The organism is Streptomyces otsuchiensis (assembly GCF_004305975.1).
GTDB classification, from domain to species: Bacteria; Actinomycetota; Actinomycetes; order Streptomycetales; family Streptomycetaceae; genus Streptomyces; species Streptomyces otsuchiensis.
Genome location: NZ_BHZI01000005.1, coordinates 1 through 49,026, shown reverse-complemented (window position 1 = coordinate 49,026; position 49,026 = coordinate 1). Strand labels below are relative to the sequence as shown.

Below are 49,026 nucleotides of genomic sequence, written 5' to 3'. Positions count from 1 at the left end.
GGGCGGCGGGGGCTCCCGGGGGCGCTCCGGACGACGCGGCGGCCGGAGCGGGGACAGCCAGAGTTCCGCCGATCGAGTGACCGAGACCGGGCACACACCGCCCGGCGGACGCACCGTCACCATCCATGGCACGGCTGTGCCGTTCGGCCCCGCCACGACGGCCCGCCACGGCGGCACGGCGAGGACGGACCGGACGGTCATGGCGTCCCCCACCGACGCGTCCCCCACCGACGCGCCCGTGCCGGACGGCTCGCCCGGCCCTCCCGGCGACACCAAGGCCGAGGCCAAGCCGGCGACGGCGAAGCCGAAGGCCGCCGCGAGGACGGCCAACGGGCGGCGGAAGCGAACCGGCAGCGGCAGCGGCACGGTCCGCACGGAGCCGCGCGCCGCAACGGCGCCGCCCCGCGGTGGCACGAGCGGCACCACCGCCGACCGAACCGGCAAACGTGCCGCGCAGAAAGGTCGTTCGGGCTCGCGGACCACGACCGGGCCGACGGTGCGCCCCGGGACAGCCGACGACCGGACCGGCGCCCTGGACCCGAAGGGCAGAAAGGGAAAGAGGAGCGGCAAGGCAAGCGGGGACAACCCGGTCGGGAGAGCCCCGGCATCCGCGACGACGGACGGCGCGGCGGGCGCGAAGACCACGAGGAGGGGTGAGGCGCCGGGGACCCGCGAGTCCTCCCGAAGGGACCGCCGCCCCGCGACAGCCCCCGCTGTCCCCGGCACCGATCGCACCCCGCGCGCCCCGCGCAACGGCCGGGCGGACCGGGCGGACCGCGATCCTGTGTCGACGGCGACGCGTTCCGGCGAGGGGTCACGGCCGTCGGCGTCGGCGCCCACCGAGCCCCGGCGGGCCAGGGGCGCGCGCCGAGCCGAACGCAAGGCGGAACGCGCCGCGAGCAAGGCGACCGGGAAGGCCGAGAAGGCCGAGAAGGTCAGGAAAGCCGAGAAGACGGCCACGGCCGACCTCGCGGACAAGGCCGAAGACGCGGGGAGGGCGAAGAGAGCCGGCAAGGCGAAGAATGCGAAGAAGGCTGAGAAGCCCGACAAGGCCGGCGCCCGGAAGTCCACGCGGACCGGCCGGGCCGTGGCGCGTGCCGCCGCCGGAGCCGCGACGGAGGCCGAGCCGGCACCGGCACCCGCCACCGACGCGTCCGCCGACACCTCCGAGCGGACCGCCGAAGCCGACGACCTGTACGGCGACGACTTCCCCGACGATCCCGAGGATCCGGACGCGGCGCGCACTCCGGTCCACGCCTTCGACGCGCTCTATCTGCGCCACGCCGGCCCGATCGGCCAGCAGGCGTATCTGCTGTGCGGGCGGCGTGACACCGCCGCCCACGCCGTGGCCTACGGATTCCGGCGGGCGTGGGAGCAGTGGCCGGAGGTCGCGGTGGACCGCGACCCGGCGGGCTGGGTGCGGGCGGCGGCGTACGAGTACGCGCTGTCGCCGTGGCACTGTCTGCGCCCCTGGCGTCGCAGGCCGCGTGCGACCGGCGGGAGCCGGGACGACCAGGCGCTGCTGGACGCGCTGCTGCGGCTGCCCGCCAACTACCGGCGGGCCTTGGTGCTGCACGACGCGCTGGGCATGGGGCTGGCGGCGACGGCCGCCGAGTCGGAGTCCACGACGGGAGCGACGGCGGCGCGCATCCGTCGCGGGCGTCACGCGCTGGCGGAGGAGTTGCCGCGGCTGGCGGCGGCTCCGCCGGAGGGCCGCCGTGAGGTGCTCGGCCTGATGCTGGAGGACCTCACGGAGTCGCAGCCGGTCCGGCCGTTGCCCGCGTCCCGGGCGCGGCTGGTCAGTGAGCGGTCGAGCCGCCGCCGGGTGCGGGCGTCGGTGCTGCTGGTGCTGTCGGTCACCGGGACGATCGCGCTGAGCGTGACCGGCGGCTGAACGGCCGGGAACGCCCGCGGACATGACGGAGCCCGCTCCCACCCGTGTCGGTGGGAGCGGGCTCCGTCAGTGGTGGCTCACCGCGTGGCAGCGGCGGGCCGGTTGTCCGGCGGTCAGCCGCCGAGCACCTCGCGGGCGAGGCGGGCGGTCTCGGACGGGGTCTTGCCGACCTTGACGCCTGCGGCCTCCAGGGCCTCCTTCTTGGCCTGCGCCGTGCCGGAGGAGCCGGAGACGATGGCGCCGGCGTGGCCCATGGTCTTGCCCTCGGGTGCGGTGAAGCCGGCCACGTAACCGACGACCGGCTTGGTGACGTTGGCCTTGATGAAGTCGGCGGCACGCTCCTCGGCGTCGCCACCGATCTCGCCGATCATCACGATGAGGTCGGTGTCGGGGTCGGCCTCGAACGCCTGGAGGGCGTCGATGTGGGTGGTGCCGATGATCGGGTCACCGCCGATGCCGACGCAGGTCGAGAAGCCGATGTCCCGCAGCTCGTACATCATCTGGTAGGTCAGGGTGCCGGACTTCGACACCAGACCGATGCGGCCGGAGTTGGTGATGTCGGCCGGGATGATGCCCGCGTTGGACTGGCCGGGGGTGATCAGACCGGGGCAGTTGGGGCCGATGATCCGGGTCTTGTTGCCCTTCTTGCCGGCGTAGGCCCAGAACTCCGCGGTGTCGTGGACCGCGATGCCCTCGGTGATCACCACGGCGAGCGGGATCTCGGCGTCGATCGCCTCGATGACCGCGCTCTTGGTGAACTTCTCCGGTACGAAGATGACGGTGACGTCGGCGCCGGTGGCCTCGACGGCCTCCTTCACGCCGCCGAAGACCGGGATGTCCGTGCCGTCGAAGTCGACGCTGGTGCCCGCCTTGCGCGGGTTGACGCCACCGACGATGTTGGTGCCGGAGGCGAGCATCCGCCGGGTGTGCTTCTGGCCCTCGGAGCCGGTCATGCCCTGGACGATGACCTTGGATTCCTTGGTGAGGAAGATAGCCATGGTGTGTGTGACCTCGTCCTTTACTTGGCCGCAGCCAGCTCGGCGGCCTTGTCGGCCGCGCCGTCCATGGTGTCCACCTGCTGCACCAGCGGGTGGGCGGCGTCGTTCAGGATCTGCCGGCCCAGCTCGGCGTTGTTGCCGTCCAGACGCACCACGAGGGGCTTGTTGACGTCCTCGCCCTTGGACTTCAGCAGCTCCAGCGCCTGCACGATGCCGTTGGCCACGGCGTCACAGGAGGTGATGCCACCGAAGACGTTGACGAAGACGGACCGGACGTCCGGGTCGCCGAGGATGATCTCCAGGCCGTTGGCCATGACCTCGGCCGACGCGCCGCCGCCGATGTCCAGGAAGTTGGCGGGCTTGACGCCGGAGTGCTTCTCGCCGGCGTAGGCCACCACGTCGAGGGTGGACATGACCAGGCCCGCGCCGTTGCCGATGATGCCGACCTGGCCCTCGAGCTTCACGTAGTTGAGGTTCTTGGCCTTGGCCGCGGCCTCCAGCGGGTCCGCGGCGGCCTTGTCCTCAAGGGCGGCGTGGTCCGGCTGGCGGAACTCGGCGTTGGCGTCCAGGGACACCTTGCCGTCGAGCGCGACGATCTTGCCGTCGCCGGTCTTGACCAGCGGGTTGACCTCGACCAGGAGGGCGTCCTCCTTGACGAAGACGTCCCACAGCTTCTGCAGGGCGGCGACCACCTGGTCGACGACCTCGGCCGGGAACTTGGCGGCCTCGGCGATCTCGCGGGCCTTGGCCTCGGTCACACCGTCGACGGCGTCGACCGGGATCTTGGCCAGCGCCTCGGGCTTGGTCGCGGCCACCTCCTCGATGTCCACACCGCCCTCGACGGAGGCCATGGCCAGGAAGGTGCGGTTGGTGCGGTCCAGCAGGAAGGAGGCGTAGTACTCCTCCGCGATGTCCGCGGTCTGGGCCAGCATCACCTTGTGGACCGTGTGGCCCTTGATGTCCATGCCCAGGATCGAGCCGGCCTTCGCCACGGCGTCGTCCGGGTCGGAGGCCAGCTTGACGCCTCCGGCCTTGCCGCGCCCGCCGACCTTCACCTGCGCCTTGACGACCGCGCGACCGCCAAGGCGCTCGGTCACCTCGCGGGCCGCTTCCGGCGTCTCGATGACTTCACCGGCAAGCACCGGCACGTCATGCTTGGCGAAGATGTCCCTCGCCTGGTACTCGAACAGGTCCACGCGTGTCCGTCCTCAATCAGTGGTCTCGCGGTCGTATTCAGCGTGGGCGTGCCGCGTGACCGCGATATCAGGCCCGCGGCAGGTCCGCAGGGCAGCGTATCGGGGGCTCCGCGACACCTCCTAAAATCCACGTCACACATACGTGGTGAGTCCTGTCACAGCACTTCCCGGCGGCAGCCGCCTTCCGTACCCTGCCCCACCGCTTCGAGAAGTGCGAACACACCGCTCCCACCTGCCTGTTCGCACCCCGCGACCGCGCGGCCACACCCCGTTCCGGACGCGCTCCGGGCCCCTCAGGGCTCCGGAACGGGCAGTGGGCGCTTCTCGATCGCGGCGGCCATGATGTCGGGAAAGAGATCCGGTGTGCAGGCGAACGCCGGCGCTCCCAGCTCCGCGAGCGCCGCCGCGTGCTCCCGGTCGTACGAGGGGGCGCCCTCGTCGGAGAGAGCCAGCAGCGTCACGAACTGCACCCCGGCGGACTTCATCGCCGCGACCCGCTTCAGCATCTCGTTGCGTATGCCGCCCTCGTAGAGGTCGCTGATCAGCACCACCACCGTCTCGGCGGGCCGGGTGATCTGCGACTGGCAGTACGCCAGCGCGCGGTTGATGTCGGTGCCACCGCCGAGCTGGACCCCGAAGAGGACGTCCACCGGATCGTCGAGGTCGTCGGTGAGGTCCACGACGTTGGTGTCGAAGACGACCAGCCGGGTGGAGATGGAGCGCATCGACGCCAGCACCGCCCCGAAGACCGACGCGTAGACCACGGAGGCCGCCATCGACCCGGACTGGTCGATGCAGAGGATGACGTCCTTCTTCACCGACCGGCCGGCCCGCCCGTAGCCGATCAGCCGCTCAGGAACGATCGTGTTGTGCTCCGGCAGGTAGTTGTGCAGGTTGGCGCGGATGGTGCGGTTCCAGTCGATGTCCTGGTGCCGGGGACGCCGGACCTTGGCGGAGCGGTCCAGCGCGCCGGTGAGCGTCGCCCTGGTCCGGGACGCCAGCCGCTTCTCCAGCTCGTCGACGACCTTGCGCACCACCAGCCGCGCCGTCTGCTTGCTGGCCTCGGGGATCGCACGGCCCAGGGACATCAGCGCGCCGACCAGATGGACGTCGCCCTCGACGGCCTCCAGCATCTCCGGCTCGGCCAGCAGGGTGTCGAACCCCAGGCGGTCGATCGCGTCGCGCTGCATCACCTGCACCACCGAACTGGGGAAGTAGGTGCGGATGTCGCCCAGCCAGCGCGCGAGCTTCGGCGCGCTGCCGCCCTGACCGGCGCGCCGGCCGAGGCCGGGGGCCTCGCCGTAGACGGCCTCCAGGGTGCGGTCCATGGCGAGGTCCCGGCCGGTCAGTTCGACGCCCGTCCCGTCCGCGCCACCTCCCTCACCGAGCACCAGCCGCCAGCGGCGCAGCCGCTCCGCCTCGCTGCCGCCCGCGGGCACGGCGTCGGTGGCGGTGGGATCGGTGGCGGTGGGTTCGGTGGCGGTGGGATCGGTGGTCACACCGGCGGTGGTCATGAGGAGGCTCCGATCGGGGCGACGGCCGGGGCGGCAGCCGGAGAGGAGGCGGTGGTCGTGGATCGATCGGTGGGAGAGGGGGTGACGGAAGGAGTGGCCGGCGGGGTGCCCAGCAGCAGCCGCAACACCGGCAGCACCGCGTCGGCCCGCGCGGTGTCCGGCTCTTCGCCGAAGCCCGGGAAGTGGCCACGAGCCGCCACCGTGCCGGTGCCGCGCCCCGGCCCACGGCGTGCCAGTTCACCGACCGACCGGCGGACGCCGGAGTCGAAGGCGGTGAACGTCCGCCGCAGCAGCGGCAGCACGTCCTCGAAGGAGTCGCGCGGGACCGCCGACAGCCAGGCGTCGAGCAGGCCGAGCAGCCGCTCGTCGTGGACCAGCAGCAGCCCGCCGCCGGCCAGGAAGCCCTCCACCCAGCCCGCTGCCTGCGCGGGTGGGTTGCCGGGTGAGAGTTCCAGGCCCATCAGCCGCTCGGCGTCCTCCTCGGGCAGCTCGCCCTCGTCCAGCAGCAGCCGGGCGGCCCGGCCGCGCAGCAGCGCCGGGGTGGCCTGGCGCTCGGTGAGCCGGCGCAGCGCCGCGCGCCAGCGTCCGCGCAGCTCCTCGTCATCGAGCAGGCCGATGGCGCTGTGCGCGGACTCGATGTGTCCGCGCAGCTCCGCGGCGCCGGCGGCGTCCAGCCCGGAGGATGCGGGCGCGAGCCCGACGCAGACCCGCTCGGCGAGCCCCTCCGCCACCCGCCGCAGGGCGGCGCCGCCGGTGGCCCGCACGTCGCCGTAGCGCACCGAGCGCACCAGTGCGGGCAGCGCGGCGGCGAGCCGTCCGACGTCGCTGTCGAGGGCGGCGCGGTCCGCGAGAGCGCGCATCACCTCCGGCAGCGCCTCGTCGAGCCCGGCCAGCAGACAGCTCTCCGCGAGGGTGGTGAGCTCCGCGAGGGTGGTGGCCTCGGCGGCGTCCGACCGGGCTCGGGCGCCGGCCGCGTGCTCGACCGTGGTGCCCCAGACCCCGGCCTCGGCGACCCGGACCGCCAGTTCGGGCTGCCATTCCAGCCGCCAGCGCTCGCGGAACGTGCCCGTGCCCGAGCCGTTGGCGCGCCGGCCCCAGGGCACGGAGAGCATGCCGAGCCGGTAGAGGAGCCTGCTGCGGGCGGCGTCGTTCTCCTTGCGGAGGTCGAGGTCGAGCTCGCGTTCCCCGGCCTCGGGCTTGAGCCGGAGCGAACGCTGCAACGCGGTGAGGTCGCGCTGGAGCGGCACGGCGGGTGCGGCGTCGGGCACCTCCCCCAGGACGTCACCAACGATCAGCCGGTCCTGGATCAGTGCCAGCGGGACGTCCGAGCCCTCGCACATCACCGACCGGACGGCGTCGAGTGTCTCGCCGAGGCCCGCCAGCGGCCGGCCACGCATCACCGCGAGCGTCTCCGCGAGACGCACGGCCTCGATCACATGGGCGGAGGAGATCGGCCGGCCCTCGTCGCGGAACAGGCCGGCGATCTTGGTCATCCAGCGGGCGATCGGCCGGTCGGCGCTGTCGAAGAGGTGTCCGTACCAGCCCGGGGAGTCGATCCCGGCTCCGTAGCCGCTGGCCCGCCCCAGTCGGCGGTGTGTCCAGGGCACCCAGGTGACCTCGGTCCTGACCTTGGGCAGGCCCTTGAGCAGGGCGCGGTCGGCGGTGACGGTGCGCTGTTCCCGGAGGGCCGGGACGTGCCAGGCGCCGCAGACGACGGCGACCGCCTCGTCTCCGAACTCCTTGCGGGCCTCGCGCAGCCGCAGCCGCATATGGGCCTCGCGGGCCGGGTCGCGACGGTGGCCGCCGTCGCCGTGGGCCGCGCGCAGCTCCGTCATCGCCTCTTCCACGGCGGTGAACGGGGCGATCGGGTCATCGGCGTCGCCACGGTGCTCGACGACGTCCTCCCACCAGCGTTCCGGGTCGTCGTACCCGGCGGCCTCGGCGAGCACGGCCAGGGGGTCGATCCGCAGGACCTCGCCGCCCTCCGGCTGCCCGGCCCCGGGCACGGCGGGCTGTTCGGCGTCGCCGTCCCCAACGCCCTCCCCATCGCCCTCGCCGTCTCCTGGGGCGGGCTCCGGCGCGGTACCGGTGGCTTCGTCCTCCGTCCGGTCCGGCTCGGCCAGGGTGTGCGCCGCCGGCAGGTCGATGAAACGGACGGGCACCCGGTTGTCCAGGGCCCAGCGGATGGCGATCCACTCCGGGGAGAAGGAGGCGAGCGGCCAGAACGCCGCCCGGCCGGTCTCCTGGGTGGCGTGCGCCACCAGCGCCACGGGCGGCACCATCCCCTTGTCGGCGGCCAGTTCCACCACGGCGTCGGCCTCGGGCGGGCCCTCGACGAGCAGCACCGACGGCCGGCGCGCCTCCAGGGCGGCCCGCACGGCGCGGGCCGAGCCGGGGCCGTGGTGGCGGATACCGAGAAGCAGCGGCCCGGCGGTCATGCGCCCACCCCGTGCGGGCGGTCGGAGGCGGCCTCGCGGGCGGCACGGTAGAAGTCCTTCCAGCCGTCCCGCTCGCGGACCACGGTCTCCAGGTACTCCTGCCAGACCACCGCGTCGGCGGCCGGATCACGGATGACGGCGCCCTGGATGCCCGCGGCGACGTCGGCGGCGCGCAGCACGCCGTCGCCGAAGTGCGTGGCGAGGGCGATGCCGTTGGTGACGACGGAGATGGCCTCGGCGGTGGAGAGGGTGCCGGAGGGCGACTTGAGCTTGGTCCGGCCGTCCGAGGTGGCACCGTTGCGCAGCTCACGGAAGACGGTGACCACGCGGCGGATCTCGTCGATGCCGTCCGGCGCGGGCGGCAGCCGGAGGGAACGGCCGAGCTGGTCGACGCGGCGGGAGACGATCTCCACCTCGGCCTCGGCGGTGGCGGGCAGCGGCAGCACCACGGTGTTGAAGCGGCGGCGCAGGGCGCTGGAGAGTTCGTTGACGCCCTTGTCGCGGTCGTTGGCGGTGGCGATGAGGTTGAAGCCGCTGACGGCCTGGACCTCGTCGGCCAGTTCCGGCACGGGCAGGGTCTTCTCCGAGAGGATGGTGATCAGGGTGTCCTGCACGTCCGCCGGGATTCGGGTGAGTTCCTCGACGCGGGCGATCATGCCGTCCGACATGGCCCGCATCACCGGGCTGGGCACCATCGCCTCGTGGCTGGGGCCCTTCGCCAGCAGCTGGGCGTAGTTCCAGCCGTAGCGGACCGCCTCCTCGGAGGTGCCCGCCGTTCCCTGCACCAGCAGGGTGGAGTCGCCGCTGACGGCGGCGGCCAGGTGCTCGGAGACCCAGGTCTTGGCGGTACCGGGGACGCCGAGCAGCAGCAGCGCGCGGTCGGTGGCAAGAGTGGTGACGGCGACCTCCACGATGCGACGCGGGCCCACGTACTTGGGTGTGATGACGGTGCCGTCGGGCAGGGTGCCGCCGAGCAGGTAGGTGGCGACGGCCCACGGCGAGAGCTGCCAGCGTTCCGGGCGGGGCCGGTCGTCGGCGGCGGCGAGCGCCTTCAGTTCGTCGGCGAAGGCGTCCTCGGCGTGCGCACGCAGCACTGCCTTCCCGTTGGCTTCGGCACTCATGGGTTCCCCCTCTGGTGGGCGGCGCGTGCGGTGGGTCGGGCGCGGCCGCGATGGTCCGGCATAGCCGGAAAAACGGTGACCGAGGGTTACAGGCAGCGCGGAACACCATGTGCTCCACGTCACCGGCATGGCCGTCGATCGCTGAAGGACACTCTGCACGCGGCCACTGACAATCTCGCTGCCCGGAGAGATCTGACGGGGCGACGAATGACCCCTGAACCCATGTGCCGCAAGGGCAACGAGGATTGTGGAATCTCTGTGGACCGCCTCGTGCGACGGCCGGTTGTCAGTGGCCGGGCCTAGCGTTCGGTGCATGACGGGAGAACAGGTCCGCTGGTCAGCGGAACAAGTGTTGGGGCTTGCCCCTGACGCAGCGTCACGCAAGGCGGGCATCAAGCTCTCCGCGCCGGGCCCGTGGTCCGGGGCGGCGCGGCGGGGTGACTCCTTGTGGGGGCTGTGCAAAGGCAGTGGCAGCAAGCCGTACATGACGGCGGTCGATCTGGCCGACACGGCGGTGCCCGGGTACAAGTGCAGTTGCCCGAGCCGGAAGTTCCCCTGCAAGCACGCCCTCGGGCTGTTGCTGCTGTGGGCACAGGACAGTGCGGGGACCGCGGTGGTCAGCGGTCCCGAGCCACCGGAGTGGGCGGAGAAGTGGCTGGCCGGCCGCAGACAACGGGCCGAGGCCGGGGCCGCGTCGGGGGCCGGGGCACCGCCGGTCGACGAGAAGGCCGCCCGCAAGCGCGCCGAGCGGCGCTCGCAGCGCATCGCCGACGGCGCCTCCGAACTGGAGCGGCGGCTCGGCGACCTCGTGGACGGCGGACTGGCCGGCGCCGAACGGCTCGGCTACGCGGCCTGGAACGACATGGCCGCGCGGATGGTCGACGCCCAGGCGCCGGGCCTCGCCGCCCGCGTCCGGGAGCTGGCGGCGATCCCCTCCTCGGGCCCCGGCTGGCCCTCCCGGATGCTGACCGAGTGCGCGCTTCTGCATCTGCTCGTCCGGGCGTATCCACGGGTCGACGAACTGCCCGACTCCCTGGCCGCCACGGTTCGCTCACGGGTGGGCGTCCCCGTCGACTCCGCCGCGCTGATCGCGGAACACAGCGGTGCGGGCACCCTGGTGCGCGATCACTGGCTGGTCCTGGCGATGAAGGACACCCAGGAGGAGCGGCTGACGGTCCGCCGGATCTGGCTGCGGGGGCGTCGCGAGGGCCGCACCGCGATGCTGCTGTCGTTCGGCGCCGCGCAGCGGACACCCGAACTGGCGCTTCCGCCCGGCTCGGAGTTCGACGCCGACCTCGCGATCTACCCGGGCGGCGGCCAGCTGCGGGCCACGATCGCCACCCACCACGGCCCCCTCGCCTCCAGCGGCGCCACGCCGCCGGGGACGACCCTGGCCGCGGCGCTCGCCGAGTACGGCGGGGCGCTGGCGGAGGACCCCTGGCTCAGCAGCCGCCCGGTGGTGCTCGCAGCGGTCACACCGATACCCGGCGAACGCGGGGCGACGGACGATCCGGTGACGGCCGGTGACACCGGCTGGCGGCTGGCGGACACGGAAGGGGCGGCCGTCCCGCTGCGCTGTTCCGGTGAGAAGAGCTACTGGCGGCTCGCCGCCGCTTCGGGCGGAGCGCCTGTGACGGTCTTCGGGGAGATCGGCGCCGACGGCTTCCGCCCCCACACGGTCTGGTCCGACGGAGAGGCGGTAGAGCTGTGACAACGGCCGAGAGCACGACAGCCGGAGGACCGGCCGCGGCGGAGACGGCGAGGATGACGTGCGCCGCTCCCACCGGTGACGCGGACTCCGCCACAGACGGGGGGACGGCCACGGCGGAGTGGGACGAACTGGTCGGCGCCGCCCTGCTGGGGCGCGAACGGCGGGCCCTGCCCGGCGGTTCCGGCCCGGCCCTGCTGGTACTGGCCGCCGTCCGCACCGTGCGGGGCCGCGCCGGGCTCACTCCGGCAGCGGCCACCGGTGCTCCGGAGCCGGCCGGCGCCGACCCCCGTCCCCCCTTGCCACGGGCGGCGGCGCTCCGGCTGACCCATCTGGTGCGGTACGCCCTGCGGAGCACCGCCGCCCGCGGCTGGAACACGACGGGCGGAGACCTCGCGGCGCTGGCGCCGGAGTGGCTGGAGATCGCCAACGAACAGGGATACCGGCCCCCGCCCTGGCAGATACCCGAGCTGCTGGACGCCGCCCGGCATCGCACGGACCTGCGGGCGGCGGTCCTGACCTTCGCGGGACCGCGCGGCCTGTGGCTGGCCGCGCTGCGCCCCGAGTGGCGGTTCGCGCTGCGTGCCGCACCGGCCGGGACGGCTACGGCCGCCTCCGGCTCCGGTCAGCCGGGCTCGAAGGGCTCGGACGGCTCCGACGGCCCGGACGGCGCGGACCGGGCCGAACGGCAGCGGCGGCTGTGGGAGGAGGGACTGTTCGCCGAGCGGGTCGGCGCGCTGACCGCGCTGCGCGCCGCCGACCCGGAGGCGGGGCGCGAACTGCTCGTCTCCACCTGGTCCCAGGAGCGGGCCGAGGACCGGCTGATGTTCCTCGACGCGCTCCGCGAGGAGCTGTACCCGGGGGACGAGCCCTTCCTGGAGGCGGCGCTGACCGACCGCGGCAGGACGGTTCGGGCCACCGCCGCCGAACTGCTCTCCGTGCTCCCCGGGTCGGCCCTGGCCGGGCGCATGGCCGTCCGTGCCGGCGCCTGCGTCGCCCTGGACCGCACCGGTGCGTACTCGACGGACACCCTGGTCGTCGAACCGCCGCCGGAGTGCGACGCGGCGATGACCAGGGACGGCGTGGTGGCGAAGCCCCCGCAGGGCCGAGGGGAGCGGTCCTGGTGGCTGACGCAGGTGGTGGAGGCCGCCTCGCTGGGGCGGTGGAGCGCGCACCTGGGCGGGCGGACCCCGGAGGAGATCGTCGCCCTGCCCGTCGCCGACGACTGGCGGGACGACCTGCACGCCGCGTGGTCCCGGGCGGCGGTGCACCAGCGCGACGCCGCCTGGGCGCGGGCTCTGCTCGGCCCGCCGGACGCCCCTGTCGCCGAGGCGGCGGACCGTGCCGCGACGCTGCTGTCACTGATGCCCCCGGCGGACAGAACCGCGTGGGCCACCGGTTTCATCTCGGCCAAGGGCCTGACCGACGCCTATCGGGTCCTGGCCGACTGCCCGACCCCCTGGCCGCCGCCGCTCGCGAAGGCTGTGATGGGCGGCTTCCACGCGGCGCTGCGGCGCGGGGCCTCGCACCCGAACCACTACTCCGGGGTGCTGGGACTCGCCCAGCAGCACCTGGATCCGGCCGTCGGCCGCGCCCTGCTGAGCGTGCTGATACCGGAGGCGGACCGCGCGGTCGAGGTCGAGGCGGAGGCCGCGGAGAAGGCCCGGCGGGAGGCCGCCGCGGCGGCCGGTGACGCGTCGCAGCCCGCGCCGAGGCGCGGCGGCGGGCCGACTCGCGGCGAGCAGTGGGCGGCGGCGTTCCGCCAGCTGGCCGACACCCTGGAGCTGCGGGAGGTGATGCGCGCCGAGCTGGAAACCCGCCCGGCCCGCTGAAGCAGCGCCGGGCGGAGGCCGCTCACGCGGCGCCCGCCCGGCGTCCGGCCACAGGGGTGACCCTCGACCGGGACGTGTGACGACGGCTGCGCGGTCAGGCGGCCCGGGCGTGTGCCCGCACCCACGCCACGACATCGCCGGTGGGCGCCCCCGGCGTGAAGATCTCGGCGACACCCTGCTGCTTGAGCGGTGCGATGTCACCCTCGGGGATGATCCCGCCCCCGAAGACCGTGATGTCGGCGGCGTCACGCTCCTTCAGCAGCTCGATCACCTTGGCGAAGAGCGTGTTGTGCGCTCCGGAGAGGATCGACAGCCCGATGGCGTCGGCGTCCTCCTGGATCGCGGTGTCCACGATCTGCTCCGGGGTCTGGTGGAGCCCGGTGTAGATGACCTCCATGCCAGCGTCCCGCAGCGCACGGGCGATGACCTTGGCTCCCCGGTCATGCCCGTCGAGTCCCGGCTTCGCGACCACGACACGGATCGGACCCGACACATCCATCTCTACCTCCCAAGCCCCGGCCACAGTGCCGAGTGAACGCGCGTTAGCAACAGCATCTCGCACGGCGGGGCGTTCGCGATACGCACAGAGGGGGAAATCACACGGCTGTCGACCGACGATGACGTTCGGTAGCCGGTCGGCGGCACCGGCCGGCGACGGTGGCGGTGGCGGTGACCGAACGGGCGAAGCGGGCGCAGTCCGGCAGCCGGGCACCGAACGGCCCACACCCACACCCGGGGCGGCCGGTCACGAAAACTGCACAGTCGAGAGAAGACCCGGAAACGCCGGACCGCTCCGCGACCGCCGACGCGACCAGCGGATCGGCGCCACCGGGCGACCGCACGGAGATACGGAAAGACGCCGCATGTTCGAACATTAATCGAATGTCCAGTGGAACACTCATGGCCGGTCCCGCGAAAGACGACCGAATGCCCGTTTCCTGCCCCGGCGAAGCCCCGGGAAGATTGTGAGTGCCGCATACCGCCGGGTACAGTCGCCGCACTGCAGCCGCCGGGGCCACGCCCCGCTCCTGTCGTCGAGCCGGAAGGCGTGGTCGGTGAACGATCGTCACCCGTCGGGGAACACGTACCCGACTGGAACAGCTGGCGATGTCGGCCACCCCTCACAGGGGTACTCCTCCGACTATTCTGCTTATACCCACGCCACTTACGATCACTCCTTCTCCTCCGGGCACAGCTCCGCGCAGGACGCCTACGGGCAAGGTCAGTCGTACGGGCAGGAGTTGGGTTACGGAGGCGACGGCTACGGCACCGCCCCCACCTACGGGCACGGGGACGGCTACGGTCCCGACCTGCTGGGCCAGGACCCTTACGCCCCCGACGCCCTGGGCGGCACGCACGCCCAACAGGGCCAGTACGGCGGGCAGCAGGCGCACGACCCCTACGGCCAGGACCCGTACGGTCAGGCCGCCGCCTACGACAGCGGCACCTACGCCACCACCAGCTGGGACCAGACGCCCGCACACGGAACCCCCGTTGCCGCACAGCACTTCGGCGGCTACGACTCCGGAGCCGAGGGCTCGTACGAGGGCACCTACGACGCCACGCACGGCGCCCAGCACGGCGGCTGGGACGGGACGGACCACGCAGGGCAGCAGCAGTGGGGCGGCGGCGCGCCGGCCTCGGGCCACGCGACGGGAGCGGACCACGTCTCCCCGACCGCGCGGACGGCGGACTGGGAAGCCCCGGACTGGGAGTCGCACGGCTGGGACAACCGGCAGACGGCGCACGACATCCCCGCGCACGACATCCCCGCCCAGGGCGGCGCCGACCAGCACGGAACCGACCCGGCCGGCACCGACGGGTACCCCGACTGGGACACCGAAGCCCGCGCTCTCGCCGAGGGCTCGACCGGCGAGTACGACGACCGCGCCCCGGACTCCCACGGCGGACAGAGTTTCGACCACGACCAGTACGGCGACCACAGCGGCCACGGCGACTACCGCCGGCAGGACTTCGACGGGCAGCCCTTCGACGGGCAGCCCTTCGACGGGCAGCCCTTCGACGAGCGTGGCGCCGAGGCGCACGGCACCCGGGCAGCCGACGCCGACACGGAGTCCGGTGTCGACGCCCGGGCCCCGTACGACGACGCGCCCGTCCTCGTCGGGCCGGCAGACGGTGACCGGGGCCGCGGCGGGCTCGACGTCGCCGCGCCGCCGGCCAACCGCCGGGCCCGGCGCCGCCCCAAGCCGAAGCGCTCCGCTCTGCTGACCGTCGCGGCTCCGTCCCTGTGCGTGCTCGGCGTCACCGCCGTGGCCGCCTCGGCGATCACCACGCCGGACGACTCCTCGCAGTCCGAGGACGACCTCCCGCTGGCCGCCGGTGGCGAGGAGGAGGCGGCGGCCGCCGCGGAGGCCGCCGCCGCACGGACCATGGCCGCCAACGAGCGGTTCGACACTCAGCTCGAAGGACTGACCGCCGCCGCCGACGACTACGCCGACCGCGCCAGCCGTACCCAGGGCCGGATGGACCTGGAGGAGAGGAAGGCCGAGGAGCAGGCGGAGGCGGAGCGCGAGGCCGCCCGGCAGGAGGAGCTGCGGCCGAAGTTCTTCGTCCCCGTCGACCAGCGCGGGCTGAGCGCCAGCTACGGGCAGGCCGGCATCAACTGGATGTCGCTGCACACAGGGATCGACTTCCCCGTCAGCCACGGCACCCCGGTCAGGGCGGCCACCGACGGGACCGTCCGCACACTGGTCAACCCGTCCTACGGGAACCTGGCGATCGTCACCGCCGCCGACGGGACCGAGACCTGGTACGCCCATCTGAGCAGCCACGTCTACTACTCGGGCCACGTCCAGGCGGGCACCGTGATCGCCTACTCGGGCAACTCGGGCACCTCCACCGGCCCGCACCTCCACTTCGAGGTCCGGCCCGGGGGCGGCTCCGCCGTCGACCCGTCCGCCTGGCTGCGCGGCAAGGGCCTCTCCCCCAACTGACCCGGGCGCGCACGCATTCGCCCGGCCTCCCCGGCGTCGCCGGTGACCCACCGGGGTCGTCCCACGCACGGCCACCCCACCCGTGCGCCGCGCGTCGCCGACGCCGACGCCCAGCGGCCCAGCGGCCCTCGTGACGATCGGGCGCCCAACGACAGGGAGCGGGGTACCGGCCACGGCCGGTACCCCGCTCCCTCTGTCGTGCCGGTCGTCAGCTGGACCGGCGCAGCACCGTCTGCGCGACACCGATCGCGCCGACCGGGGCCAGTGCCATGAAGACGTAGTCCATGGCCTCCGCGCCTTCGGTCCACACATCGGTCAGGGCGCCGATGTTCTTGATGAAGATCGAGAAGGCGCCGTCGCCGTTGGCGACCGTCAGGCCGGTCTGCTGCTCCAGGAAGGCGATCTCGGGGGCGGAGAGTGACAGGCCCGACAGCTCGTCGGCCATGAAGATCGCGCCGCCGTAGAGGGTGCCGAGGTAGACCGCGCCGAGCGCGAGGACCGCGCCGACGATGTAGGCGACCCAGTTCCGCTTCGCCATGAAGGCCGGACCGAGACCGACCACGACGCCGATGAGGACCGCGACCCATCCGATCTGGGTGACCTCGCCGGTGCTCTCGTCCGTCATCGCGTTGTAGAGCGCGCCGTAGGCGAAGAAGCAGATCACGGCGGCGACCAGGGCCGCGCCGAGGGCGAACAGCAGGTTCTGCGGCGGGCCGCCGGCGCTGTCGTCGCCCGAGTCACCCGGGGCACCCGGCGCGCCACCGGGCTGCGGGTAGCCGTAACCGGGCTGGGGCGCGCCCTGCTGGTCCTGCTGGGGGTAGCCGTAGCCGGGCTGCGGAGCCGTCTGCGGCTGGCCGGGGTAGCCGTAACCCGCCTGGCCGGGAGCGCCCTGCGGCGGCTGGCCGGGCGCCTGGCCCGGGGCGGCGGCCTGCTGCGGCGCGCCGTAGGCCGGCTGCTGGGGCGGAGGCTGCTGGGCGAATCCGGGCGGCGGCGTCTGCGGCGCGCCGAAGCCGGGCTGCCCGCCGTTCCCCGGCTGCTGCGGGTCCTGTCCGTTCCCGCCGGTGGGTGGCTGCTGCCAGGGCTGGCTCATGGTCTGTTTCCCCCTGCGCTGAGCGCGCGGTCTGAAGGTCCTGGTCCCCGGTCGTGGTCCTGGAGGCATCCGTTCGAAAGGTGCCGAACGCAGCTAACCCCGTGCGGGTTGCTCCGGACAAGCGGTTTCGCCGCACTGTGACATGACTCGTACATCCGTACGGGCCGTCAGGTGGAGGGCCGGTCAGTGCCAGCAGCCGGCCCGGTCCAGATCCGGGCCGACCCCGCCCGACCTCGCCCGCCCGAGCCCGGCCCGGTCCGAATCCGGACCGCACCGGACCGGTCCGAATCCGGACCGCACCGGACCGGACCGGACCGGTCAGAGCTTCTCGACCGGCGCGTACCGCAGCAGCAGCCGTTTGAGGTTCTCGCCGCCGAAGTCGACGGTGGCCTGGGCACGGTCGCCGCTGCCCTCGACGGCGACGACGGTCCCCAGCCCGAACGTGTCGTGGGTGACCCGGTCTCCGGGGGAGAGCGCGACCACCTCCCGGTCCTTGATCCGTCCGGTCGCGAACCCCGACGCGGCGCCGGTCAGCCCGTTGCGGGTGCCGGTCGCGGAACCGCCGCGCCCGCCGCCGGACCGGGCCGGCGCGGGTGCGGTGGCCGTGCCACCGGTTCGCCGCCAGTCGAGGTGGACGGCGGGGATCTCCTCCAGGAAGCGGGAGGGCGGGTTGTACTGCGGCTGGCCCCAGGCGCTGCGGACGGTGGCGCGGGTGACGTAGAGCCGTTCGCGGGCCCGGGTGATGCCGACGTACGCGAGGCGGCGTTCCTCCTCCAGTTCCTTGGTCTTGCCCAGCGACCGCATGTGCGGGAAGACCCCGTCCTCCATACCGGTGAGGAAGACCGTGGGGAACTCCAGGCCCTTGGCGGTGTGCAGGGTCATCAGGGTGATGACGCCCCTCTCGCCGCCCTCCTCGTCGTCGGGGATCTGGTCGGAGTCGGCGACGAGGGCGACCTGTTCCAGGAAGTCGGCGAGGGTGCCGGTCTCGCCCTCCGGGCGGGCCTCCTCGAACTCCAGTGCCACCGCGGCGAGTTCCTGGAGGTTCTCGACCCGGGTCTCGTCCTGCGGGTCGGTGGAGGACTGGAGTTCGGCGAGGTAGCCGGTGCGTTCCAGGACGGCCTCCAGCACGGTGGCGGGCCCGGCGCCGGACTCGGCGATGGTGGCCAGTTCCTCCAGCAGCGCGTTGAACCGCTTGACGGCGTTGGCGGACCGGGAGGCCATGCCGTACGCCTCGTCGACCCGGCGCAGCGCCTGCGCGAAGGAGATCTTCTCGCGCAGGGAGAGGGCTTCGATCATCGCCTCGGCCCGGTCGCCGATGCCGCGCTTGGGGACGTTGAGGACGCGGCGCAGCGAGACGGTGTCCTCGCCGTTGGCGAGCACCCGCAGGTAGGCCAGGACGTCCCGGACCTCCCTGCGTTCGTAGAACCGGACCCCGCCGACGACCTTGTAGGGCAGGCCGACCCGGATGAAGATCTCCTCGAAGACCCGGGACTGGGCGTTGGTGCGGTAGAAGACGGCGACGTCACCGGGGCGGCTGGTCCCCGCGTCGGTGAGTCGGTCGATCTCCTCGGCGACGAACTGGGCTTCGGCGTGTTCGGTGTCGGCGACGTAGCCGATGATCTTCGCGCCCTCGCCGGACTCGGTCCACAGGTTCTTCGCGCGACGGTTCTCGTTGCGCTCGATGACCGCGTTGGCGGCGGTCAGGATGGTCTGGGTGGAGCGGTAGTTCTGCTCCAGCAGCAGCGTCCTGGCCTGCGGGTAGTCCTCCTCGAACTGGAGGATGTTGCGGATGGTCGCGCCGCGGAAGGCGTAGATGGACTGGTCGGCGTCGCCCACCACGCACAGTTCGGCCGGCTCGACCGCGTCCGGCTCCTCGCTCGCCCGGCCGACCAGTTCCCGGACCAGGGTGTACTGGGCGTGGTTGGTGTCCTGGTACTCGTCGACCATCACGTGGCGGAACCGCCGCCGGTAGTGCTCGGCGACATCGGGGAACGCCTGGAGCAGGGTGACGGTGGTCATGATGATGTCGTCGAAGTCCAGGGCGTTGGCCTGGCGCAGCCGCGACTGGTAGAGGGTGTACGCCTCCGCGAGGGTCTTCTCGAACCCGTCCTGCGCCTGGGCGTGGAAGTCCTCGGGGTCGATCAGCTCGTTCTTGAGGTTGGAGACCTTGGCGCTGAACGCCTTCGGCGGGAACCGCTTGGGGTCCAGGTCAAGGTCGCGGCAGACCAGCGCCATCAGCCGCTTGGAGTCGGCGCCGTCGTAGATGGAGAAGCTGGAGGTCATGCCGAGCTTCTTGCTCTCGCGGCGCAGGATGCGCACGCACGCGGAGTGGAAGGTCATCACCCACATCGCGTTGGCGCGGGCGCCGACGAGGTCGGCGACGCGCTCCTTCATCTCTCCGGCGGCCTTGTTGGTGAAGGTGATCGCGAGGATCTGGCCGGCGTGGGCGCCCCGGGCGGCGAGCAGGTAGCCGATGCGGTGGGTGAGCACCCGGGTCTTGCCGGAGCCCGCACCGGCGACGATCAGCAGCGGGGTGCCGCTGTGGGTCACGGCGGCGCGCTGCTGATCGTTGAGCCCTTCGAGGAGCCGCGCGGGATCGATGACGGGCATGCGGGCGCCGTCGCGGTAGTAGGAGGGGTCCGGCTCGGCGGTGAACGCCCCGGCGAAGAGGTCGTCGGGGACCGTCTCCGGCGGTGCCCCCTCGCGGTCCTCCGGGGGCGGGGGCTCGTCACCGCCGGTGTCACCGGCCTCGCCCGGGAAGGGAAGCTCCCACAGCGGGTCGGTGCCGGAGGCCCCGGCACCCGGCCCTCGCTCCGGGCCCGAGGAGGCGCCGGAACCGGGCCCACCGGGCGTGAAGGCCGGGCGGGCGGCGCCGGCGGCCGCCGCGAGGCTGTCCGCGCTGTCGTCGAAAAGGCTGCTGCTCATCGTCTCCGAGTCTAAGGTGATGGCGACCGGGGCCCGACGGCTCCTAGAATCCCCGGTATGACTAACCTCCCTCCCCCCCACGAGCGTGACCCGCGAGCCGACCTCCGCATCTCGGACTCCGACCGAGAGGCGGTCGCGGAACTCCTCAGGGAGGCGGCCGGTGACGGCCGGCTGGGCCTGGACGAGCTGGACGAACGGCTGGAACGGACCTTCGCCGCGAAGACCTACGCCGAACTGGAGCCGGTGACGGCGGACCTGCCGGGCGGGGCGGCCGCCCGGGCTCCCGAGCCGGCGGCACCGGCACAGTCCTCCGAGCCCCTGGTCATCAAGGGCGGCGTCGGGGGCGAGAACCGGACCGAACCCTGGGTCGTCCCCACCCACATCTTCATCAAGGGCGGGATGGGCGGCGTCAAGATCGACTTCACCCAGGGCGAGATGTCGCACCGCCAGGTCGAGGTGGAGGCGCACGGTGACGTGGGCGGTGTCACGCTGATCGTCCCGGCCACCTGGCGGGTCGAGGTGGCGGCCGAGACGAAGGAAGGGATCGGCGGGGTCGCCGACAAGACCGCCAAGCAGCCGCAGCCCGAGGGCGACGGGCCCCTCCTGCGGGTGGTCGGCTCCGGCGGCGTGGGAGGCGTGACGATCCGGCGCCTGAACCGCTGGGAGCAGCGCAAGCGCAAGTAGGGCCTGCCCGAGGGCCATTCCAGGGGGCGTGGCGAGGGGCGCGGACGCACGCGCCGCTCGCCACGCCCCACCACGCCCCACCACACCGGACTCCGAACCGGCGATCGGCGCGGTCCTCGTGGAGCGAGGTGCCCGAGGTCACGGATTGATTTCGGTCATTGGCCGTACCACTCTTCCCAAGCCGCCACCCCAGTGGTTAGCGTGCAGCCGCAGGTGGCCCGCTCGACGGCCGTCGATCACGACGGCACGGGTCCCCTCCGCCGAGTCCGGAAACCTTCGCCGGAGCCGGGGAACCACCGGGGAGCACGCTCCCCCGGGCCGAATCGGTCCGCGCCGTCCGCGCGTCCCGTAGGGCAGCCTTCCGTAGCCCGAGGCCGTCAGCTCACCTGGTAGGCGGCAGACGGAAGGAAGGACACCGCTGTGGGTTCCCACCGCAGGCCCCGCCCAGGGCTGCTCTCATCACCCGCCGTCCGGCGCGGCGCCATCGGTCTCGGCGTCGCCGCCCTCTCCGCGACGCTCATCTCCCAGCAGGCGCACGCCGACGACGGCGACGCGGTCGCCGAGGCGCGGAAGCGGGCGGAGGCGAGCACCGAACGTGCCGCCGAGGTCAAGGAGCGGGTCGACACCCTCTACCGCGAGGCGGGGTCCGCGACCCAGCGGTACAACGCCGCCGAGGAGAAGACCGCGGCGCAGCAGGAGACGGTCGACGCGCTGCTGAACGAGGCCGCCGCAGCGGCGGACGAGGTCAACGAGGCCCGGCGCACGGTCGGCCAGTTCGCGGCCGCGCAGTACCGTCACGGCAACGTCTCGGAGACGGCGACGCTGCTCCTGGTGGACAACCCGCAGAGCTTCTTCGACCTCCGCTACAAGCTGGACCGGGTCACCGGCCAGCAGCAGCACGCGCTCGACATCTTCAGCGCCCGGCAGGGCACCGCTCAGGAGAAGCGGAGTGAGGCGACCGAGGCACTGGCCTCGCTCCAGGAGCAGGAGGAGACCCTGCAGGCCGAGAAGGAGTCGGTGCAGGAGAAGCTCGCCACCGCCCGTGAGCTGCTGGAAGGGCTCACCGAGGAGGAGGCCGAGCAGCTCGCGGAGCTGGAACGGCTGGAGCGCGAGGAGGCGGAGCGCAAGGCCGAGGAACGTCGCCAGCGGGAGCGCGCCGAGCGGGAGCGGCGGGAGGCGGCCGAACGCGAGGAGGCGGAGCGGGCCGAGGCCGAGGCCGAGCGCACCGAGCAGGACACCGAGCCGGGCGCGGGCACCGAGCCGCCGGCGCAGGACCCGCCGCCGGCCACTCCGCCGCCGTCGGGCGGTGGCGGGTACTCCGCCAAGGCGGAGAAGGTGCTGGCCTTCGCGGAGGCGGAGCTGGGCAAGCCCTACGTGTGGGGTGCCACCGGTCCCGGTTCCTACGACTGCTCCGGGTTCACGCAGGCCGCGTGGCGGACGGCGGGTGTGGAGATGCCGCGCGTCACCTACGACCAGGTGAACTTCGGCACCCGCGTCTCACGCGGGGACATGCTCCCCGGCGATCTCGTCTTCTTCTACTCCGACATCAGCCATGTGGGGATCTACATCGGCGACGGGAACATGATCCACGCCTCGCGGCCGGGTGACGTGGTGAAGGTCGAGTCGGTCGACTACATGCCCTTCCACAGCGCCGTCCGCCCGGCCTGACTCCGTACTGAGTGCGGCCTGGGAACGGGCGCGGGCTCCGGGACGGCTGTCCCGGAGCCCGCGTGTCCGCCGGGGCGACTACCAGAGCGTCGCGATGAAGATGTTGGCGACGGTCAGCAGGCCGATGGTGCCGAAGACGGGGGTGGCCACCTTCTCGTCGTCGCGCTTGACGTAGGCGAGGGCGGTCAGCACCACGAGCAGGGTCAGCTTGACGCCGATCTTGATGTGGTTGACGTCTCCGTCGTTGGCCTCGTTGAGGCCGACCAGGGCGACGCCGGTGACCAGCATCGTGAGGGCGCCGTGCAGCATCCCGGGGGTGATGCGCGCCTCACCGGCCTTGAGCAGCTTGGTCTGGGAGAGGAATCCGCCCAGCAGCGCGGCGATGCCGATGATGTGGAAGGCGAGGAAGAGGTTGGTCAGGAACTCCATGGTACGGAGCGTATCGGCCGCCTTCCGCGTGGTTGACGCCCGTATGCTGATAAGCCCCGCACCCGTCATGTGACGTCGCGCCGAGCCCCGGCGGGCGGCAGCTCTGGAGCCCGGATGTTCAGCCGTAAGAACCAGTCCGTCATCGTCATGGTCATCGTCGCCCTCGTGGTCGGCGCGATGGTGCTGACCGGACTGACCTCGACGGGCGGCGGCTCGGGCGACGCCGACGACGCCGGAGCGGGCCCCGAGGGCTCCGGTGAGCTGGCCCTGCGGCCGATCCCGGCGGAGGACCCGATCCACGAGCTGGTCCGCCGGGAGGCGGACGACCCGCTGGCGCTGGGCGAGGAGGACGCCCCGGTGGTCATGATCGAGTACGCGGACTTCCAGTGCGCGTTCTGCGGTGGCCACGCCCGCGGCACCCACCCGGAGCTGGTCGAGGAGTACGTCGAGGCGGGCGTGCTGCGGATCGAGTTCCGGAACTTCCCGATCTACGGCCCGGAGTCCGACCGGGCGGCGCGCGCCGCCTGGGCGGCGGGCCAGCAGGGCGTGTTCTGGGAGTTCTACGCGGCGGCGTTCGCGGAGGACGCCCACCAGGGCTCCGGCAAGTACTCGGAGGACGGCGTCCTGGAGCTGGCGGAGGCGGCGGGGGTGGCGGACCTGGAGCGGTTCGCGGAGGACCTGGAGTCGGCGGAGGCCGGTGAGTCCGTGGAGCGCGACGCCAACGAGGGCGTGGACATCGGCGTCGAGACGGCACCTGCTTTTCTGATTAACGGACATCCAGTGGTGGGCAGCCAACGCGTGGACGTTTTCCGCGACGCGATCGATCAGCTGAACCCCGCGGCCGATCAGAACTGATCCCTTGCGGCCAATCACGATCGGTTGGCCCGACCCACCACCGAGCCGGGGCTAGCGTCCACACCCATGGCTCCCCATCAGACGAACGGCCGCCGTCGGCCCGTGCACCGAAAACCGAGAACCCGGTCCCTGGCCGGTTCCTCCGCCCGGACGGCCGCCGGCCTGACCCTCGCCGGCGCTGCCACGGCCGGCGCCCTGCACTCCCCGGCCGTGGCCGACCCGCGGCCCAGCGCGGCCGACGTCCGCGAGCAGGTCGACACCCTGCACCACGAGGCCGAGCAGGCGACCGAGCGCTACAACGGCGCCACGGAGGCAGCCGAGGCGGCCGAGGAGCGGCTCTCCCGGCTCGCCGCCGAAGCGGCGCAGCGCACCGAACAGCTGAACACCGCCCGCGACGCCCTCGGTTCGCACGCCGCCGCCCAGTACCGCGCCGGTGGCCTCTCCCCCAGCGTGCAGCTCGCCCTCGCCAGCAGCCCCGACGACTACCTCTCCCGCGCCGCCGCCCTCGACCGTGCCGAGAACCGGCAGGGCGGGGCCATGGAACGCCTGGCCACCCAGCTCACCGAGATCGAGCGGCTGCACGGCGAGGCCGCCGAGGAGAACACCGAGCTGCGCCGGGCGCGCGCGGAGGCCCGGGCGGAGCGGGACGCGGTCGAGGGCAGGATCGCCGAGGCAGAGGAACTGCTGGAGACCCTGACCGCCGCCGAACGCGCTCGCGTCCTGGCCGCCGAGGGCCACGGCGAGACGACGGACACGGGCACCGCGCCACGCGGCCCCGAGCGTGCCGACCGCGCGACCGAGCCCCGCGCGACCGCGCCCGCGGCCAGCTCCCGGGGCGCGCAGGCGGTGGCCTTCGCCGAGGCCCAGCTCGGCAAGCCCTACGGCTGGGGTTCCACCGGACCGAGCTCCTACGACTGCTCCGGCCTCACCCAGGCCGCCTGGTCCGCAGCCGGCGTGTCACTGCCGCGCACCAGCTACAGCCAGATCAACGCCGGCTCCCGGGTCTCCCGCTCCGACCTGGCCCCGGGCGACCTCGTCTTCTACTACTCCGGCCTCACCCACGTCGGCATGTACGTCGGGAACGGGCAGATCATCCACGCCTCGCGGCCGGGCACCCCGGTGCGGTACGCGCCGGTGGACTCGATGCCGTTCGCCGGCGCCACCCGCCCGGCGTGAACCGACCGAAGGCGTGAACCGACCGGAGGCGTGAACCGGCCGGGGGCATGAACCGACCGGAGGCATGAACCGGCCGGGGCGGGGCCGCCCGGCGACTGAACCGGCCGGCGACCGACCGGCCACGCCGCCCCCGCCCTGCCGCGCTGCTTCGCGGCAGGGCGGGTGGTGCACCGGGCGTATGGCATCCGCCCGTCGCGGGCATGACGGCCAAGGAGGCGCGCCCCGGCGCGCCCCGCGACGCGGACGCACCACCCGCGAGCACGGCCGGGGATCTCAAGGCCCGGCAGGGCACGGGACGGCAGGCCACGGGGCGGGCGGCGACACCGCCCCTCCGGGCGTGCACCGGACGGGGAAGAGGCGACAGACGATGACGGCCGAGACACCGGCCGCCGGGGAGACCCGGCACCACGCACAGGGCTGTGTCTGCGAGGCGTGCCCACACGGCGCGCGCCACCGACACCGCCGGGCCGCAACGGCTTTCGCGCGACGCCGGGACGAACTGGCCGCAGGCGTCGGCGTACCGGACTCGCTGGCACGCTCCCCCGAGGCCGCCCGTCAGTGGATCTCCGACGAACTGACGATCGCGGCACGCGAGTTGGCCGCACTGGGCCGCACCGCCGGTGCGGCCCGGCTGGCAACGGCGGCGCGCCGCACGGTGATCGCGGCCTGGACGGTGGTCGGCGTGCTCGTCGCGCTGGCCCAACTCCTCGCGCCGGGCGGGGGCTGGTCGCTGTCGACGACCGCCGGGCTCCTCGCGGGGGTCGCCGTGGCCGCCGTACTGACCCTGGCGTGGCGGGTGTTCCGCCCGGCCACGATGTTCGCGCCGCTGGTCGGGGACGACGGGCGGTTCTGCACCGCGCGGGCGGTCGCCGCCGCCTGGCTGCTGCTGTCGGGCTACGCCGCGCTGCTGCTGTCGGCGACTCTGGCCGGGGCCGCCGGGCCGCAGGCCCGGCGGGAGCTGGCGGAGGGTCTGACCCTGGCGAACGGCGCGGGGCTCCTGGTGTCGGTGGGTATCGCCCTGGCCGCCGCCGGGTGGGTGCGGCTGACGGTCTCCCGCCGGGTCCGCCGCTTCGCCATGCAGAAGGTCCGCGCGGACCGGCCGCGCCCGGCCGACCTGGTCGGTGACGACGACGGCGTCGTGGGCTTCGCCCCGGTCGCCTACCTGGTGGCCTCTGCCGCCGCGCTGAGCTTCGCGGCGGCCGGGCTGATCCGTACACCGTCCGAACTGCCGCCGGTCCCGTGGCCGTTGGTCGCACTGTTCGCGCTGGCCGCGGCGGCCCACGTGGCGGGCGCGTACACCGACGGCGCGCGGCCGGTGATCCTGTCGGTGGTGCGGGCACGCGAACCGGGCGGCCCGCACGCGCCGGTGCGCCCCGGCGACGACATCGAGATCCGCGGCTCCGGCTTCGTGCCGCCCGGCGCGCGGCGGCCGGCCCGGCTGGCGGAGACCGTGGTGCGCGTCGGGAACGTCTACGCGCCGGTGCCGTTGATCCCCGTCGAGGGCGGATTCAGCAACCCGAGCGAGGACCGGCTGGTTGTCGCGCTCCCGGCGGAGGTCGAGCCGGGGCGCACGGAGATCCGGGTGATCACCGCCGCGGGTACGGAGTCTGGGCGGTACACGATCACGGTGGCAGACTGAGAGGACGCCGCCTGCGAGGAGCCCGTCATGCCCGTGAACCGAGTGAACGGCCCGATGGACGACCAGGGTGGGGTCCGCGAACGGCTGGCGCTGCACGCTTTGCTGCCGCTGCGGCTCTTCCTCGGCTTCACCTTCCTGTACGCGGGCATCGACAAGTTCACCTCCTGGGGGCCGTTCACCAGCTCCATGGACGTGTCGGTCATGGAGTCCATGGTGGAGTTCAGCCGTGACCGGGCGGCGGCGCCCTGGATCGCCGAACTCGCCGTGGACCATCCGGGCCTGCTGATCACCGGGGCCGCCGTCGCCGAGATCGTCATCGGCGCGGCGGTGCTGTCCGGCTTCCTGACCCGGCCGGCGGCGCTGGCCGGCGCCTTGCTGATGTTCTCGATGTGGCTCACCGTCGGCTGGGGAACCAGCCCGTACTACTTCGGCCAGGATCTGCCCTACGCGGTCGGGTTCCTGACGCTGGCGCTGGCGGGCGCCGGCACGTTCTCGCTCGGCGCGGCACTGCGCGAACGCGCCCGCCCCTGAACCCGCCTGCCCTCCTGCCCTCCTGCCCGCGCGGACACGCGCGCGGGCAGTCGTCCGGCCGTCAGTCCGGCCGGCGCCGGAAGACGTAGGTCGCGACCGACGCGAGTGCCGTGAGGGCCAGCGTCACGGGCAGCGCCAGAGCGATGTAGCGCAACTGGACGTCCAGTTCGCCGGCCGCCCGGGCGACGAAGGCCACGGCGATGACCAACAGGCCCACGCCCAGCAGCAGTCGGGCGGGTTCGAAGCGGAACCGCGTCTCGGGCCTGGTACTCATCGGACCACCACCTGTGCCTCTCCCTCGGGCGACGGGGCGAGGACGCCGACCGTCGCGGCGGCCTCCACCGGCTCGCTGTCCTCGTCCTGCTCCCGCTGTTCCTCGTCGGCCGGGTGCGGACCCTGTTCGGGGGGCGGCATCCGGTTGATCTCGATGTGACCGACCCCGACCGACAGGTTGAGGGCGATCACGCCGCGCGAGTCGATTCCCGGCGTCGGGCCGTAGGTCCCGACCCAGTCGGCGCGGAATCCGCCGCCCTGGATCCGGGCGCTGGGGCCCCGGTCCCGCTCCGCCGGGTCGCCGAAGGTGTAGCCGCCGAGCCAGATGTCGGAGACGACCTCCACCGTCACGTCGTTCGGAACGAACACACGCACCTGGCCGCCGCCGACCCGGACCGACGCCTCCGCCCGCTCGCCGTCCGCCAGTTCCAGGCCGGCGAGATCGAGGGTGGCGCGGCCACTGCCCAGTTCGTACTCCGGCTCGATCTCCGAGACCGCCGTCGGGGTCCACCGTTCCTCGGTCCACTGGGTGGTGATGGACGCCGGCAGCGTCGCCGCCGCCAGCGTCGCGGCGGTGGCGAGCACCGCACCGAGGGTCGTGCCGATGCCCAGCCGTCCCCAGAACGCGCCGACGACGAGGCCGAGCCCGAACACCGCGACCGCCGCCGAGCCGGAGTACACCAGGGCGGTGCTCAGCGTCGTCCGGTCCCAGGAGAGGGCCCCCACGATGACCGCGGCGACGACCGCGAGCAGCAGGACCGGCCCGCCCAGCCAGAACTCCCGCCGCGGCTCCGGCGGCGGCTCGGTGCGCGCCCCCGGTGGACGGAACGGGTCGCCGCCGCCCGGGCCCTTGCCCAGGTCCACCCTCGGCGGCAGGTCGGAACCGTCGTAGCCCGTCGGCCCCCACAGATAGCCCTCGCGGGCGTCCGACCCACCGGTACGCCACCAGGAAGCGGTCGCCGGGGCGGGCGGCGCCTGCACCTCGGGCGGCGCGCTCGCCACCGCCTGCGCGGTCGCCGCGTCCGGGGGGCCGCCCGCCGTCCAGGAACCGTCCAGGCCGCGCCGGTGCCGGGACCAGTACGCGGCACCGATCAGCGCGGCCAGCAACATCACCGAGAAGGACTGGGACCGGCCCGGCAGCGAGGCGAGCAGCAGCCCGAAACCGACGACCACCAGCAGCAACGCGCTCAGGCCCGGGCCGTCCACCCGTCCGGACAGCATCCGGCGGCCCTCGTTCTCGCTGTCGTCCTCGAACGGCAGCAGCAGCCACGCCACGCCGTACGCGATGAAGCCGACGCCGCCGATCACGGAGAGCACGGCGAGCGAGATCCGGAAGATCACCGGATCGAGATCGAAGTAGCGCCCCAGTCCGCCGCAGACGCCACCGATCACCTTGTGCCGCCTGCTGCGGGTCAGCCGGTCACGATGGGCGTCGCCCTCGGCGACATCCCGCCTCCCCCACCCGAACGGACCCGGCACACCGCCGGGACCGCCACGCTGGTCGTGGCTGTGGCCGTGGCCGTGGCCATGGCCACCGTGCCGGCCGCCGTCGTGGCCGTCGCGCGGCTCACTACCGGATCCCGCGTGACCGCCGTGACCGGGCCACATCGGAGGCGCGGCACGGCCCTCACCGGCCTGCCCGTGCGGATACTCCTGAGTCATGCGTTCATCGTGCCCGCCAGGCCGCCCCCCGGGCATCCGGGTGCGCCCGGATCCGTCCCTGATACCCGGCTCAGGGGCGAACCCTGATGCCCCGCCGCCGTGACGCGTGTGACGATCGGTCCATGACGACCGCCACGCCCACGTCCGGCGCCGAAGTGGAGGAGGCTCCCCCACGCAAGCTCTACCGCAGCGCCGAAGGCCGCTGGCTGGGCGGCGTGGCGCAGGGACTCGCCGGTCACCTCGCGGTACCCGTCTCCTGGGTGCGGATCGCCTTCTTCGCCATGACCGTCGCCAGCGGCATGGGCATCCTGCTCTACGGCGTCTTCTGGTTCGTCGTCCCGCTGGGCACCGGACCGGTCCGCCCGCGCGGCCACCCGCACCCCCACCCTCCCGCCGAGAACCGGATGCGGCAGTACTCCGTGTACCTGCTGGGCATCGTGATGATCACGGTCGGCGCTCCGGTCTTCTGGCAGAACGTCCAGTTCGAGATCTCCGGTGGCTACCTGTGGACGATCGCACTGATCGCCATCGGCGCCGCGCTGGTCTGGCGGCAGGCCGACGACTCCCGGCGGGCGCACTGGGCGAAGGTGACCCGCGGCGGGCCCTGGGTGCCCCTGGCCCGGTCGGCCGCCGGCGGCATGCTGGTGCTCGTCGGCGTCGCCGGCTTCGTCGTCACCCGTGCGAGTGAGGACCTCAGCCGGGTCGTGCAGGCCGCCCTCGCCGTGCTGGTCGGTACCGCCCTGCTGGCCGGGCCCTACCTGGTCCGGATCGTCCAGGACCTCTCCGAGGAACGCACGATGCGCATCCGCGCCCAGGAGCGCGCCGAGGTCGCCGCCCATGTCCACGACTCGGTACTGCACACCCTCACCCTGATCCAGCGCAACGCCGCCGACCCCCGCGAGGTGTCCCGGCTGGCCCGCGCCCAGGAGCGCGAACTGCGCGCCTGGCTCCACAAGTCGGCGGAGAGCTCCTCCGGGAGCGCGAGTGAGGACGACGAGGAGACCCGCACCTTCGCCGAGGCCGTGAAGGCCACCGTCGCCGAGGTGGAGGACCACCACGGCGTACCGATCGAGGTCGTGTGCGTCGGCGACTGCCCGGTGGACGACCGGCTGAGCGCCCAGCTCCAGGCGGCCCGCGAGGCCATGGTCAACGCCGCCAAGTACGGTGGCGAGGACGGGCCGGTCCGGGTGTTCGCCGAGGTCGAGGACGGAACCGTCTTCGTGTCGGTACGCGACCGCGGCCCCGGCTTCGACCTCGACGACGTACCCGCCGACCGCATGGGCGTCCGCGAGTCGATCATCGGCCGGATGCAGCGCAACGGAGGCCGGGCCCGGGTACGGTCGGAGCCCGGCGAGGGAACCGAGGTGGAACTGACGATGGAGCGCACGGATGACCGATGAGGCACAGCCCGCAGTGACCCGGCGCGCCCGCGTGGTGCTGGTCGACGACCACCGGATGTTCCGGGCGGGCGTCCAGGCGGAGATCGGCCGCACCGACGAGACCGGGGTGGAGGTCGTCGGCGAGGCCGGGGACGTCGACCAGGCCGTGACCGTCATCAGGGCCACCCGGCCCGACGTCGTCCTGCTCGACGTCCACCTCCCCGGTGGCGGAGGAGTGGAGGTGCTGCGGCGCAGCGCCGAGCTGATGGGCTCGGCGGACGCGCCGGTGCGCTTCCTCGCCCTGTCGGTCTCCGACGCCGCCGAGGACGTCATCGGCGTCATCCGCGGCGGGGCGCGCGGATACGTCACCAAGACCATCACCGGCTCCGACCTCGTCGGAGCGATCTTCCGGGTGGCCGACGGCGACGCCGTCTTCTCGCCCCGGCTCGCGGGCTTCGTCCTGGACGCCTTCGCCTCCTCCGACGCCGCGCCGGCCGACGAGGACCTCGACCGGCTCACCCAGCGCGAACGCGAGGTGCTGCGGCTCATCGCCCGGGGCTACGCGTACAAGGAGGTCGGCAAGGAGCTGTTCATCTCCGTCAAGACGGTGGAATCCCATGTCTCCGCCGTCCTGCGGAAGTTGCAGCTCTCCAACCGCCACGAGCTGACCCGCTGGGCCACCGCCCGCCGCCTGATCTGACGAACGGCGCGCGGAACGCGACACCAACTGCCGCCGCGGACGTCACTGTGAGAGGCCGGTGACAATCGTCGCCGGCCTCTGGCGAGCCCAAACTCCTTGACGTAGCGTCCGAAACGGCCACATCCGCACCAACGTTTCCGGGGGGACACGGCGTGACCGCGCGTACCCGAGCCATCGCCGTCGCCATCGCGACCAGCACCGCACTCCTGCTCACCGCCTGCGGCGGTTCGGACGACTCGTCCGACGACGCACTGCCAGGCGTCGGCGAGGGCAGCGATCAGACCGACGAGGACACCGACGACGCGGACGACGCCGACACCGGTGACGACGACGCGGACGAACCGGACGACGGCCGCCCGCAGATCGAACTCCCGGACGGCGTGGAGATGGATTTCGACTGGGACGAACCAGAGGACCCCGAGGAAGCGGCCGCGGTCGCGGACGCGGCGGACTACATCCGCGCCATCACCGTCGGTGTCAACGAGCAGGACCCCGAGCACGCCCTCTACCAGGGCTTCTCCCTCGAAGAAGCGCGTCGCTTCGGCGAGGGCCACATCAAAGCGTGGGTCGATGGAGGCTGGATCAAGTCCGGTACGGATCGGTACTACGACCTCGACGTGCGCCGAAACGGCGACGTGATCGGAGTGGCGTTCTGCCGGGACAACAGCGAGATGGTCGGCAAGGACGCGGCGTCGGGCGAGGTCGTCCCATCGGAGGACAGCGGCCCCTACGGCAACTTCGGCCGCTACTCCCTCGTGATGTCACCCGCCATGGGTGACGAGAACGCCTGGCTGGCGACCGACATCGACATCCAGACCGAGGCCCAGCAGTGCGCCGGAGAGTGAGGCGGGGCGTCCTGGCGGCGGGCGGCGCTCTCGGCACTCTGCTGATACTCACGCCCGTGGCGCGGGCCGAACCCACCGACATGGACGCGTACGGCGAGAGCGACGGCCAGGACATCGCGGCCGGTGCCGGTGCGACCCTGATCACCTGGGACGAGAGCCGGAACGGTTCCGGCTCAGGCAGTGGCCCGGTGGCCACGACAGCCAGGAACTGGTCGCCACCTCCGTGCTGGTACGCGCCCAGGTGGACGCCGAGCGAGTTCGGAGAATGGTTCGAAGTCGCCTGGGACCTCGACAACTTCTCGGCGGGCCACTCGGGGTCCGCCGCCGTGTCGATGTGGAACCACTACGAACGAGGCGAACCGTACGAGGACTTCAATGCCGAGGAAGAGGGCAACGGCATGTGGTGGGCGGCGGTGCAGAACCCCAATGAGCAGGACATCCTCGAACGGGGAGCCTGCTCCGCGATTCCGTTCTGGGTCGAGGACGGTGAGACACCGGAAGTCGAGAACGCGATTTCGCCGGAGATCCTCGCCGAACTGGCCTACGAGCGCATCCGGGTCCCTGCCACCGAGGTGACTCTCTCCCCCGCCGACCACAGCGAGCAGGTCGTCAATCTCCCGACCTGGATCTGGGCGGAGAACGGCGACTTCTCCGAGGTCGCCGTCACAGCGAGCCTCGACATCCTGGGGATCTCCGCCACGACCACCGCCCGGCCCACCTCGCTGCGGATCGAGGCCGGTACGGGTGACGCCGACCTGCACCCCGGGTCGGGTGAGTGCGCCGTCAACGCGGACGGCTCCGTCGGCGAGCCCTACGCGGACGGCCGGTCGGGGGAGACCCCGCCGTGCGGTGTGACCTACCACCGCGCGACCCACCAGGCGGGCTCGTACCCGATGTCGGCCAGCGTCACGTGGGAGATCAGCTGGGAGGGTTCCGGCGGCAGCGGCGGCACCCTGCCCAACGCGGTCTTCGAGACCACCCACGATCTACAGGTCCGTGAGGTCCAGACGATCGTCCGCTGACGACGAGCGCGCGGGCGGGCGCGGCCGGTACACCTCGGCGCGCCCGCCCATCACCGGCCTGAGCCTCCGTCTCGGGGAACGGCTGGTCCAGACCGGTCCGTCAGTCCCGGTCAGCCCCCGTCAGCCTCGCGTGCGGTGCGTTCCAGGCGTTCGCGGTACTCGGCCCACCAGTCCGCGTCCTGTCCCGGCAGGTTGTCGTTGCCGTGGGCCAGGCCCGCCGCGCCGTCGATCTGTTCGCGGACGATGTCGGCGTGCCCGGCGTGGCGGTGGGTCTCGGCGGTGACGTGGATCAGGATGCGGTGCAGGGTGACGGCGCCCCTCTCGCCCCACCACGCGACCCGGCCCGGGGCGTCCAGCGCGAGTGCGGCGACGGTGGCGTCGGTGTGCGCCCACGCGCGGTGGTAGAGGCCGACGATATCCGCGCGGGTCTCCTCCGCCGTCGCCCACATGTCGACGTTGGGGGTGTCCAGGTCTTCCAGCCAGGCCGGGGCGTCCGGCACGGGCCGGGCGAAGGTGTCGCCGAAGTAGCCCATCTCGACGCCTGCGGAGTGCTTGACCAGGCCGAGGAGGTTGGTGCCGGTCGGTGTCAGCGGACGTCTGATGTCGTACTCGGACAGGCCGTCGAGCTTCCACAGCAGCGCGTCGCGGCCGGACTGCAGATAGCGCAGCAGATCTGCCTTGGGTTGGGTGTCGTCCATCCCCGCAGTGTCGCAGCGACCTCTGACACCCGCCGCCCGCCGCCACCCGGCCGGGCGCCGGTAATCCGGTTGCCGGGCGGGCCGGCCGTGGCGAGCATGGCGGGATGGCGACCACCCTCACCACCGACCGGCTCCTGCTGCGCCCCGTCCGGGATTCGGATCTGGAGACGGCGTACGCGATCAACAACGATCCGGAGGTCATGCGCTACCTCAACGGCGGCAGGCCGGTGCCGTTGGAGCGGGTCCGGGACAAGGATCTGCCGCGCATGACGCGTCACCATCCGGCGATCGGCGGACCCGCGTACTGGGCGGCGGAGGAGAGGGCCACGGGGCGGCTGCTGGGGTGGTTGCTGCTGCGCCCGGTGCGCGAGGGGGACGGCTCGCTGCTCGAACTGGGCTACCGGCTGGGCCGGGACGCCTGGGGCAGGGGCCTGGCGACGGAGGGTTCCCGGGCACTGATCCGGTACGCGTTCACCGAGCTCGGCGCGGAGCGGGTCACCGCCAACACCATGACGGTCAACGCGGGTTCGCGGCGGGTGATGGAGAAGTGCGGACTGCGCCTGCTGCGCACCTACTTCGACAAGTGGCCCCAGGACATCGAGGGCTCGGAACACGGCGACGTGGAGTACGTCCTGGACCGCGCCGACTGGACCGACCCGACCGGCAGGACCGACCCGACCGACGAACCGGACCGGCCCACGGGGTGAGCCCCGCCGCCCAACGTCACCACACCGCCACGCCACCACACCGCCACGCCACCACCGCGCCGCGTGCCCCGGCAACACCGCTCCCCCCGAACGACCGCGGGTCCGGAGGATCAACGATCCTCCGGACCCGCCCACGGCTCACGCCGCCCGGCCGCTCACTCCCACTCGATGGTGCCCGGGGGCTTGCTGGTGATGTCGAGGGTGACGCGGTTGATGTCGCGGACCTCGTTGGTGATGCGGCTGGAGATGGTGGCCAGCACGTCGTAGGGCAGGCGCGACCAGTCGGCGGTCATGGCGTCCTCGGAGGAGACCGGGCGCAGCACGACGGGGTGCCCGTAGGTGCGGCCGTCGCCCTGGACGCCGACGCTGTGCACGTCGGCGAGGAGCACCACGGGGCACTGCCAGATCTCGCGGTCGAGACCGGCGGCGGTCAGTTCCTCGCGGGCGATGGCGTCGGCCTGGCGGAGCAGGTCGAGCCGCTCGCGGGTGACCTCGCCGATGATGCGGATGCCCAGGCCGGGGCCGGGGAACGGCTGGCGCTGGACGATCTCCTCGGGCAGTCCGAGTTCCTGCCCGACCATGCGGACCTCGTCCTTGAAGAGCTGCCGCAGCGGCTCGACCAGTTCGAACTCCAGGTCGTCGGGGAGCCCGCCGACGTTGTGGTGGGACTTGATGTTGGCGGTACCGGTCCCGCCGCCGGACTCGACCACGTCGGGGTAGAGGGTGCCCTGCACCAGGAACGCGACGTCCTCGCCGGCGTCGGCGACGATCTCGGCCTGCGCCTGCTCGAAGACGCGGATGAACTCGCGGCCGATGATCTTCCGCTTCTGCTCGGGGTCGGTGACCCCGGCCAGGGCGTCGAGGAACCGCTCGGAGGCGTCGACGACCTTCAGCTGGGCGCCGGTCGCGGCGACGAAGTCCTTCTCGACCTGCTCGGTCTCGCCGGAGCGCATCAGGCCGTGGTCGACGTAGACGCAGGTCAGCTGGGTGCCGATGGCCTTGTTGACCAGCGCGGCGGCCACGGCGGAGTCGACGCCGCCGGAGAGGCCGCAGATGGCGCGCTTGGTGCCCACGCGCTCACGGATCAGCGCGACCTGCTCGTCCACGATGGAACCGGTGGTCCAGCTGGGGGCGATGCCGGCGCCCCGGTAGAGGAAGTGCTCCAGCACCTGCTGGCCGTGCGTGGAGTGCATGACCTCGGGGTGGTACTGGACGCCGTAGAGGCGGCGCTCGTCGTCCTCGAAGGCGGCGACCGGCACCAGGTCGGTGGAGCCCGTGACGGCGAACCCCTCGGGCGCGGCCGAGCAGGCGTCGCCGTGCGACATCCAGACCTGCTGCTCGTCCGGGGTGCCCTCGAAGAGGGTGGAGCCCGACTTGCTGACGTGCAGGCCGGTGCGGCCGTACTCGCGGGCTCCGTTGTTGTCGACGGTGCCGCCCAGGGTCACGGCCATCAGCTGGAAGCCGTAGCACATCCCGAAGACGGGGACGCCGGCTTCGAAGAGGGCCCGGTCGATGGTGGGGGCGCCGTCCGCGTACACGGAGGACGGGCCACCGGAGAGGATGATGGCCTTGGGCTGCTTGGCGAGCATCTCGGCCACCGGCATGGTGGACGGCACGATCTCGCTGAAGACGCGGGCCTCACGGACCCTGCGTGCGATGAGCTGCGCGTACTGGGCGCCGAAGTCGACGACGAGAACGGTGTCTGGGGCCGTCGGGCCGAGCGATGCCACGTGGAGCTGCCTTCCAGCGGTGGAGCGGGGTGTGCGGCCGAGTCTACCGGCCGCCGATGTCTCACTATCCGGTCCGGCCTCCGGGGCCACCGGCGCGGTGGCATACTGGCCGGCATGACGCAGACCGCACGCTTCTTTACCTATGGCACCGGCCCGGCCGGCTGCCATGAGAAGCGCTGCGTACTGTACTGACCAGCGACTTTCCGCAGCGTCCCGGGCCCCGTGGGCCCGGGACGCCGTGCGTTGTGGGCCGCTCGGGCCTCGTGGGCGCGCACCTCCCCGAGGAGTTCTCGATGACCCCCGTCACCCCGGCCGGCACCACCGCGGCCGTGACACCCACGCCGGCAGCCGGACCCACGACCGAACCCGCGCTCGCACCCGCACCCGCACCCGCATCGACCGAGCGCGAGGAGGCGGAGCGGACCGGAGCGCGCACGCCGGAGGCGGCCGAACTGGTCTCCGGCGCCCGCGAGCACATCGATGTCCTGGACGCGCGGATCATGGCGCTGATCGGCGAGCGGACGGCCGTCTCGGAACAGATCCAGCGCGCCCGGCTCGGTTCGGGCGGCCGCCGGGTCAACCTGGCACGCGAGATGGAGATCCTGGAGCGCTACCGCGAGGAGCTGGGCGCTCCGGGCACCCGGCTGGCGATGCTGCTGCTGGAGCTGTGCCGGGGACGGGTCTGAGCCCCGTCGCGAGGAACCGCGGGCGGGTGCCGCGTCCGAGGACACGGGTGGGCCGATGGGCACGGGTCTGCGGAGGTGACCGGCGGTGCGTGGAGTGGACCGGCGTCACCCGTACGGCACGTGACCCCGCGCACCGGCGGGTCGTTGAACGGGTTGCTCCAGGAGCGAAGAGGCACACCGCCCCGGCATGGCAAGGGCGTTGGCCGTGGGACCTCGCTTCCGGTGTGGTGACCGGGCAGCAGGGGACAGCAGGCCGGTCACGACTACGCGGTCGGTTTCCGGGACGCCGGGAACCGACCGCGTCATCGAGGCGTTGGGGTGCTGGGGCACATTCGCCGCGACGTTCTGGGTAAAGGTTTCGTAGGACGGGTGATCGCTGGCCACGGCCTCTTGCGAGGGTCAGCAGCTTCCACGACCATGCAGTGAGCCGACATTGGCTCAACCAACGGCGGTAGCCACCTCCCCCGGGTTGGTTACCGCACGGCACTGGCGCCGCCCTGTCGCCGGTGCCGGCGAAGTGGCCCCTGGCCCGCGTTCTCCCCCGGACGCCGGGCCGGGGCCCTTCTGCGTTCCGGCCCCGGCGGTCAGCCGTGGCCGCTGGCGCCGTCGCCGCCGTGGCCACCAGCGCTGGCGCCGTCGCCGCGCGGGGGCACCACCGGTACCGGGAGCAGCGGCTGCCGCAGCGCGCCGAACGCACCGGCCGGCACCACCGGATGTCGTGGGGCCACCGCCTCGGTCCGCCGGTAGGGACGCCCGGGCGCCGGACGGGGATCCGGGTCACCGCGGTTGGGCCACAGCGACATCGCGCGCTCCGCCTGGGCGGTGATGGTGAGCGAGGGGTTGACGCCGAGGTTGGCGGAGACGGCGGCGCCGTCCACCACGCTGATCCCCGGGTGCCCGTAGAGCCGGTGGCAGGGGTCGATGACGCCGGTGGCGGGGCTGTCGCCGATCGGGCAGCCACCGAGGAAGTGGGCGGTGAGCGGAGTACCCAGCAGTTCGCCCACGTTGGCGCCGGCGAATCCGTTGATGGAGTCGGCCAGGTGCCGGGCTGCCGCGGCGCCCTCGGGAAGGTGGTCGGGGTTGGGCGTTCCGTGGCCCTGTTCCGCGGTCAGCAGCCCCTTTCCGGGGCCGCGGGTGCGCCGGAAGGTCGTGAGCGAGTTGTCGTGGGTCTGCATGACCAGCCCGATGATGGTCCGCTCCGACCAGCGGCGGTTGGACATCGACCGGCAGAAGGTCACCGGGTGCCGCAGCGCGGTCAGGGCGTAGGAGAGGACGCGCGGCATCCGGGTGGAGTGCCGGAACTGCTGGATGGAGAGCAGCCCCATGGCGTTGGAGCCCCGCCCGTAGCGGACCGCCTCGATGTGGGTGTGCGGGTCGGGGTGGATGGAGGAGGTGATGGCCACGCCGCGCGTGAAGTCGGGTGCGGCGTCGGGCCCGTGGCGTCGGCGGTAACGCCCGGGGCTGGTCTGGGCGCCGACCAGGGCTTCGGAGTTGGTGCGGGTCAGGGTTCCGAGACGGTCGGACAGGCGCGGCAGGGTCCCGGTGTCCCGCATCCGGTGCAGCAGGGTCTGGGTGCCGTAGGTCCCGGCGGCGATGACCACATGCCGGGCGCGCAGAGTGCGGGCACGGCGGCGGCGGGCACGCGGTGAGGCGTCGGTGGGGACGACGGTGATCTCGAAGCCGGTGCCCGGCCGTTCGCCCTGGCCCGCGGCGCCCTCCACGCTCTCCGCGCCCGGGGCGAGTTCCCGGACGGCGGTCACGGTGGTGAGCGGGTGGACCTCGGCGCCGGCGCGTTCCGCGAGATGGAGGTAGTTCTCGTTGAGGGTGTTCTTGGCGCCGTGGCGGCAGCCGGTCATGCACTCGCCGCACTCGGTGCAGGCGGTGCGGGCGGGGCCCTCGCCGCCGAAGTACGGGTCGGGGACCTCCTGTCCGGGCCGGGCGCGGGCCGCGTCATCACCGTCGGCGTCGTGGCCGTCGCCGAAGAACACACCCACCGGCGCCGCGTGGAAGGTGTCGCCGACGCCCATCTCCTGCGCCGCATACCGCAGATGGCGGTCGGAGGGCGTGGTGGTGGGGTTGGTGCGCACCCCGAGCATTCGCCGCGCCTGCTCGTAGTGGGGGGCGAGTTCGTCGTGCCAGTCGGTGATGTGCCCCCACTGCCGGTCCTGGAAGAACGCGGGCGGCGGCACATAGAGCGTGTTGGCGTAGTTGAGCGAGCCCCCGCCGACTCCGGCGCCCGCCAGCACCATCACCTTTTTGAGGAGGTGTATGCGCTGGATGCCGTAGAGGCGCAGTCGCGGCGCCCAGAGGTAGTTGCGGATGTCCCAGCTGGAGCGCGGGAGTTGGGACCGGGAGAAGCGGCGGCCCGCTTCGAGCACTCCGACGCGGTAGCCCTTCTCTGTGAGGCGCAGCGCGGCGACGCAGCCGCCGAACCCGGAGCCGACGACCAGCACGTCGTAGTCGAACTCCCGCTCCTGTTCGGAGCTTTCTTCGCCGTGCGACGGTATGCGCGGTGCGGGCGTCATGGGCTGCTCCTCGCGGTCGCGGCTCAGCGGAGGCGGAGGTTCTTCATCGCCTTCAGGGACAGCGACATCAGCGCCGCGTACTGCCGGTCGTCCATGCCGAGGAAGGGGGCGAGCGGCACCAGCCGCTGCTCGGCGACGGTCTGCGACTCGGTGTACTTGTGGATGCCCTCGGCGCCGTGCCGACGGCCGAGCCCGGAGTCGCCCATGCCGCCCATCGGTGCGCGGGCGCTGCCGTAGGCGGCGGCGAAACCGTCGTTGATGTTGACGGTTCCGGTGCGCAGCCGGTCGGCGACCCGGCGCGCGTGCCGGCTGTTGCCGCTCCACACCGAGGAGTTGAGGCCGAAGGGGGTGGCGTTGGCGCGGCTGACCGCCTCGTCGTCGTCGCTGAAGCGGTAGAGGGAGACGACCGGGCCGAAGGTCTCCTCGGCGCAGAGGGTCATCCGGTCGGTGACGCCGTCCAGGATGGTGGGTTCGTGGAAGTACGGACCGAGGTCGGGCCGGGGCTCGCCGCCGGCCAGCACACGGGCTCCGTGGGCCACGGCGTCCTTGATGTGGCGGGTGACGGTGTCGAGTTGGGCCTGGGAGGCCAGCGATCCCATGTCGGTGCCGTAGGCGAGGGGCGCACCGAGGCGCATCGCGCGGGTGCGCGCCGTGAACCGTTCGGTGAACTCCTCGGCGATCGACCGGTGCACATAGAGCCGTTCGACCGACATGCACAGCTGGCCCGCTGCGGAGAAGCAGGCGCGGACGGCGCCGGCGGCGGCCCGGTCGGGGTCCGCGTCGTCCAGCACCAGCATGGCGTTCTTGCCGCCGAGTTCGAGGCTGGCGCCGACCAGCCGGGCGGCGGCGCCCTGGGCCACCAGCCGCCCGGTGCGGGTGGAGCCGGTGAAGGAGACGTAGTCGGCGTGGGCCACGACGGCGGGTCCGACCAGCGGCCCCTCACCGATGACGACCTGCCAGACCTCCTCCGGCAGTCCGGCCTCCACCAGCAGGCGGCGCGCCCAGAGCGCGGTCAGGGCGGTCTCGGTGTCGGGCTTCATCACGACTGCGTTGCCCGCGAGGAAGGCGGGCAGGGCGTCTCCCGCGCTCAGTTCGAGCGGGTAGTTCCAGGGGGCGATCTGGCCGACGACCCCGCGCGCCCTGCGGTGCTCACGGACCCGGGTGAGGACCGGAACGGCACCGGTGTGGGCGCGGGTGCGGAGATAGGCCGGGCCCTTGCGTCCGTAGTGGCGGGCGGCGATGGCGACCGCGAGCACTTCCTCGTGGGCGTGCAGCCGGGCCTTGCCGGTCTCCAGCTGGACGAGGTCGAGGACCTCGTCCTGCCGGCGCAGCAGCAGGTCGTGGAAGCGCAGCAGCACCGCGGCGCGCTCGCGCACCGGGCGTGCGGCCCAGCGGAGCTGTGCGGCACGGGCCGCGCGGAAGGCGTCCTCGACCTCGGGGACGGTGGTCGCCGGGAGTTCGGCGAGCCGTTCGCCGGTGAGCGGGCTGTGGCAGGCGGTGCGTCCGCTGCCGGTGACGCCTCGGGTCAGCGACGCCACCAGCTCGTCGGTGACCAGCCGTGCCGCCCGGTTACGCGCTTCCTCAGGGCCAGTCGTCATACACCGGAGCGTACGGCGGCCGACCACGAGCCGCTACCCACCGGTAACTCCTTTTTCGGCAAAGTGCCAGCGATCACTGGCGCATTGACCGGAAGACGGCGGGACAGCGGCAGGCGCACCGGCGCGCCTGCCGGGCCTCGGCCCCGCCGGGACCGTCAGCTCGCCGCGCGGTAGCTCTCGGCGATCGTCGGGAACAGCTCGCCGATGTCGTCCCGGTCGGACTCGGTCCCCTGGAGCATCACCACGTGGTACCCGCCGCCGATCAGCATGGCGCGGTTGCGGGCGAACTGCCGGCCGTCGCCGCCGTCCCAGAGGAAGTCGCCCTCGGCCAGGTCGACCTGCCCGACGGTGATGTTGTGCAGGCTGCCCGAGGAGCGCCACGGCGCGTCCCGGTAGGGCTGGAGCTCCGGCTGGCTCTGGAGCTGGTAATCCATCGGCACCTCGCCGAACTCGTCGCCGCCGTCCCGTCCGGGCACCACCGTCAGCCGCAGCCCGTCGCCCGCGAAGACCACCTGGCCGTCCGAGCCGGTCGAGCGCTCCCAGCCCTCCGGCACCGTCAGCCGGAATCCCAGCGGGTCGTCCAGGCTCTCGAAGCCGTCCGGGGCGGGCACCTCGTCGGCGTCCCCGGGCTCCCCGTCGGGGGCGCCGCTCTCGCCAGGTGCGTCGTCGCCGGATCCGTCGGGAGCGGGCTCGTCCTGCTCGCCGGCCCCGCCGGAGGGGGACGAGCCGGGGCCCGCCTGCCCACCGCGCTCCTCGCCGTCGGGCAGGAACAGCAACGCGTAGGCCATCGCACCCGCCACGAGGCAGAAGACCAGCACCAGCAGGATGCGCCCGAGGTTGCGCGGGTCACCGCTCTCGCGGCGCGGACGCTTGGAGACCAGCTCGCCGCGGTGCCGCACCATCGGCAGCCGCGCCGGATCGGCCGGACGGCCGGCCTCCAGCATCGGCGGCAGCGCCGCGGTCCGGCGGCCCACGTCGGGCTCCGGGGCGGCACGGATGATCGACCGGAGCCAGCCGCGCAGTTCCTCGGCGCTGGGCCGCTCGGTGGGGTCGAGCCGCAGCAGCGACTCCACCACCGGGCGCAGCGCACCGCACTCCTCCGCGAACGCGGGCTGCTCACCGCAGACGGCCTGGGTCAGCTCCGCCGCGCTCTCCTCCGGATACGGCGGGTGGCCCTGGACCGCGCGGAACAGCAACGCGCCCAGCGCCCACAGGTCGGCGGCCGGCCCGACCGGCGGCGCCAGCCGCCAGTGGTCGTAGACCGGTCCGGCCTGCTCCGGCGCCCAGCGCTCGGTGACGGCGCCGACCATCGTCATGCGGGCCTGGCGTGCCCGCTCGGCGGCCAGCGCGTTGTCCGGCCCCCGGTAGCGGCGGGCCGCGTCGGGCACGATCCCCGTGCCCGGCGGCTGCGGCTCGGGCGTGCCACGACCGGGAGCGGCGCCCGGCGCGGAGTGCGCCGGAATCCTTGGGAGTTGCTCGGTCGGCGGCTCCTGGTCCGGCACCGCCGCCGACACCGTCGGCGGCGAGGGACGGCGCGCGGGAACCGCGTTCCGCGGCGCGGCCGACTCCCAGCCCGTCTCGATCGGACGGCTGGGTCGCGGCGTGCCGGGCAGTTCGGTCGGACCGGAGCCACGCGCCGGGGGCAGCGCCCGGGCGTCTCCGCCCGGAGCCTGCGGGCCGTGGCCGTCCCGGCGCGGGGGCGTGCCGCGTCCCGGGCCGCCGTTCCGGCCGACGCCGTACGGGTCGGCTCCGTAGGAGTCGGCTCCGTACCCGGGGGCCCCGCCGTCGGCGGCGCGCCCCTCGGCCGGTCCGCGTCCCGCGCCGTGCACCGCGTCCGCGCCGGCGCGGGTCCCCGCACGGTAGGCGGCGATGGCGCCGCTGCGGGAGGCACGTTCCAGCGCGGCCCGGGAGGGCTGCGGAGCCTGTTCGGCACCCCGGGGCGGCGGCGCGGAGCCGGGACCGGCCGCGGGGTCGCCCAGCGGGACCGGGCCACGCGGGCCGGGTCCGGCGCCGGGCAGCGGCTCACGCTGCCGGTCGGGGTGGTACGCGTGGCTGTCCGCGGCGGCCTGGTCGGCCTCAGGGTCGACGGGGCCGCCGCCGGGTACCACGTCCCAGCCCTCGGGCAACTCGTGCGCTCCGGAAGCGAGCTGGTCGCCACCGGGGGTGAACTCCCCCGGCACCGCCGGGAACTCACCGCCGCCGGCCGGACCACCCGTGAACGGGTCGTCACCCGGGGGGAGATGGCCGATCTGCGGGAGGTGGGCGGTGGGGTTCCGGTCCTCGCTGTCGTACCGGCCGGGCTCCGGCCCGTCGCCGGGGTGCGCCGGCGCGGCGGAGTCGCCCGGAAGCTCGATCCGGTCCGTGTACGGACCGATGTCACGCGGGTCGATCTGGTCGGCGTACTGGCCGGCCCGGCCGGTGGGCTCGTCGTGGTCCGGGACGCTGCCCGGGCCGTAACCGGTGCCCGGACCGTGATCCGGCTGGTGGGCGGCGCCTGGGCCGTAGCCGGGGTCCGGGCCGTACCGCGTGCCCGGCAGCGCACCGTCGGCGCGATGATCTCCGGTGTCGCGGGCGGGCGGCAGCGCCTCCCGGGGCCCGTTCGAGGCCGGCGCCCCGTACGGCCCCCGCGCCTCGTGCGGGTCATGACCGGCCGGGCGGCCGGGCGCGTTCCAGCCCGGGGGAAGCGCGTACGCGCCGGGTGCCGGCCCAGGGTGACCGGGGCCGTCCGGCTCGTCGTCCACGCGGGCGGGCGGCATGGCCTGCGGCGGGTGGGTGCCGCCCTCGAGTCCGGTGTCCGGGCGCAGGCCCGGCGGAACCGGGCCGCCCGGGCCGGCGAACGGCTGGTCGCGGCGGATACCGGTGCCGGGCGTGCGGTCCCCCGGGGTGGGCGGTGCGGCGTGGCCGTCCGCCGGGTCGTGGCCGGACGCGGCCGGCTCGGGCCCGGCGGCGCTGTCGGCGGCGTCCACGGGGAACGGGTCGTAGCCGCAGAGGACTTCCTCGGCCGCGCCCGCCGCGAGACCGGTGAGCAGCGCCCGCCCGTCGTCGCAGATCAGCACCGTGCGGGCGGTGATGTTCCGGTGCGACCAGCCGTGGGCGTGGACCACGCGGAGCGCGGCCAGCAGGTCGGCGGCCACCTCGGCGGCACGGTAGGGGCCCATCCGGTGTTCGGCCAGCAGCGCGGCCAGCGGCCGGGCCGGCACCAGTTCGCTGACGATCCAGATGCCGTCGCCCTGCACGAAGACGTCGAAGATCTGGTCCAGCCGCGCGTGGTCGGGCAACGCGGCTGCCGCCGCTGCCGCCTCCAACGCCCGTCGCACGACCGGGTCTTCGGGGGTGCGGGTGGCACGTCCACTGCCCGGAACCGATCCCGGAGGGCCGTCCCCGTACTCCCCGTCGAGGACCTCGGGGTCCACCACCTCGGGCAGCGGCACCTGACGGACCAGCACTTCCTGGCCGCTGGCGGTGTCGAAGGCGCGCGACTCGACCAGCTCGAAGACTTCCGAGGGCGGCCGGGGAAGCCGGTAACGATCCGCGAGCAGCCGCCCCGCGTACTGATCCACAACGCCTCCCCTCATGGCGTGCCGTCGGCGGTCACACACTCACGATACGTGCCGACGGCGTAACACGACGACGCTCTCGCCTGTCAACTCCCGCTCAGCCCAAGGGCATGAACGAGTTGAACGCCGTCTCCCGCACAGTGCGGCAGTCATTCCCGTCCCACTCGTCCGCCACACACGAGATCATCACGGCGTACCCCCGGCCGTCGTCGACCCGGAAGCCGCGGTTGAGCACGCGGACCCGTTGGCCCTGCTCTGTACGCTCGAACTCCCAGTCGGCGACGGTCGGATAGTCCCGCCACTCCACGGAGTCTATGCGGACCCGTTCGTAGTCGGTGCTCTGATCGCGTACCGCCGGCTCCAGGTCAAGCCACGCCTGTGCGGCGTCCTCCCCCGGTGACGTCGTGAAATCGACCTGGACGGCCGGGGGCGGCCCCGACGGATGGCTGTAAATCGCCCCGGAGTCGCGCCCACTGGTGCCGGTCTGCTCCCAGCCGTCGGGGAACGCCATGCCGAACCGGAACTGGAGGTTGACCTGCCGGGAGAAGCCGGACGGGCTCTCGGGCGGGAACGGGGCGTCGGTGTCGCGCTCCGGGGAGTTGCGGGGCGGACCGGTCTGCTCGGGGTCCGCGCCGTCGCTGCCGGGGTCCTCGTCGGCGTCGCCGCCCGGGTCCGTGTCGCCCTCGGCGTCGGGGTCTGGGTCGCCGTCGCCGTCCGTGCCGTCACCGGTCCCGTCGCCGCCGTCGCCGTTGTCCGGGTCGTCGCCGTCGGTGTCTTCGTCGCCGGTGTCCGCGTCCGTGTCGTCCGTTCCGGTGGAGGAGCCGGGGTCGTCGGCGGGGTCGTCGTCGCGGACCTGGGTCACCAGCAGTGCCCCCAGCAGGGCGACCACCACCAGGGCGGCCACCGCAAGCAGCACCGTGCGCCGACGCCGGCCGGCGCCACCCGAACCCGTCACTCCGGCGGGCGTGTTGTCGTCCCCGCCGCCTCCGCCCGTGCCTCCGGTCCCCGTGGTGCCGCTGCCGGGCGGGCCGAAGCCGGCACCCGCCGGCGAGGCGGCCGTCTCGCCGGTGGAGGCAGCGTCCGGAACCACCGGAAGCGGTTCGGCGGGCGTGCGGTCGGGGTCGGCTCCGGCGGCGGCCTTCGGCGCGCCCGGTCCCTCGGCGACGTCACCGGACGCGACCGGGCCGGCGGGCGTCTTCGTGGCGTCCGCACCTTCGTCGGGCGCGGCGGCGACGGCGGCACCCGCCGCGGCGGCACCGCTCGCCGCACCCGCGGCGGCGGCGCCCAGCGCCATCGTGCCGTGCGCTCCGTGCGCTCCGTCCGCCCGGCGCGCACGCCCCAGCGCCTCCCGCAGCAACGCCCGGGTCACCGGCTCGTCGAACCGTTCCTCGGGGTCCTTCTGGAGCAGCCCGGCGATGACCTCGGCCAGCGCGCCGGCGGACTCGGGCACCTCCACCGGATCGTTCATCACGGCCGCCAGCGTGGAGATCGCCCCGCCCCGGTCGTAGGGCGGGCGGCCCTCCAGCGCGCAGTAGAGCAGCGCGCCGAGCGACCAGTAGTCGGCCGCCGGGGAGAGGTCGTCGCCGCGCGCCCGCTCGGGGGATATGTAGGAGGGAGCGCCCACGAGCATCCCGGTGGAGGTGATCGACGGGTCCCCGTCGGCCTTCGCGATGCCGAAGTCCGTGAGAACGACCCGCCCGTCGGCGTCCGCGACCAGCACGTTGGACGGCTTGACGTCGCGGTGGACGATGCCGGCCCGGTGCGCGGCGCTCAGCACGTCCAGGACGGCGAGGCCGACCTCGGCGGCACGGCGCACCGTCAGGGTGCCGTCGTCGCGGATCACATCCGCGAGGGAGCGGCCCTCGATCAGTTCCATCACGATCCAGGGGCGGTCCTCCTCGTCGACCACGTCGAAGACGGTGACGACGCCACGGCCCCGGATGGTCGCGATGGCCTTCGCCTCACGCAGCGTCCTGGTCACCAGCCGGCGGCGCTCGGCGTCGTCGATGACCGACGACAGCCGCAGTTCCTTGACGGCGACCTGACGGGCCAGCACCTCGTCGGTCGCCCGCCAGACCGTGCCCATGCCGCCGCGGCCGACCACCGCACCGAGGCGGTAGCGACCGGCCAGCAGCCGCCCCGACCCGGTCGGCGCCTCCTGGTGCGGGACGTCTTCGGGTGGCTGGTGCGGGGTCTCGTGCGGGTCGGGCGGCGGTACCGGGTGGGCCGCGTCGTCGGGACCGGCGAGCGTCCCGGGCTCGGCGTCCGCCACCGCGTCCGTGTCGGCGTCCCTGTCCGTGTCGGCAGCCGCGTCCGCGGCGGCCGGCTCGTCCTGTGGGTGGGCGGCCAGTTCGCCCTTGCCGAGGGTGACGGTGCGCGGGGCCGGGTCGTCGTGGGCGACCGGTCCGAGCGAGACGGTCAGCGGCGCGGCGTCCTCGTACGCGACGGACCCCAGCGAGACGGTCCCGGGTGAGGGCGGCGGAGCGACCTTCCCGAGCGAGACGGTCTGCGGCGCGGCGCCCGGCCGCGCTGCGGCGTCGTCCTCGGAGGCGTCTCCGACCCCGGCGTCCTCCTCGGCACCCGCCTCGGCCGACTCCGGCCGCGCCTCGGCCGGTTCACGTGCCGGGGGTATCGCGTCACGCGGCTCTCCGCGCCCGGACTCCGCCTCGTCGTCCGCGACCGGCTCGCCCGGCCGGTCGTGGTCCTGGTCCTGGTCCTGGTCCTGGTCCTGGTCGTGGTGCTGGTCGTGCTCACCGTCCAGCGGCGCACCGGGAGCGGGCTGTGGGCCGGTACGTCCGGCGCCGCCGCTCTCCTGCTGGTCGCCGCTCTCCCCGTTGTGGTGGCCCATGTTCTCGTGTCCCCTCCGGCTTCCCGCACATTGTCACCCATCGGTGCGACAGCGGGCAGCCGGAGTCCGGGATCGGACGGGATCGGACGGGATCGGGGCGGAACCGTGTCCGGGCGGTGGCGGACCCGTCACCGGCACCGGCGCGGCGCGCCCGGCGGCACGTGTCCCGCACCCGGCGAGGCCGGGAGCGGGACACGGGTCCGGCACGGCGGTGGCGGGCGGGTCAGAGCGGAACGGTGTCCGGTGCGCCCAGCCGCGCGGCGTCCGCGGTCTGGTCATCGGGCTGGAGCTGCGACTCGCGCTCGGCCTCGACCCGCTTCTCGTAGTGCTCGACCTCCAGCTCCACCTGCTTGCCGTCCCAGCCCAGGACGCCCGCCATCAGCTCGGCGCACTCCCGGGCGCTGCGGGTGCCCCGGTCGAAGGTCTCGATGGAGATGCGGGTGCGCCGGGTGAGGACGTCCTCGAGGTGGCGGGCGCCCTCGTGGGTGCAGGCGTAGACGACCTCGGCGCGCAGGTAGTCGTCGGCGCCGGTCAGCGGCTTCCCGAGCTCCAGCTCCGGGTTCTCCTCGATGAGTTCCAGCACCTCCTCGGTCAACGAGCCGTACCGGTTGAGCAGATGCTCGACACGGGCGACGTGCAGACCGACCCGCGAGGCGATCCGCGCCCTGGCGTTCCACAGCGCGTGGTAGCCCTCGGCACCGGCCAGCGGCACCTCCTCGGTGCAGCAGTCGGCGACGCGCACGTCGAGCCCGTGCACGGCGGCGTCGACGGCGTCCTTGGCCATCACCCGGTAGGTGGTGTACTTCCCGCCGGCGACGACCACGAGGCCGGGCACCGGGTGGGCGACGGTGTGCTCGCGGGAGAGCTTGCTGGTCGCCTCGGACTCGCCGGCCAGCAGCGGGCGCAGCCCCGCGTAGACGCCTTCGACGTCGTCGCGGGTGAGGGGCACCGCGAGCACGGAGTTGACGTGCTCCAGCAGGTAGTCGATGTCGGCGCTGGAGGCGGCCGGGTGGGCCTTGTCGAGGTCCCAGGCGGTGTCGGTGGTGCCGACGATCCAGTGCCGTCCCCACGGGATGACGAAGAGCACGCTCTTCTCGGTCCGCAGGATCAGGCCGGTCGAGGAGTGGATGCGGTCCTTGGGGACGACCAGGTGGATGCCCTTGGACGCCTTGACGTGGAACTGGCCGCGTTCGGCGATCATGCCCTGGGTGTCGTCGGTCCAGACGCCGGTGGCGTTGACGACCTGCTTCGCCCGGATCTCGAAGCTCCGGAAACGGTCGTCGGCGCCGCCCTCCTCCAGATCGTGCACCTTCACCCCGACCACGCGCTCGCCCTCGCGGAGCACACCGGTGACGCGGGCGCGGTTGGCGCAGGAGGCGCCGTAGGCGGCAGCCGTGCGGACCAGGTTGGCCACGAACCGGGCGTCGTCCATCTGCGCGTCGTAGTACTGGAGCGCGCCGACCAGGGCGTCCTTGCGCAGCGCGGGGGCGACGCGCAGTGCCTTGGTCCGGCTGAGGTGCCGGTGGACGGGCAGGCCGCGGCCGTGCCCGGAGGAGATCGACATGGCGTCGTACAGCGCCACGCCGGAGCCCGCGTAGAACCGCTCCCAGCCCCGGTGCTGGAGGGGGTAGAGGAACGGGACGGGCTTGACCAGGTGGGGGGCGAGCCGGCCGAGCAGCAGCCCGCGTTCCTTGAGCGCCTCCCGCACCAGGCCGAAGTCGAGCATCTCCAGATAGCGGAGGCCGCCGTGGATGAGTTTGCTGGAGCGACTGGATGTGCCGGCGGCCCAGTCGCGGGCCTCCAGCAGTCCGGTGCTCAGGCCGCGGGTGGCGGCGTCCAGGGCGGTGCCCGCGCCCACCACCCCGCCTCCGACCACCAGCACATCGAGCTCGCGGTCCGCCATCCGCGCCAGCGCTTCGGTCCGCTCGGCCGGTCCCAGTACCGCTGTCTTCACTGGCCTGCCCTCTCGTTCGTCCGGTGGTTCCTTTCCATGGTCACCGATTTCCCGCCCGCTGTCGCCGCACACCCGTCCGAACGGAGCGATCGGGTGGGCGGCCCGCGCCGCCCGCGATCCCGGCGAGCGCCGCAAGCGGACCGGAGGGGCACGGAGACGAGGGGTGGGGCGCCGCCGGGGAGGCGGCCGG

The 49,026-nt window shown here is 73.5% G+C and carries 34 protein-coding genes and 1 riboswitch; of the genes, 16 read left to right on the top strand and 18 right to left on the bottom strand.

Annotated features, from left to right (window positions below; genetic code table 11):
- The first annotated feature begins 784 nt into the window (after positions 1 to 784).
- On the top strand, positions 785 to 1,894 hold the full coding sequence (locus E0D90_RS01085) for an RNA polymerase sigma factor (protein ID WP_130796277.1): 1,110 nt from the start codon (positions 785 to 787) through the stop codon (positions 1,892 to 1,894).
- Positions 1,895 to 2,007: 113 nt separating this feature from the next.
- Here E0D90_RS01085 and sucD read toward each other — a convergent pair whose 3' ends face one another.
- The 5 genes from sucD to E0D90_RS01060 all read right to left on the bottom strand — a co-directional run bounded on the left by sucD (position 2,008) and on the right by E0D90_RS01060 (position 9,161).
- The gene (gene sucD, locus E0D90_RS01080) at positions 2,008 to 2,892 is read right to left on the bottom strand and encodes a succinate--CoA ligase subunit alpha (protein ID WP_103501429.1); all 885 of its coding nucleotides are present in this window, start codon (positions 2,890 to 2,892) and stop codon (positions 2,008 to 2,010) included.
- Positions 2,893 to 2,912: 20 nt separating this feature from the next.
- A complete protein-coding gene (sucC, locus tag E0D90_RS01075) occupies positions 2,913 to 4,088 on the bottom strand; it encodes an ADP-forming succinate--CoA ligase subunit beta (RefSeq protein ID WP_103501430.1) in 1,176 nt (391 codons plus the stop codon).
- A gap of 293 nt (positions 4,089 to 4,381) precedes the next feature.
- Entirely contained in the window at positions 4,382 to 5,602 is a 1,221-nt protein-coding gene (locus E0D90_RS01070) for a VWA domain-containing protein (protein ID WP_103501431.1), read from the bottom strand.
- Positions 5,599 to 8,040: a DUF5682 family protein gene (locus E0D90_RS01065; protein ID WP_227869901.1), complete on the bottom strand. Its 2,442-nt coding sequence runs from the start codon at positions 8,038 to 8,040 to the stop codon at positions 5,599 to 5,601. The genes E0D90_RS01070 and E0D90_RS01065 overlap by 4 nt, the downstream gene beginning before the upstream one ends.
- Positions 8,037 to 9,161: an ATP-binding protein gene (locus tag E0D90_RS01060; RefSeq protein WP_130796276.1), complete on the bottom strand. Its 1,125-nt coding sequence runs from the start codon at positions 9,159 to 9,161 to the stop codon at positions 8,037 to 8,039. Before E0D90_RS01060 ends, E0D90_RS01065 begins: the two co-directional genes overlap by 4 nt.
- 313 nt (positions 9,162 to 9,474) lie before the next feature.
- Between E0D90_RS01060 and E0D90_RS01055 the strand changes: the two genes are divergently transcribed.
- On the top strand, positions 9,475 to 10,872 hold the full coding sequence (locus E0D90_RS01055) for an SWIM zinc finger family protein (RefSeq protein WP_130796275.1): 1,398 nt from the start codon (positions 9,475 to 9,477) through the stop codon (positions 10,870 to 10,872).
- Positions 10,873 to 10,925: 53 nt separating this feature from the next.
- Positions 10,926 to 12,701: a DUF5691 domain-containing protein gene (locus E0D90_RS01050; protein ID WP_227869900.1), complete on the top strand. Its 1,776-nt coding sequence runs from the start codon at positions 10,926 to 10,928 to the stop codon at positions 12,699 to 12,701.
- Positions 12,702 to 12,795: 94 nt separating this feature from the next.
- Here the strand turns inward: E0D90_RS01050 and icmB are convergent, their stop codons facing one another.
- Complete coding sequence (icmB, locus tag E0D90_RS01045; RefSeq protein WP_103501434.1) at positions 12,796 to 13,200, bottom strand: coenzyme B12-dependent isobutyryl CoA mutase small subunit; 405 nt, start codon at positions 13,198 to 13,200, stop codon at positions 12,796 to 12,798.
- Positions 13,201 to 13,942: 742 nt separating this feature from the next.
- Here icmB and E0D90_RS01040 point away from each other — a divergent pair.
- Complete coding sequence (locus tag E0D90_RS01040) at positions 13,943 to 15,655, top strand: M23 family metallopeptidase (RefSeq protein ID WP_130796274.1); 1,713 nt, start codon at positions 13,943 to 13,945, stop codon at positions 15,653 to 15,655.
- Between the two features lie 208 nt (positions 15,656 to 15,863).
- Here E0D90_RS01040 and E0D90_RS01035 read toward each other — a convergent pair whose 3' ends face one another.
- Both E0D90_RS01035 and pcrA read right to left on the bottom strand, forming a co-directional pair.
- The gene (locus tag E0D90_RS01035) at positions 15,864 to 16,745 is read right to left on the bottom strand and encodes a hypothetical protein (protein ID WP_176599799.1); all 882 of its coding nucleotides are present in this window, start codon (positions 16,743 to 16,745) and stop codon (positions 15,864 to 15,866) included.
- A 318-nt stretch (positions 16,746 to 17,063) separates the two neighbouring features.
- A complete protein-coding gene (pcrA, locus tag E0D90_RS01030) occupies positions 17,064 to 19,670 on the bottom strand; it encodes a DNA helicase PcrA (RefSeq protein WP_227869899.1) in 2,607 nt (868 codons plus the stop codon).
- A 57-nt stretch (positions 19,671 to 19,727) separates the two neighbouring features.
- Between pcrA and E0D90_RS01025 the strand changes: the two genes are divergently transcribed.
- Together E0D90_RS01025 and E0D90_RS01020 are read left to right on the top strand one after the other, a co-directional pair.
- The gene (locus E0D90_RS01025) at positions 19,728 to 20,354 is read left to right on the top strand and encodes a DUF1707 SHOCT-like domain-containing protein (protein WP_130796273.1); all 627 of its coding nucleotides are present in this window, start codon (positions 19,728 to 19,730) and stop codon (positions 20,352 to 20,354) included.
- 248 nt (positions 20,355 to 20,602) lie between these two features.
- A riboswitch (cyclic di-AMP (ydaO/yuaA leader) is annotated at positions 20,603 to 20,765 on the top strand.
- Between the two features lie 9 nt (positions 20,766 to 20,774).
- Positions 20,775 to 22,022: a C40 family peptidase gene (locus tag E0D90_RS01020; RefSeq protein WP_130796272.1), complete on the top strand. Its 1,248-nt coding sequence runs from the start codon at positions 20,775 to 20,777 to the stop codon at positions 22,020 to 22,022.
- A 78-nt stretch (positions 22,023 to 22,100) separates the two neighbouring features.
- On the opposite strand, the gene E0D90_RS01015 is transcribed toward E0D90_RS01020, so the two are convergent.
- The gene (locus tag E0D90_RS01015; protein WP_103501438.1) at positions 22,101 to 22,451 is read right to left on the bottom strand and encodes a hypothetical protein; all 351 of its coding nucleotides are present in this window, start codon (positions 22,449 to 22,451) and stop codon (positions 22,101 to 22,103) included.
- 114 nt (positions 22,452 to 22,565) lie between these two features.
- Here E0D90_RS01015 and E0D90_RS01010 point away from each other — a divergent pair, with 114 nt between their 5' ends.
- From E0D90_RS01010 to E0D90_RS00995, 4 genes are all read left to right on the top strand, one after another.
- Positions 22,566 to 23,306: a DsbA family protein gene (locus tag E0D90_RS01010; RefSeq protein ID WP_227869898.1), complete on the top strand. Its 741-nt coding sequence runs from the start codon at positions 22,566 to 22,568 to the stop codon at positions 23,304 to 23,306.
- Positions 23,307 to 23,372: 66 nt separating this feature from the next.
- The gene (locus E0D90_RS01005) at positions 23,373 to 24,482 is read left to right on the top strand and encodes a C40 family peptidase (protein WP_130796271.1); all 1,110 of its coding nucleotides are present in this window, start codon (positions 23,373 to 23,375) and stop codon (positions 24,480 to 24,482) included.
- Between the two features lie 367 nt (positions 24,483 to 24,849).
- Complete coding sequence (locus tag E0D90_RS01000; protein WP_130796270.1) at positions 24,850 to 26,121, top strand: hypothetical protein; 1,272 nt, start codon at positions 24,850 to 24,852, stop codon at positions 26,119 to 26,121.
- A gap of 27 nt (positions 26,122 to 26,148) precedes the next feature.
- Entirely contained in the window at positions 26,149 to 26,652 is a 504-nt protein-coding gene (locus E0D90_RS00995) for a DoxX family protein (protein WP_227869897.1), read from the top strand.
- Between the two features lie 61 nt (positions 26,653 to 26,713).
- Here the strand turns inward: E0D90_RS00995 and E0D90_RS00990 are convergent, their stop codons facing one another.
- Both E0D90_RS00990 and E0D90_RS00985 read right to left on the bottom strand, forming a co-directional pair.
- Positions 26,714 to 26,926 carry a hypothetical protein gene (locus E0D90_RS00990; protein ID WP_103501441.1) on the bottom strand — a complete coding sequence of 71 codons (213 nt, stop codon included), beginning with the start codon at positions 26,924 to 26,926 and terminating at the stop codon, positions 26,714 to 26,716.
- On the bottom strand, positions 26,923 to 28,587 hold the full coding sequence (locus E0D90_RS00985; protein ID WP_130796269.1) for a PspC domain-containing protein: 1,665 nt from the start codon (positions 28,585 to 28,587) through the stop codon (positions 26,923 to 26,925). The genes E0D90_RS00990 and E0D90_RS00985 overlap by 4 nt, the downstream gene beginning before the upstream one ends.
- 122 nt (positions 28,588 to 28,709) lie before the next feature.
- Between E0D90_RS00985 and E0D90_RS00980 the strand changes: the two genes are divergently transcribed.
- From E0D90_RS00980 to E0D90_RS00965, 4 genes are all read left to right on the top strand, one after another.
- Positions 28,710 to 29,987, top strand: coding sequence for an ATP-binding protein (locus E0D90_RS00980; RefSeq protein ID WP_130796268.1), 1,278 nt, complete (start codon positions 28,710 to 28,712; stop codon positions 29,985 to 29,987).
- Positions 29,977 to 30,666, top strand: coding sequence for a LuxR C-terminal-related transcriptional regulator (locus E0D90_RS00975; protein ID WP_130796267.1), 690 nt, complete (start codon positions 29,977 to 29,979; stop codon positions 30,664 to 30,666). The genes E0D90_RS00980 and E0D90_RS00975 overlap by 11 nt, the downstream gene beginning before the upstream one ends.
- A 152-nt stretch (positions 30,667 to 30,818) precedes the next feature.
- Complete coding sequence (locus tag E0D90_RS00970) at positions 30,819 to 31,511, top strand: hypothetical protein (RefSeq protein WP_130796266.1); 693 nt, start codon at positions 30,819 to 30,821, stop codon at positions 31,509 to 31,511.
- A gap of 56 nt (positions 31,512 to 31,567) precedes the next feature.
- Entirely contained in the window at positions 31,568 to 32,533 is a 966-nt protein-coding gene (locus E0D90_RS00965; protein ID WP_227869896.1) for a hypothetical protein, read from the top strand.
- Positions 32,534 to 32,643: 110 nt separating this feature from the next.
- Here E0D90_RS00965 and E0D90_RS00960 read toward each other — a convergent pair whose 3' ends face one another.
- Positions 32,644 to 33,231 (bottom strand): DinB family protein, encoded by a 588-nt coding sequence (locus E0D90_RS00960; RefSeq protein WP_130796264.1) that lies wholly within the window; start codon positions 33,229 to 33,231, stop codon positions 32,644 to 32,646.
- 104 nt (positions 33,232 to 33,335) lie between these two features.
- Between E0D90_RS00960 and E0D90_RS00955 the strand changes: the two genes are divergently transcribed.
- The gene (locus E0D90_RS00955; RefSeq protein WP_130796263.1) at positions 33,336 to 33,938 is read left to right on the top strand and encodes a GNAT family N-acetyltransferase; all 603 of its coding nucleotides are present in this window, start codon (positions 33,336 to 33,338) and stop codon (positions 33,936 to 33,938) included.
- A gap of 155 nt (positions 33,939 to 34,093) precedes the next feature.
- On the opposite strand, the gene guaA is transcribed toward E0D90_RS00955, so the two are convergent.
- Positions 34,094 to 35,668, bottom strand: coding sequence for a glutamine-hydrolyzing GMP synthase (gene guaA, locus E0D90_RS00950; RefSeq protein WP_130796262.1), 1,575 nt, complete (start codon positions 35,666 to 35,668; stop codon positions 34,094 to 34,096).
- A 293-nt stretch (positions 35,669 to 35,961) separates the two neighbouring features.
- Here guaA and E0D90_RS00945 point away from each other — a divergent pair, with 293 nt between their 5' ends.
- Positions 35,962 to 36,354, top strand: coding sequence for a chorismate mutase (locus E0D90_RS00945; RefSeq protein ID WP_130796261.1), 393 nt, complete (start codon positions 35,962 to 35,964; stop codon positions 36,352 to 36,354).
- Positions 36,355 to 36,938: 584 nt separating this feature from the next.
- On the opposite strand, the gene E0D90_RS00940 is transcribed toward E0D90_RS00945, so the two are convergent.
- The 5 genes from E0D90_RS00940 to E0D90_RS00920 all read right to left on the bottom strand — a co-directional run bounded on the left by E0D90_RS00940 (position 36,939) and on the right by E0D90_RS00920 (position 48,836).
- The gene (locus E0D90_RS00940) at positions 36,939 to 38,879 is read right to left on the bottom strand and encodes a GMC family oxidoreductase (RefSeq protein ID WP_130796260.1); all 1,941 of its coding nucleotides are present in this window, start codon (positions 38,877 to 38,879) and stop codon (positions 36,939 to 36,941) included.
- Between the two features lie 23 nt (positions 38,880 to 38,902).
- The gene (locus E0D90_RS00935; protein WP_103501451.1) at positions 38,903 to 40,477 is read right to left on the bottom strand and encodes a succinic semialdehyde dehydrogenase; all 1,575 of its coding nucleotides are present in this window, start codon (positions 40,475 to 40,477) and stop codon (positions 38,903 to 38,905) included.
- Positions 40,478 to 40,632: 155 nt separating this feature from the next.
- Positions 40,633 to 44,037 (bottom strand): serine/threonine kinase C-terminal domain-containing protein, encoded by a 3,405-nt coding sequence (locus tag E0D90_RS00930; protein ID WP_130796259.1) that lies wholly within the window; start codon positions 44,035 to 44,037, stop codon positions 40,633 to 40,635.
- Between the two features lie 94 nt (positions 44,038 to 44,131).
- Positions 44,132 to 46,882 (bottom strand): serine/threonine protein kinase, encoded by a 2,751-nt coding sequence (locus tag E0D90_RS00925; protein WP_307721122.1) that lies wholly within the window; start codon positions 46,880 to 46,882, stop codon positions 44,132 to 44,134.
- A 223-nt stretch (positions 46,883 to 47,105) separates the two neighbouring features.
- Positions 47,106 to 48,836 carry a glycerol-3-phosphate dehydrogenase/oxidase gene (locus E0D90_RS00920; protein WP_130796258.1) on the bottom strand — a complete coding sequence of 577 codons (1,731 nt, stop codon included), beginning with the start codon at positions 48,834 to 48,836 and terminating at the stop codon, positions 47,106 to 47,108.
- Positions 48,837 to 49,026: the final 190 nt, after the last annotated feature.

What these genes read in the sequence shown, in the direction of transcription:
- sucD (WP_103501429.1), bottom strand. Translation starts at nt 2,892, where the DNA reads ATGGCTATCTTCCTCACCAAGGAATCCAAGGTCATCGTCCAGGGCATG.
- E0D90_RS01035 (WP_176599799.1), bottom strand. Translation starts at nt 16,745, where the DNA reads ATGAGCCAGCCCTGGCAGCAGCCACCCACCGGCGGGAACGGACAGGAC.
- pcrA (WP_227869899.1), bottom strand. Translation starts at nt 19,670, where the DNA reads ATGAGCAGCAGCCTTTTCGACGACAGCGCGGACAGCCTCGCGGCGGCC.
- icmB (WP_103501434.1), bottom strand. Translation starts at nt 13,200, where the DNA reads ATGGATGTGTCGGGTCCGATCCGTGTCGTGGTCGCGAAGCCGGGACTC.
- E0D90_RS01025 (WP_130796273.1), top strand. Translation starts at nt 19,728, where the DNA reads ATGACTAACCTCCCTCCCCCCCACGAGCGTGACCCGCGAGCCGACCTC.
- E0D90_RS00985 (WP_130796269.1), bottom strand. Translation starts at nt 28,587, where the DNA reads ATGACTCAGGAGTATCCGCACGGGCAGGCCGGTGAGGGCCGTGCCGCG.
- E0D90_RS01010 (WP_227869898.1), top strand. Translation starts at nt 22,566, where the DNA reads ATGTTCAGCCGTAAGAACCAGTCCGTCATCGTCATGGTCATCGTCGCC.
- E0D90_RS00955 (WP_130796263.1), top strand. Translation starts at nt 33,336, where the DNA reads ATGGCGACCACCCTCACCACCGACCGGCTCCTGCTGCGCCCCGTCCGG.
- E0D90_RS00975 (WP_130796267.1), top strand. Translation starts at nt 29,977, where the DNA reads ATGACCGATGAGGCACAGCCCGCAGTGACCCGGCGCGCCCGCGTGGTG.
- E0D90_RS00980 (WP_130796268.1), top strand. Translation starts at nt 28,710, where the DNA reads ATGACGACCGCCACGCCCACGTCCGGCGCCGAAGTGGAGGAGGCTCCC.
- E0D90_RS01055 (WP_130796275.1), top strand. Translation starts at nt 9,475, where the DNA reads ATGACGGGAGAACAGGTCCGCTGGTCAGCGGAACAAGTGTTGGGGCTT.
- E0D90_RS00940 (WP_130796260.1), bottom strand. Translation starts at nt 38,879, where the DNA reads ATGACGCCCGCACCGCGCATACCGTCGCACGGCGAAGAAAGCTCCGAA.
- E0D90_RS01015 (WP_103501438.1), bottom strand. Translation starts at nt 22,451, where the DNA reads ATGGAGTTCCTGACCAACCTCTTCCTCGCCTTCCACATCATCGGCATC.
- E0D90_RS01060 (WP_130796276.1), bottom strand. Translation starts at nt 9,161, where the DNA reads ATGAGTGCCGAAGCCAACGGGAAGGCAGTGCTGCGTGCGCACGCCGAG.
- E0D90_RS00995 (WP_227869897.1), top strand. Translation starts at nt 26,149, where the DNA reads ATGCCCGTGAACCGAGTGAACGGCCCGATGGACGACCAGGGTGGGGTC.
- E0D90_RS00935 (WP_103501451.1), bottom strand. Translation starts at nt 40,477, where the DNA reads ATGACGACTGGCCCTGAGGAAGCGCGTAACCGGGCGGCACGGCTGGTC.
- E0D90_RS00960 (WP_130796264.1), bottom strand. Translation starts at nt 33,231, where the DNA reads ATGGACGACACCCAACCCAAGGCAGATCTGCTGCGCTATCTGCAGTCC.
- E0D90_RS00945 (WP_130796261.1), top strand. Translation starts at nt 35,962, where the DNA reads ATGACCCCCGTCACCCCGGCCGGCACCACCGCGGCCGTGACACCCACG.
- E0D90_RS01065 (WP_227869901.1), bottom strand. Translation starts at nt 8,040, where the DNA reads ATGACCGCCGGGCCGCTGCTTCTCGGTATCCGCCACCACGGCCCCGGC.
- E0D90_RS01050 (WP_227869900.1), top strand. Translation starts at nt 10,926, where the DNA reads ATGACGTGCGCCGCTCCCACCGGTGACGCGGACTCCGCCACAGACGGG.
- E0D90_RS01005 (WP_130796271.1), top strand. Translation starts at nt 23,373, where the DNA reads ATGGCTCCCCATCAGACGAACGGCCGCCGTCGGCCCGTGCACCGAAAA.
- E0D90_RS00925 (WP_307721122.1), bottom strand. Translation starts at nt 46,882, where the DNA reads ATGGGCCACCACAACGGGGAGAGCGGCGACCAGCAGGAGAGCGGCGGC.
- E0D90_RS01070 (WP_103501431.1), bottom strand. Translation starts at nt 5,602, where the DNA reads ATGACCACCGCCGGTGTGACCACCGATCCCACCGCCACCGAACCCACC.
- E0D90_RS00990 (WP_103501441.1), bottom strand. Translation starts at nt 26,926, where the DNA reads ATGAGTACCAGGCCCGAGACGCGGTTCCGCTTCGAACCCGCCCGACTG.
- E0D90_RS01000 (WP_130796270.1), top strand. Translation starts at nt 24,850, where the DNA reads ATGACGGCCGAGACACCGGCCGCCGGGGAGACCCGGCACCACGCACAG.